40 protein-coding genes are annotated in these 49959 nt (G+C 39.9%); 9 read left to right on the top strand and 31 right to left on the bottom strand.

The window, feature by feature from the left end:
* The first annotated feature begins 449 nt into the window (after positions 1-449).
* Positions 450-2438 (top strand): M23 family metallopeptidase, encoded by a 1989-nt coding sequence (locus tag PVV63_RS07440; protein WP_273791323.1) that lies wholly within the window; start codon positions 450-452, stop codon positions 2436-2438.
* A 907-nt stretch (positions 2439-3345) separates the two neighbouring features.
* On the opposite strand, the gene PVV63_RS07435 is transcribed toward PVV63_RS07440, so the two are convergent.
* From PVV63_RS07435 to PVV63_RS07425, 3 genes are all read right to left on the bottom strand, one after another.
* Positions 3346-4776, bottom strand: a complete 1431-nt coding sequence (locus PVV63_RS07435) for a sensor histidine kinase (protein ID WP_273791322.1) — start codon at positions 4774-4776, stop codon at positions 3346-3348.
* A gap of 224 nt (positions 4777-5000) precedes the next feature.
* Positions 5001-5555 (bottom strand): RNA polymerase sigma factor, encoded by a 555-nt coding sequence (locus PVV63_RS07430; protein ID WP_273791321.1) that lies wholly within the window; start codon positions 5553-5555, stop codon positions 5001-5003.
* A gap of 7 nt (positions 5556-5562) precedes the next feature.
* Complete coding sequence (locus PVV63_RS07425; RefSeq protein ID WP_273791320.1) at positions 5563-5766, bottom strand: NepR family anti-sigma factor; 204 nt, start codon at positions 5764-5766, stop codon at positions 5563-5565.
* A 169-nt stretch (positions 5767-5935) separates the two neighbouring features.
* Between PVV63_RS07425 and PVV63_RS07420 the strand changes: the two genes are divergently transcribed.
* From PVV63_RS07420 to PVV63_RS07405, 4 genes are all read left to right on the top strand, one after another.
* Positions 5936-6730: a response regulator gene (locus tag PVV63_RS07420; RefSeq protein ID WP_273791319.1), complete on the top strand. Its 795-nt coding sequence runs from the start codon at positions 5936-5938 to the stop codon at positions 6728-6730.
* A gap of 22 nt (positions 6731-6752) precedes the next feature.
* A complete protein-coding gene (locus PVV63_RS07415) occupies positions 6753-7766 on the top strand; it encodes a sensor histidine kinase (protein WP_273791318.1) in 1014 nt (337 codons plus the stop codon).
* 1198 nt (positions 7767-8964) lie between these two features.
* On the top strand, positions 8965-9330 hold the full coding sequence (locus tag PVV63_RS07410) for a hypothetical protein (protein ID WP_273791326.1): 366 nt from the start codon (positions 8965-8967) through the stop codon (positions 9328-9330).
* Between the two features lie 47 nt (positions 9331-9377).
* Positions 9378-9824 carry a hypothetical protein gene (locus PVV63_RS07405; protein WP_375657829.1) on the top strand — a complete coding sequence of 149 codons (447 nt, stop codon included), beginning with the start codon at positions 9378-9380 and terminating at the stop codon, positions 9822-9824.
* 1305 nt (positions 9825-11129) lie between these two features.
* On the opposite strand, the gene PVV63_RS07400 is transcribed toward PVV63_RS07405, so the two are convergent.
* The 19 genes from PVV63_RS07400 to PVV63_RS07310 form a co-directional block, all read right to left on the bottom strand.
* Entirely contained in the window at positions 11130-11891 is a 762-nt protein-coding gene (locus PVV63_RS07400) for a DUF4167 domain-containing protein (protein ID WP_273791316.1), read from the bottom strand.
* Positions 11892-13583: 1692 nt separating this feature from the next.
* Complete coding sequence (locus PVV63_RS07395; RefSeq protein WP_273791315.1) at positions 13584-14027, bottom strand: hypothetical protein; 444 nt, start codon at positions 14025-14027, stop codon at positions 13584-13586.
* A gap of 2040 nt (positions 14028-16067) precedes the next feature.
* Complete coding sequence (locus tag PVV63_RS07390; protein ID WP_273791314.1) at positions 16068-16865, bottom strand: hypothetical protein; 798 nt, start codon at positions 16863-16865, stop codon at positions 16068-16070.
* A 90-nt stretch (positions 16866-16955) separates the two neighbouring features.
* Positions 16956-17282 carry a hypothetical protein gene (locus PVV63_RS07385; RefSeq protein WP_273791313.1) on the bottom strand — a complete coding sequence of 109 codons (327 nt, stop codon included), beginning with the start codon at positions 17280-17282 and terminating at the stop codon, positions 16956-16958.
* Between the two features lie 698 nt (positions 17283-17980).
* Positions 17981-18346 carry a hypothetical protein gene (locus PVV63_RS07380; RefSeq protein WP_273791312.1) on the bottom strand — a complete coding sequence of 122 codons (366 nt, stop codon included), beginning with the start codon at positions 18344-18346 and terminating at the stop codon, positions 17981-17983.
* Positions 18347-18484: 138 nt separating this feature from the next.
* Complete coding sequence (locus tag PVV63_RS07375) at positions 18485-18772, bottom strand: hypothetical protein (RefSeq protein ID WP_273791311.1); 288 nt, start codon at positions 18770-18772, stop codon at positions 18485-18487.
* 1525 nt (positions 18773-20297) lie between these two features.
* Positions 20298-21302: a phage tail protein gene (locus tag PVV63_RS07370; RefSeq protein ID WP_273791310.1), complete on the bottom strand. Its 1005-nt coding sequence runs from the start codon at positions 21300-21302 to the stop codon at positions 20298-20300.
* Positions 21299-22438, bottom strand: a complete 1140-nt coding sequence (locus PVV63_RS07365; protein WP_273791309.1) for a tail fiber domain-containing protein — start codon at positions 22436-22438, stop codon at positions 21299-21301. Before PVV63_RS07365 ends, PVV63_RS07370 begins: the two co-directional genes overlap by 4 nt.
* On the bottom strand, positions 22435-22917 hold the full coding sequence (locus PVV63_RS07360) for a hypothetical protein (RefSeq protein WP_273791308.1): 483 nt from the start codon (positions 22915-22917) through the stop codon (positions 22435-22437). The genes PVV63_RS07365 and PVV63_RS07360 overlap by 4 nt, the downstream gene beginning before the upstream one ends.
* A 316-nt stretch (positions 22918-23233) precedes the next feature.
* The gene (locus PVV63_RS07355) at positions 23234-24697 is read right to left on the bottom strand and encodes a hypothetical protein (RefSeq protein WP_273791307.1); all 1464 of its coding nucleotides are present in this window, start codon (positions 24695-24697) and stop codon (positions 23234-23236) included.
* 79 nt (positions 24698-24776) lie between these two features.
* Complete coding sequence (locus PVV63_RS07350; RefSeq protein WP_273791306.1) at positions 24777-24911, bottom strand: hypothetical protein; 135 nt, start codon at positions 24909-24911, stop codon at positions 24777-24779.
* Between the two features lie 121 nt (positions 24912-25032).
* The gene (locus PVV63_RS07345) at positions 25033-25227 is read right to left on the bottom strand and encodes a hypothetical protein (RefSeq protein ID WP_273791305.1); all 195 of its coding nucleotides are present in this window, start codon (positions 25225-25227) and stop codon (positions 25033-25035) included.
* Positions 25228-25248: 21 nt separating this feature from the next.
* On the bottom strand, positions 25249-25944 hold the full coding sequence (locus tag PVV63_RS07340; protein ID WP_273791304.1) for a hypothetical protein: 696 nt from the start codon (positions 25942-25944) through the stop codon (positions 25249-25251).
* 83 nt (positions 25945-26027) lie between these two features.
* Positions 26028-27146 carry a N4-gp56 family major capsid protein gene (locus tag PVV63_RS07335; RefSeq protein WP_273791303.1) on the bottom strand — a complete coding sequence of 373 codons (1119 nt, stop codon included), beginning with the start codon at positions 27144-27146 and terminating at the stop codon, positions 26028-26030.
* An 812-nt stretch (positions 27147-27958) separates the two neighbouring features.
* On the bottom strand, positions 27959-28732 hold the full coding sequence (locus PVV63_RS07330) for a hypothetical protein (protein ID WP_273791302.1): 774 nt from the start codon (positions 28730-28732) through the stop codon (positions 27959-27961).
* Between the two features lie 566 nt (positions 28733-29298).
* Positions 29299-31149, bottom strand: coding sequence for a portal protein (locus PVV63_RS07325; RefSeq protein ID WP_375654315.1), 1851 nt, complete (start codon positions 31147-31149; stop codon positions 29299-29301).
* Positions 31134-32495: a PBSX family phage terminase large subunit gene (locus PVV63_RS07320; RefSeq protein ID WP_273791300.1), complete on the bottom strand. Its 1362-nt coding sequence runs from the start codon at positions 32493-32495 to the stop codon at positions 31134-31136. Before PVV63_RS07320 ends, PVV63_RS07325 begins: the two co-directional genes overlap by 16 nt.
* Positions 32496-33092: 597 nt before the next feature.
* Positions 33093-33242 carry a hypothetical protein gene (locus PVV63_RS07315; protein ID WP_273791299.1) on the bottom strand — a complete coding sequence of 50 codons (150 nt, stop codon included), beginning with the start codon at positions 33240-33242 and terminating at the stop codon, positions 33093-33095.
* A 183-nt stretch (positions 33243-33425) separates the two neighbouring features.
* On the bottom strand, positions 33426-33752 hold the full coding sequence (locus tag PVV63_RS07310) for a hypothetical protein (protein ID WP_273791298.1): 327 nt from the start codon (positions 33750-33752) through the stop codon (positions 33426-33428).
* Between the two features lie 788 nt (positions 33753-34540).
* On the opposite strand from PVV63_RS07310, the gene PVV63_RS07305 reads away from it, so the two are divergent.
* Positions 34541-34909: a helix-turn-helix transcriptional regulator gene (locus PVV63_RS07305; protein ID WP_342753375.1), complete on the top strand. Its 369-nt coding sequence runs from the start codon at positions 34541-34543 to the stop codon at positions 34907-34909.
* Between the two features lie 428 nt (positions 34910-35337).
* Here the strand turns inward: PVV63_RS07305 and PVV63_RS07300 are convergent, their stop codons facing one another.
* Positions 35338-35604 carry a hypothetical protein gene (locus PVV63_RS07300; protein ID WP_273791296.1) on the bottom strand — a complete coding sequence of 89 codons (267 nt, stop codon included), beginning with the start codon at positions 35602-35604 and terminating at the stop codon, positions 35338-35340.
* 723 nt (positions 35605-36327) lie between these two features.
* On the opposite strand from PVV63_RS07300, the gene PVV63_RS07295 reads away from it, so the two are divergent.
* Entirely contained in the window at positions 36328-36699 is a 372-nt protein-coding gene (locus PVV63_RS07295; RefSeq protein WP_273791295.1) for a helix-turn-helix domain-containing protein, read from the top strand.
* A gap of 1636 nt (positions 36700-38335) precedes the next feature.
* Here PVV63_RS07295 and PVV63_RS07290 read toward each other — a convergent pair.
* The 3 genes from PVV63_RS07290 to PVV63_RS07280 form a co-directional block, all read right to left on the bottom strand.
* The gene (locus PVV63_RS07290) at positions 38336-38731 is read right to left on the bottom strand and encodes a hypothetical protein (RefSeq protein ID WP_273791294.1); all 396 of its coding nucleotides are present in this window, start codon (positions 38729-38731) and stop codon (positions 38336-38338) included.
* 643 nt (positions 38732-39374) lie between these two features.
* Entirely contained in the window at positions 39375-40610 is a 1236-nt protein-coding gene (locus tag PVV63_RS07285; RefSeq protein WP_273791325.1) for an MFS transporter, read from the bottom strand.
* A gap of 491 nt (positions 40611-41101) precedes the next feature.
* Positions 41102-41257, bottom strand: a complete 156-nt coding sequence (locus PVV63_RS07280) for a hypothetical protein (protein WP_273791293.1) — start codon at positions 41255-41257, stop codon at positions 41102-41104.
* Between the two features lie 583 nt (positions 41258-41840).
* On the opposite strand from PVV63_RS07280, the gene PVV63_RS07275 reads away from it, so the two are divergent.
* Positions 41841-42212, top strand: a complete 372-nt coding sequence (locus tag PVV63_RS07275) for a helix-turn-helix transcriptional regulator (RefSeq protein WP_273791324.1) — start codon at positions 41841-41843, stop codon at positions 42210-42212.
* Positions 42213-42614: 402 nt separating this feature from the next.
* Here PVV63_RS07275 and clpB read toward each other — a convergent pair whose 3' ends face one another.
* From clpB to PVV63_RS07255, 4 genes are all read right to left on the bottom strand, one after another.
* Positions 42615-45194 (bottom strand): ATP-dependent chaperone ClpB, encoded by a 2580-nt coding sequence (gene clpB / locus PVV63_RS07270; protein ID WP_273791292.1) that lies wholly within the window; start codon positions 45192-45194, stop codon positions 42615-42617.
* A 69-nt stretch (positions 45195-45263) separates the two neighbouring features.
* Positions 45264-45566, bottom strand: a complete 303-nt coding sequence (locus PVV63_RS07265) for a hypothetical protein (protein ID WP_273791291.1) — start codon at positions 45564-45566, stop codon at positions 45264-45266.
* A gap of 251 nt (positions 45567-45817) precedes the next feature.
* On the bottom strand, positions 45818-45946 hold the full coding sequence (locus PVV63_RS07260) for a hypothetical protein (RefSeq protein WP_273791290.1): 129 nt from the start codon (positions 45944-45946) through the stop codon (positions 45818-45820).
* Positions 45947-46064: 118 nt separating this feature from the next.
* Positions 46065-46199, bottom strand: a complete 135-nt coding sequence (locus PVV63_RS07255; protein WP_273790828.1) for a hypothetical protein — start codon at positions 46197-46199, stop codon at positions 46065-46067.
* Positions 46200-47667: 1468 nt separating this feature from the next.
* On the opposite strand from PVV63_RS07255, the gene PVV63_RS07250 reads away from it, so the two are divergent.
* On the top strand, positions 47668-48039 hold the full coding sequence (locus PVV63_RS07250; RefSeq protein ID WP_273790925.1) for a helix-turn-helix transcriptional regulator: 372 nt from the start codon (positions 47668-47670) through the stop codon (positions 48037-48039).
* 430 nt (positions 48040-48469) lie between these two features.
* On the opposite strand, the gene PVV63_RS07245 is transcribed toward PVV63_RS07250, so the two are convergent.
* On the bottom strand, positions 48470-49678 hold the full coding sequence (locus PVV63_RS07245; protein WP_273790926.1) for an MFS transporter: 1209 nt from the start codon (positions 49676-49678) through the stop codon (positions 48470-48472).
* Between the last annotated feature and the right edge of the window lie 281 nt (positions 49679-49959).

Here is a 49959-nt window from a genome sequence, read left to right as displayed (position 1 = left end):
TACTCGTCGTATATAGTACTCTTTCAATCAAAGAGTCAATATCATTTTTTATTTTTTTTTAAATAAAATAACCCAAACATTTCCAATAAAATATTGTAACAAAAAATCCTATTTCAAGACATTATTGCTAAAATCTGCCTTCATAAAAATAAAACATGAAAACAAAAGGAGTTCAAAGAGAGCATGGCGCCTTTAAAGTAAAATATAGCACCCCATTGCAATGCATGAAAATAGGAAGTTGCCTAAGAATGAGTTAATCTCAATAACGCTTGTTTTATGCTACTTTAATAAGGAAATTTTTCTGCACAGGTACGATTTATAAAGACATTGCTGTATAAAGAGAATCGCATGATCTGTAATTTGTAAAAAGAATCAAATTCCTGTAGAAGCATGCTAAGCTATCTATCTAGCTTTCTTTATTTAATATTGAAAAGTACTCTTATAAATCTATGTGGGATAACGAACAACAAAAAAACGATCCTGGACAGGACCCTGCTCTTGTCGTCAAACGCTTGCGGCCTGCGCGCCGACAGGTCTCTGCTCGTTGGCTTACGGGAACCATTCTGACAGGAATCACTTCCTGCATTCTTATGGGGATTGCACTTTTTACGGCTCTTGATGAACAACAGCGATTGGTAACACCGCCACAATGGTTTACGCAGGAAAACCTATCAGAATCACAAGACCCTGAGGCCAATGGGTATAAAGGTGATCGTATTTCTCCCACCCATGCACGGCAAAGCTTTGACAGAAAACGTCAATTTGAACTATCGATTCTACAAAAAAAAGGCGATGAAAAAGTCATTCAAACACAACATTTTGAATGGATTCGTATGGCTTTAGCCGAAAATCGCCCCCAGAAATATAGCTATCCAAAATTTGATTCTTTAAGCATTCTTGCCAGTGATTCGCAAAGTCAAAATATTGCACCACAAGAAGATTCTGGGCAGATTTACGGTGCAAAAATCGAAACAAAACTCACCTTACGCAGCTATGATTTTAAGGTAAATCAATTCGATTTTGATGACAGCGACACATTGACAGATGAAGAGGCACAACAAGAAGTGCAAAAAGCTGGATTTACTTTAGAAAAGAGCACCGAACTTCTTTCAGTTCTCACATTGATTGATCCTTTAAAGTTAGAAGATGCATCCTCCCCTTCCCAAGGCACAGAATCCCCTGAAGTTCGAATCGTTCAAGAAAATGTAACCGTTTCTCCTCAAAGCCACCGTATCGATCTGACGAAAAACTATGTTGAAGATATTATTCCTATTCGTAAAAAACAAACGATAGCCGATGCTTTCAAAAAAACCAGTTATACAAAAAAGCAAATTGACCAAGTTGTAAAAACGCTAGAAAAAATAAGCCTTTCCGATACTCTTAAAGAGGGAAGCCTTTTACGCATTGGTATCGTGACACAAGCTGGTGAAAAAGACCATCTCGTACGCGCAAGTATCTATCAAGGGATGCATCATGTTCTCACCATTGCCCTGAATGATAAAGGCCAATTCATTGAAAGCACAGAGCCTAAAATGTCTAAAGCGCTTAAAACGGCTTTTCAAAATGGTATTCCGCATTCTTACATCAATAGCGCGCAATTACCAACGGCTTATGATGCACTCTATAGTGCTTTGCTCAGTCATAATATATCACAATCTCTCTCTCATCGTCTTATTCGTCTGCTGGCCACCAATATTGACATGAAAAGTCCGATAACACCCAATGATCAGATCGAAATATTTTATGCCGTACCACAAAGCGATAAAGAAAACAAAAACGGCAAAAAGAACTTGAAAGCAAAGGAAGCATCCAAAAACACTGATCCAGAAATTCGTTATATTAGCGCAACTTTTGGAAATACAACTTATAAATATTACCGTTATCAATTAAAAGATGGAAGCGTTGATTATTATGATTCTGAAGGGAAGAGTTCAAAGCCTTTCTTGCTGCGCAAACCCACACCAAATGGGATTTTTGGCTCCCCCTTTGGTCCACGCAAACATCCTATTTTAGGCTATATTCGCATGCATACGGGTGTTGACTGGGTTGCTCCTAAAGGATCGCCCATTATTGCTGTAGGAGATGGTATTGTCACAAAAGTAGGCGTAACAGGCGGCTATGGAAATCACACGGAAATTCAACATGCCAATGGATATGTCAGCAGTTATTCACACCAAAGTCGTTATGCACCAGACATCAAACCAGGCGTGAAAGTACGACAAGGACAAATTATTGGATATGTTGGATCAACAGGAATGGCAACCGGTCCCCATTGTCATTTTGAAATTATTGTCAATGGCGTCAAAGTTGATCCCATGCGCATTCGTATACCGGATAGCAAAGCCTTAACCAATCAAGACCTACAAACATTCCTACAAGAAAAAAACAATATTGATTCTTTGATCAACAGCCCGATAGCACCCTCCGAAGAAACTTAAAGCATGAAAGCATCTGCATTTTTACAACTCAAAACATCTAAAAAATATGCTTTAGCGCTTACTTTTCTTAAAGAGATTTCCGCATTTTAAATATCTATTAAAGAATACGCCGAAAGATGCCACCACCCAAGGTCGCATCACAATGATTAAAAATAAAACGCCCTCCCCTTTTCAGGTTTACGCACAATAGGTTTGCAGATTTACGCACAATAGAAAAGTGAAAAATATGAACCCCCAAAAGGCTAACTCTTCTTGTTTATTTTATCAAAACGATAAAAATCCCTTTGTTTTCCATGCAATAAAGTTTTAAATCAAAGGTGAGTTTTTCTAAAGAATGAAGATTCTAAAATCCATATCATTCTATAAACAACCCGACTTCTTGTTGAATAGATTTCACTTGTTGAATGTATGCTGTTCATAGCCCTAAAGGACGGTGTTTCATGAACTTTATGAGCAAGTTTTACCTAAGAGAATATTCCTTACACACTTTTACAAAAACACCCCATATTTAAAGTTTTAACAGCCCTTACAAAAAATAACAAAACTTAAAAAAACAATCTCTTCGCAAAGAAATAGAGCTTACGAATATAAGTATTATTATTGGCTTAAAGGAGCACTTATTCAAAATAAATTTAAAGGCTCACTTAAGCACTTCAAAGCTCTAAGACAAGGAGAACTTTGAAAGCGGATCATCGGAGTCAATAAAGCAAAAAAACAACGAGACCAAAAGATGAAGAAGCAAGGTTGCTTCTCTTAAAAGCAATTGACAATCTGATATGAATGGTGCTGTGTTCGCGCTACTGAAGCCGTATTTTTTCTTTTTCTTGTGAAAAGATGCCCTCCCCATACATTCACGATGAATGAAAGGCAGCTTACCACGAGCAAAGAGTTTAACCCTTTAAAAAAATCAGTCAGAGCTTTTTTTTGAACTATTCATGCTAAGTTTTGGCAAAGGAATAACAATCTTTGTGCCTCCTAAAGCAGAAGTTTCAAACAGAGGTTTTTCACCAAATTGCATACAGAGCTGTTCCACAACCACACGACCAAGTCCTGTTTTTTGTTTTAAAGTTTGGCTTTTCATTCCCACGCCATCATCTTCTACAATGAGCATCAATTGTCCATCTTTCTGGGGACCAAAGGAGATATAAATATGACCCGACCGTTGATCAGGAAAGGCATGTTTTAAGGAATTTGTCAGCAGTTCACCAAGGATAATTCCAAGTGTTGTCGCATCTCTTGAAGACAGGCGACAATCTTTAAAGTTGGTGTGAATGGTGATGTTTTCACGCAATTCAAAAGGAACTGCCAATTCGACATCATGCACAACAGAACTAAGAAACTCTGCCAATAAAGTCGTTTCCATATCATCACTTAAGCGCAAACGACGATGTGCTGTAGAAATTGTCTGAATACGATCACGTGCAGCACCTAGAACAGAACGTACCTCTTCATTTTTGCTCCGGTTTAACTGGAGCCCCAGCAAAGAAGACACCGTTCCAAGAGAATTGCCAATGCGATGGCTTGCATCCTGCAACAATATTTCAACCCGCTGGCGTTCTTTTTCAGCGTGATTACGTGCTCTTTCTAATTCTTGTGTTCGTTCTTTCACGCGGGCTTCCAGAGCGATATTTTCGCTATGAAGCAGCAATTGATACAATTTTAAAGAGCGCATATCACGATGAAAACGATTAATAACAAAATAGGCAGAAATAAAGGTACTTACAACGGAAACAATAGCCGCCAATGTCAAAGCAGCCCGCATCAATGCGATACCCTCACGCTGTTTTTGTCGCACTACATCATCCCCATTAATAAAGCTTGTCATCAATTGAGCTAAACGTGCCACAGGAATCTTTGATACTTCCAAAGAGTCCGCATGAGAAGGTTGAGAAGGTTGTTCAGGAATCGCATCAAGAGCATGCATATGGGCATTCATAAAGGCTTTTCGTGCTTCAACCTCTTCTTTAAAAGCCGTAAACCATTTATACCACTGGGGATGCGCATAAACAATAAGTGCGATATAGTCGAGAATATTCCCCAACTCCCGCTCTGAATTTTCAAAACGTATTTTATCTTCCGCCTTGCGCGTTTTTGCATAGCTGCGATCAGCAACAGCCATATCAATCAAGCTAATAAGGACCAAATCAGCCTGTTCGCGCAATTCTGAACTTGTATTCAACTGTGCGATTTCTCGATCAACGGCATTTGAAAGCAACATAATAAAAACCGATGCCAAAAGAGCCATAACAAGAGAAACAACAATCGCACCCCACCGCCAGCGTGATATCGTTGCATCAGAAGAAGGCATTTGAGGCATCAAATTTGTTGTTGTTGTCATAGAATGTCCATTGGCGAACTTGAAAGTCGTCATTTTTCAGCACAAAGGAAGGCAACCTTATGGAACATAAAACCTAAAGCCCGTGAGAAAGTTTTATACAGGCTTTTCTTGTGTTCCTAAGGATACACGCCAAACTTCTGAATTTCCTCAGATACTGACTTTACTGTAATAGCTATAACGGGAATAAAAAAAACAAGGCTATCGATCATAATTATTATGCTTTTTTAGCCGTTAAATGAACACAATGTACTTCCAGCTGAGTAAGAATCAGGACCATAATCAGACTCACCATCCACCTTAAGAAGTTCTTGTAATCGATTACGCGCCCTGCTCACACGGCTTTTAATGGTTCCAACAGCACAACCACAAATAGTCGCAGCATCTTCATAAGAAAACCCCGATGCGCCAATGAGAATAATGGCTTCTCTTTGATCGGCAGAAAGCAAATTTAAGGCTTTTTTGAAATCTTGCAAATCAAGCGATCCATATTGAGCAGGATGAACAGCGACATTTTGAGTAAACACGCCATCGGTATCTTGAACTTCTCTTCCCTTTTTACGCATTTGACTATAAAATTCATTGCGCAAAATGGTAAAAAGCCAAGCTTTAAGATTAGTCCCCATCTCAAAACTATCTTGCTTAGCCCATGCCTTCATAACAGTATCTTGAACCAAATCTTCAGCTTTATCGTGCTTGCCACTTAAAGAAACAGCAAAAGCTCGTAAAGCCGGCAACACAGAAAGGAGTTCTTGTTTAAAGTTTTTCGCGCACTTTGACATAAAGGATTCAAACCTTTTCCACATTGTTTAAGCCAAAATGCTCTGCGCGCTCCAACTTCTCTAAAAGCTCAAGCAAACACCGTGGCAGTGCCTCTTCTTGAATTTCCATGTAAAATTGACGTAACTTCCGTGCTATTTCGCTATTGACCCCGAGAAGATCATCTCCAACTGTAAATTGTGTGGTGAGATTTTTTTCATCACGGTCGTTCATTTTTCATCCCCCTAATCCATATAATATTGGTAGCACCGCGAAGAATTTTTTCGCCTTATAGTTGTAAATATAGCTGTCGGTAAAAAGTTCCATACAAATCAAGGAACTTTTTTATCGGTTGAGAATTTCAACCAACAAAGTGCTTGAAAGGTCAAAGGAGTTATAAATTATGTCATTATCAACGCGTATTGCCCCGCATCTTCCCTATCTTCGGCGTTTTGCCCGCTCTGTCACCGGTAGCCAATCCTCTGGCGATGCTTATGTGTCAGCGATGTTGGAAGCACTCATTGCCGACATCTCCATTTTTCCCAAAGCCTCCACTGACCGAATTGGTACCTATTGGCTTTTTTGCCATCTTTTTGACCAAACCACACCGAACATCCCAGAACCCCTGCCTCAATTTGGTCTTGAACAAAAAACCAGTGCCAAATTATCCTATCTCACGCCCCGTGCACGCCAAGCATTTTTGCTCATTGCCGTTGAAGGATTTCATGAACAAGAAGCCAGCGAAATCATGAATCTGGATACGAAAGAATTCCGCAAGCTTCTCAACCAAGCATCTATTGATATTTCTCAACAAATTGCCACTGAAGTCATGATTATTGAAGATGAACCTCTTATTGCGCTTGATATTGAGCAAATGGTAGAAAGCCTAGGTCATCATGTTGTAGGAATAGCGCGCACGCGTGATGAAGCTGTCATTATGTATCATAAGAAAAAACCACGGTTGATTTTGGCTGATATTCAATTAGCCGATAACAGTTCAGGTATTGATGCGGTCAACGAGATTTTGAAAAATGACCGTATACCAGTGATTTTCATCACGGCTTTTCCCGAAAGGCTTCTCACTGGCGAGCGTCCAGAACCAACTTTTTTAGTGACCAAACCTTTTAACCCAGATATGGTGAAAGCGCTTATTTCCCAAGCTTTATTTTTTCAAGAGAATGCTTCTAAAGCGGCTTAGAACAGGGTAACATCTTAAAATTATGATTGTTACGCCTCTTTCAAAGCCTCCCATGGATAAATCTCATATGAGTGCGCTCATGCAAGCGATTCGTGGTGCGGATATTTGCGTTCTCTATCAGGCAACAAATCTGGTTTATTTATGGGCTGAAAACTTGCCCCACCATTTGCACAATAAATGGCGGGTTGGGTGTCGTGACAGCGACTTTTTTTCGCTTGACCTTGCAGACAATATGGAAACCATCAAACTGCAAGTTTTAGCCAGTGGCAAAATGCAAACTGTTGAAGCACGTTTTGAAGATACAAACAAACAAGAGATTTGGTACAAATTTTCTATTGATTGCCACCGCAATGATAACGAAGACATTATTGGTATTATCACCACCGGTGTCAATATTTCCGGCTTACGCCGCCGTGAACAAGTGCTTAAAATCCTTCTTCGCGAAGTCAGTCACCGTTCTAAAAATCTTCTAGCGATCATTCAAAGTATTGCCAGTCAAACCGCCCGCTATACTGAAACTCTTCAAGTTTTTTTACGAAAATTTCAAGGTCGTCTTCATTCTCTTTCTCATTCTCAAGATCTGATCACGGATTCCGATTGGCGTGGTGCTCAATTTCGCGAATTGGTCCAAACGCAGGCTTTAGGCTATTTAATGAAAGAAACAGAACGTTTTTCACTTGAAGGCGTCGATCCTTATCTTTTTCCCAATGCCGCTTTGCATATTGGTTTGGCTTTTCATGAACTGATTGTCAATTCTCTTTCTTTTGGAGCCCTTTCCCAAGAAAAGGGAAGCATCTGTGTACGCTGTGAAATCGAAACAAAACTGAATGACAAAACGCAACTTATCATCACGTGGCATGAAAATTTTGAATCCGGCATCCCTCCCACAAACAATAAAAAAGCCTGTTTTGGTAGTGCCGTTCTCGAAAAAATCGTTCCCATTTCCGTGAATGGTTCAGCTTCCCTCAAATTGACACAAGAAGGAATTGTCTATTGCCTCTCTGTTCCTGATACTTATTTTGATATTTTTTCTTAAAAGAGCATTTCAAACAATAAATAAACAAGAGAAGTTTCCCCTTTTTTAGTAAAATGTCTCATCTGTTTATTAAGCACAAAGACATTTTCCAACCTCTTTAAACCAACCTCTATAGTCCCCCAATAGTTCCCCAAAACCTTAACGAAAAACCTTAACGATGAGAACTGAAAGCTACATAAAATCTATTCCCGCTGTTAATCAACTTCCATCCCTCATATAACCGGCATATTTTAAAACAGAAACCAAAACGATAAAGAGCAAACCGTTTCAACTTTTACTATGCCAAATAAAAGCGAGCCTATTACCCATCTCTTTTTGTGTAATTTTCGCAATGCGCATATAATTTTATTTTGGCATAATATGCAATTTCAAGAAGTAAAGCTAACATCCATCATCATTCTTCAGCTTTACGGGCTTAAAGCCTCCACGACAACGACAATTAATTGATGAAAATTACATATTTTACGCTTTTATTTATCGCATTCTATAATGGAGATATTCTCTTCAAGTACAATAGGACATTCTAAAACAGAATACACTTATGTCTTTCATTCACGCACTTTTTTAATATTTCCCAGCGCATCCACGCTCATTTCAAAACAGTATCTGTAAATAAGATATAATAGCCCCCAGCCCCCCGTAAAGTGAACCCTCAAACACGCCCCTTTTTGCGCCATATCCTTCTGTACCTTCATGCCTCTTTTCACTTCATAAAAGTAGTAGCTGAGCATCATCATACCATTTGTCTTTCATGTTACAATAGCCATTGACCTTTGAGAGCGTCCATAAGAGGCATTTTAGGCTTTTTTTCAAATATTTCTCATTGATACAAAGCCCACACACACCCCTTTATGACGTGCAAGCCAATAACTTTGATTAATTCACTATAAAGGGGAAAACGCATCTCAAAGGGGAAAACCCATCTCAAAGGGGAAAACCCATCTCAAAGGGGAAAACCCATCTCAAAGGGGAAAACCCATCTCAAAGGGGAAAACCCATCTCAAAGGGGAAAACCCATCTCAAAGGGGAAAACCCATCTCAAAGGGGAAAACCCATCTCAAAGGGGAAAACCCATCTCAAAGGGGAAAACCCATCTCAAAGGGGAACTAAAAAACTTTGAAAGCGTTTAACAGTGAAGAAGCCCCTAGGCTGACAAATTGCAGTCCGCTCTGTCAACCTCTCATTTGGAAAATAATTGATGAATCCCCTTGTTTTTATCCTCTTATTAGTTTCATGTACAGATGATTTTAATAGTTGCTATTCGAACAATACAATGGTTAAAATCTATCCAACGGCTCAAGCTTGTGAACAAGCCATGGTACCGTCCACAAAAAAGTTTGCACTTTATGGACAACAAATTTTTGCCCAATGTATAAACGTACATGCAAATTTGCATCAACAAGAAGTAAACTTGATCTGGTCTGTAACAAACCATGGAAATTTTCTTCTTAAAAGCCAAAACGTAAAGGACAAGGTGTCTACAGTCCACAAAGAAGATATTTTACCAACATCGCTTCCTCTTTTGCATTCTTCTTCCACAAACCTCTTGCACAAAAAACTTTAAAAGCATAAACCCATCAGATCTCAAAAAAATAATCAATGAAAGACATGATGGATAATAAGCGAATGCAACCTTCAAAAGACCATCACACAGAGCAAAATTCTCTGCCTCAAGATCTCCCTTTAGACCCTGCCGTAGAACGAGTGAGAAAAAAACTTATGGGTTTAATGATTATTTCCGTTTTAATAACGCTTTTCCTTATTCTAACCGTACTGTTTTTAATTGTTTATAAAGTGATAACAACCGGATCAGCGCCAAAACAAACCGAGTTATCTTCCTCTCCCAGCAAAAACCCACACGTTATCCATCATACGCTCTCTCTACCGGAAAAAACACAGATTTTGTCGCAAAGCCTCTCAGAACACAATATTGTACTGAAAGTTTTAACCCCTGATGGACAAACAAAATTTATGATTTACAATTATCATACCGGTGCTCTAATCGCCGTTCTTTCTGTTGAAACAACAAAAGAGAGTTCGAAGATAATGCCTCATTAAGAAAACTAACATCAATAAGCGCTTAACATAGCATCCTTGAAGATTTAACATTTTCTGCAAGCCGACACTATCACACGCTTTGCCAACTCGTGGGTGTTGCCAACAGCCCTTGGCGCTAGAGAGAGTTCATAAGAGCCATTTTTATTCCTTTCTTATACAAATTTATCCACACGGGCTCTCCCCGTTTGCAACGTGCAAGCGAATGTTTTTTGTTGATTCAACATGGAACAAATTTGGACATGAGAGAATTCTAGGGGCTTAGGGGCTCTCACCTAACATTCAAAACAATGAATTATTATTATAAATCAATGTGATAAGCATTAAATATACACCACACGGGCGACGGCGCGTTTTTTACTGTATCCCCTCACTTAAATCTTGGAAAAGAAGAAACCTTTCTGTCAACGCATTCCCATTTTTAAGAAAACTGACATCACTTGGGAAAAGCTAATAAACGTGCAAGAAATACCTCTTCTTGAGTGCAAAAATTCAACATATTAATTTATAGTGATGATTTATTTTGCATGTCAAACGAGAATCTCAAATACTGTATGATTCTCCCTTTCAAATCTGTTCGTAAGAAACTGAATCAAAATCATTTCTTTACATATCCCAGCAAGGAAATGGATGAATAAAAATACCTCTTATGAATGATCCGGTATCAAAAGAAGAACTGTTGCAACATTGAAAATTAAAGCAATAACGCCCAGCTTACATCTTTTATTAAGCAAAGATAGCCGATGAATTTCACATAATAGAATTCATGAACACCAACGCGAAATGGGCATAAATACATTGAACAATATTAAATATAAGTGTGAATTAAATAAAACAACGACATTGCGTTCTTCATAAAAGAACTGCCTCTTAAAATACACGGATGCGGTTTTCTCTGTATTCCCTTACTTAAATCCCAGCAAAGAGGCAATCTTTTCTGTCAACACCCTTTGTTAAGTCTCAATACTGCCCGTGAAAATTCAAAGAAAGCGCAAGAGGCTTCTTGAGTATATACAATTTACTATCATAATACCAATAACATCACCACAAGCGCTTATACAGCACCTTTCAGGTTTAAACATTTTCCTCTGCCTCAAGATTGACCACTTGAGCGACGACGTATCTTTCCCTGTATTCCCTTACTTAAATCCCAGCAAAGAGGCAATCTTTTCTGTCAACACCCTTTGTTAAGTCTCAATACTGCCCGTGAAAATTCAAAGAAAGCGCAAGAGGCTTCTTGAGTATATACAATTTACTATCATGATACCAATAACATCACCACAAGCGCTTATACAGCACCTTTCAGGTTTAAACATTTTCCTCTGCCTCAAGATTGACCACTCGGCGACGGCGTGGTTTTCTCTGTATCCCCTCACCTAATCCAGGCAAGGAAGAATCCTCTTTTGTTGCTGTTGATGCATCTCCATTGCTAGAGCTTTCTGCTGTTGTAAGTGAAAGCTCAAGAGATGATTCATCTTGAGTCCGTACAGTACGTCGACGGGGAGAACGACGTGTTTTTTTGACGGGTTCAACATTTTTCTCAGAAAGACTGTGCTCTTGATCTGTTTTTCCATCCGATAGAGCCTCTAAAGCGTTTTCACGCGCATCCCCATTTTGCGCTTTATCATATTGGCCATTGCCATTTTTTTGCGACGACATTTGTAATACATCTGTATCACCCTCGACAGCATCCTTTTTTTCACCATCAAGATTTATTTCACCGCATTCTTGCTCATTGTTTTCATCACGATTTTCGTTTTCATCACCACGATTTTCATCACGCCGAACCGATTGAGACATTTGCCCAGCTGCTGCTAAAATAATACGCAAATAGTGCTCGGCATGTTGTAAATAATTTTCCGACATAACACGATCACCTGCACCTTGTGCATCACGCGCAAGGCTTATGTATTTATCGGCAATTTGCTGAGCATTCCCGCGAATTTTAACATCCGGACCGCTACTTTCATAATTGCGAGACAACGGATTAGGACCGCGACGATTATTATTGTTATTACCATTATTGTTATTATTGCGACCGCGTACCCGTCTATTTTGTTGTGGCCTCATCTTTATCCCTTTTTGGAGTGTTTGTCTTATTGTGTGTCTTAATTGACGCTTCCTCATTACATTATCTTTTGATAATGCTGATCATTTTTAACATACGATTATCAAGCTATCCGCGTTTATTTCACTCAAACGAACCCTACTGATATTGATAAAAGCATATATTTTCTTGAAAATCACAAAACAGCAGGGAAATCGTAAATCAAAAATTCCCTTTTTCTCTGTCAAACAGCAGAAATCTAATGATGTTCACGTAAAATGCCAAGTGTTTTTTTTAAAATAAACCATATTTCACTAAAAAAATAATTATCTTGTGGAAAACAAAAAGGAAAACACACACACAACATACCTGACAAAGAAAAAATTCCTGCCAGAGAATATTAGAAGCTTCCTTTTTTGCTCTAAAACCACAGCTCTTAAAAACGCCGATATTCTCTACCCCTCGTGCATTTAAATCACAAGCACTTCCATCCCAACGAGTCACTGCGCGAACCTCTTTATTTTATAAATATAGCCTCTCTTCATCGCTAAAGCAACCCCTTGCGAGCGATAATCCACGATCGCTTCACAAAACCTCTTGATTTTTATAGATAGATTAACACGAAGTATTATTCAAGCCCTATAATCACCAAGAGATCAATCTTCTTTTCCAAATAAGCTAACGATACTATCAATTTCTATTTTAACCCATAGAGTTTTTAAGTTAATCACAGTTTTTATTTATAACAAATTGAGCTTAAAAATAAAATATTTAAATACAAAAAAATATTAAATTATGAAAAACCCGACCAATATATCAAACTTTTTTTTAAAAAATCAGTTTCTTCTCAACAAAATACCCTCCTCAAAGCCTATCAATAAGAATGGCCTAACGCATTTCCTCACTTATCTTTTCTGATAAAGTATTTTCTGATAAAGAAAACTAGAATTATAAAACAAGCACATTTGTAAACCCAGCACAGCGTTTTACGCATGAAGAAGCCTTGAATGTTTATAAAAGGAAGTTTTTTTACTCATTTTAGTCATGTCTATTGACTTACCCCCTCAAAGAACGAAGATTCTCGAGTCACACTGGTCTGTCAACAATGAAAATTCTTATAAAATTCGTACAGTGAATTGGTTATAATGATAATTCATATTTTTTGTGTTAAGTAAGAAAACTTAATACCGTAGGATTTTTCATTTTCTATCTGTTTTCTGTTGAATCAATCTCTTTTTCTTGCATGTTACACGTGGGAAAACCTGCGTGGAGTAAAAACAATAAAAAAGACTTGAAGTACCTCTTATGAACCGTCTCTAAGGCTAAAGGGCTGTCGAGAGACACCATTGGGAGCAAGCAAAGTGTGAGATAGTACCGGCTTACTCTTTTTTAAATCATAAAGATGAACATACTCTATAAATTTTATATATTTTATGAGGATTATACCATTCACCAGAACCATTACGAAATGGATTTCCCACACTCGTTCTTCCCTTAAAAAAGCGCAACAAATCCTCCTGAAACTCTACCACGCCCTCCCCTTAAACATTTCAAGACGGCATCCATACCTTATGTCGCCACACCTTAAATAATAAGAAGTGCGATATAACAAGATAAATAAATCAGGTTGCTATTGGTCTTGAGGCAGATAGTCATTTAAGAGGCTTTTATTTTTTTATAAAAATTCGCGTCCTTTTAACTTTCCGTATAAAAACTTAAAAGTAATTGCGCCTTTTGCCTGTTTTATTTTCTTTTTCATTGAGAAAACAGTCTCGTAAGAGAAAATAATTTCCATCCCCAGGACGGACCATCGTCAAACATTGTTTTTTAGCACTATCAGAAAGCTTATCCCACATTTCACGAATAGCAAAATAGGCCTCACTTTCCAAATTAAGACAATGCTGATAAACTTCTCTTTTCATATCGGGCATAACGGAAGCAGAAATTTCCTTGCAATATACGCGCAGATCAAAAACAGGAATAACCAATTCAACGGGTGCTTGTTGTGTTACTTTTTTATGAGAAGAAAAATAACTAACCACCTTAGCAACAACAAAACACAAAAACACTATACAAAAAAGTATTATGCAAACAAAAGCAATCTTGCGATATAATCTTTTGAAATAAGCCTTTTGTCTTGCTCGGATTCTTTTTTCCATAAAGATTGTACCCTTTAACATCCCAAGAGAAGCTTTTACAGCAAAAAATGATAGAAGTATTTGTGTATACAATACAGGTTATAGCAACAAACGATCAAGACTCTTATGTCAAAAGCCCCTCTTTTTTTATCGTATAATTTTTATCGTATAAAATTCTTGTAAAATACTTTTCTCATGCCCTTTATGAAAAAATAGGGCTGATGATTTTCTTTCACCACCTTAAAAGACGAAGATTCTTCATCCATGCGGCTTTATAAACAATTCGTCTTCTTTAAGATACATCACATTGATTTATAAAGAGTATTTATTGTTTTTTCATATTGAATGAGAGATCCGAACATCGCAGGATTCTCTCATCCTAAATTTGTTTTCTGTTGAAACGATCAAAACCATGTCGCTTGCAAGTTACAAGCGGAGCTGGCATGTGGATTAAAAACTGTACAAAAAAGGCATATGCCTCTTATGAATCGTCTCACGAACCAAGGCTTTCGTAACATTGGAAACTGGAAAAATATATGAGAGTACCAACCTGCACTTTTATGAAGCATAAAGATGAGGGAGATACCTTATAAGTTTTATACATTTCATAGGGGCTTTACCCCTATACCATTGACGAGTGTTCTTGTAAAAGGGACTTGGGAGTGGGATATCTCTTTAAAAACAAGTCCATGAATATGCAATAAATGTATATTCGGAGACAAATAATATTTTAATATTTGAGGCATTCTGTTTTTATGTGAGAGGCATGATCCCAAGAAGACACACGATACATAAAAGCATAAGGCATTATCTTCATTATTTAAATAATATTGCTATAGATAGTTTTGAAAATTATAAAGGAAAAAGATGATAGTCCGAAGAGTGATTAATATGCCTTTATATTTTTCTCAATAAGGCTGTCTTCCTATTTCAGAAATCACTCAAATACAGCCCCCATCTGACATACATAAAGTCTAGCTTACAAAAGCTGGAATCGCTCAGAGAGTTTTGCCCTTCTGAATCCGTAAGGCTCTCATTCTTCTTTCTCTCAAACATGTTACAGCTTTGAAATTTGATGTTGTTTGACAAGCAACAAAAAAGCTCTGTACTCTCTTAAGAAAACAACGCCTTAAAGTTACACACATAATGGATTGGAAAGATGTCTTAGCTTTTTATCAAACGCGCTGTAAAACAACGAGCGTAACATATTGGCTTTTTGCTTATCCCAAAATGTTCATCCTAATTTCTTGCCTCCAATTCCCTTGCCTCCAATTCCCTTGTGTCCCATGCATAAAGATCAAGTTGAAGGAAATATATGGATAACCCTAGACTTGAAAATATGAAAGGAAGGCGTGACAGAGTTTCGCGTTCCTTATGTCATGCAAAAGCATTAGACATTCTGAAATAAGCACTCTTGCTATCTCGTAATGATTTCTTTTTTCTGCTACCGGTCAAATCCCTTTATTTAGAGAATTGGCTATCACAAGTTATGCAACAAATAGCGCTATATGCAACAAACAGAACCTGATTTATATCCGCATGGAATTCGTTCCAGTTTACATGATTGGCTCGCAAAATCCACTTGACTTTCCCCTTCTTCTTTCCCCCTCATGGGATCTCTATCACCATAGAACAAAAAGCGATATTTTATGACGCTTTATGGACAAAATCCCCACCGCCCGAAGAGTTCATCACATGACGAAAAAACACCCCTCATATTCACCACACACAAACACTTCAATATATAAAATTTACATGCCTTCTATCACCGCACTCTCAAAAGGCAGCACGACAACAAGATAAGAAATTATTGATGTAAAACTCCAAACAAAGAAAAGAACGGACTTTCTAATCGAGATCAACAAATACTGTTAAATCAACGCTTCCATTTTTGATGATGTCACACCTATGCTTTATAGCACCCCTATCACACTTCATAATACCGAAAAATTTTCTCTGCCCTACGCACTATGCGCATCAGAACCAATCAAATAAAACAGAAATGCGCTATCTCCCTACTTTTTTGTTTTTGATTAAATAGCAAGATATAGCTGTAATTCTTTAAAGAGCTTCATACCATAGATTCATTTTATACATAATATCATCAACAGAATGTTTGTATGTGCTGCAGGAAGAATCCCCAGAACGCTCCATATGACCACTGGATGAAGAGCTATTACAGGATTCTACAAGAAATGCCAGTGACATTGGAGATAACGCATCCTCGCTATCAGAATAATAAGCTGATAAAAAAGTGTAATCTTGTGAAGGAAGTGTCCCCGAATTTACTTGTGATGGAGCGGCAACAAAAAGAGAATTAAAGGTTCTAGGACCAATGACAATATCACCATTCGCTTGCTGCATAATACTTCTTGCAGAGTATATATGATTTGTATTGATTGCCCCCAGCGAAGCCCATTCATCCTGCCATAAATATGCATAATAAAGATCCATAACTTGTTCATGTTGAACAACGTTGTCAGCAGACATGGCTGTATCAAAGAGTGAGTTAGGAACATAATAAAAATTTATATCTGGAATAATTTCATATAGCCAGTACGTTTCATCAGGATTATTAGCAATCTGTTGCCGCGCCATTCTGTAAACTGCATCCATATTTGCAGTTGTAGACACAAATGCTGAAGTCTGTTGAGCAATAGAGTGCCCAGTTACATGATGTATGATATCCTGATCATCCCCCCAAGGGGCAAAACCTCCTCCAAAGAATATAACAGATGGAGAGCGATCATCTATACGGAAAACCATATGGGGAGGATCAATAGCATATGACAGATTTACATCTGAAAAGAAAAAAAATAAAACTGTCACTAAAAATACTGAGAATGATCTTTGAAACATTTTTATACCTTTGATATACACTCCATATTTTATACCTGTAACCTCTTGAAGCGTTACAGATATAAAAAGGGAGAAAAACCCCTATTGATCTTATTTTAAAGTGATGGCTAAAACCCTTTTTGCTGGCACATGACCCGCTTCAAAAATAACCATTACTTTTCTGTTCAAAATGACTGCGGTTTTTGCCAAATCCAAAATACTTTTTCCAACAATGTTATCACAGCCCCAAATACCTTTTTGAATGTCTGAAGTAGGGCTGATACCGTATCTGAGCTCTAGGCGACATTGTGCTCCTGCGCTAACGACTTGAACCGAATTGAGATAACCGTTTTGTTCATAAACTCCAGCATGAGAAACACCTGTTGTTAATGCTATCATCACCAAAACAATGGATATTTTTTTCAAAAAACTTTTCATAATTTACCTCTTTTAAATTTATTGCAACGGACATGAAATGCATCCCCATGCAATCTAATGGATATTTTTAGCCTCCTCGCCTCCTTAAAGACGAGAATTTTGACCAGCTTTAGCCCGTGATAAGGCTGCCTCATCTCAGTCTATTCTGACCCCTACCCCGCTGTTGCACGATTTATTTTACAGGCTCTACAGCAAAGCCTTCCCTTATTGGTGCCGCGTGAATGATGACTTATTCACACAACAAAACATCGCATGCACAAGCTCTATCATTGGCAATACTACCACTGAAAATGTCTGCCATTGTTAATGTACGTGCATTCTACGGATTCAAAATGTGTCTATGATTTATTGCCTATCGCAAGCGGCATACTGTCAACAAAGACAATTAAGACAAGTATTTACAGCCTCACTACGCTTAAAATCTTTCTAACACCAAACGCTAGAATGAAATTGCCATCTAAGCTCAAACGACGATTGATGCAAAATTACTCAGTTTAAAATAGAAAAAACTGTAGTTGAATATCTTAAGATAGATCCTCAATACCGATCACTCATGAATTCTGTAAAACATGAACGATTATACTCTGAGTAAAAACTGTAAATCAGAAAACTGCTAGGGTTAAAATAACCTTAGTGTAGAAGATTGACCATTTTCCAAGCATCACTTATTTAAGTCACAACGAATACAGATAATACGCTTAATTATCACGCACTCTCAGCCCTCGAATAACATTGATTGGATAGTTACTTCTGTAACAAATATCAACGAATTGCGATGTACTGTAAGCTCTATAGGCCAGCTCAACAATCTCAGGACTTTGAATATGAAATGTTCTTCCTGTAATTTGTGACATTTCTGGCTCTTCTGTAGGCCTCGTTTCCAAAACAGAGAGAATATTTACCCCTTGCAAATTTTTATATGGAATGACAGAAATATTATTGATGATTTGTGATCGAACCATTGTTCCGCCGATATCTGAACAATCATCTGAAATAGTCCTCAAACGTGCAGAAGCTGGTCCAGTAAGACACAAAGCTAAAAATATTAAAATCAATTTTTTCATTATAGAATACCTCTTTTTCATTTTTGGTTGATCAAAAAAATAAATGCTCTATGGACAGGCAAATAACTATCCTGTTCACAACTATCTATCTCACTGCTTTAAAGGAGCTAAATCCCATAGAGACACAAATCGAGATGGTTAATCACCCATCGTTTTACTTTTATCCGCTTCTTCAGCGTCTTGTTTGTGTTTCACATCTTCAAGATCTTTGATAATCGTTTTCAATTGTTGTTCTAAAATATCCAAACGCTGTGTAAGTTGGAGAATATTTTGAGTCTGTATTTTATCAAAACATTGGAGATCTTGACGTGTTTGCTTCAACAGAGCATTCAAAGGAGCATGTCCCATTCTTCCGCTAGCATAAAGAACCACACGAATACATTCAGGATCATCAATATCAGCAATAGAAAATGGAAAAAGTGCCATTATATCCCCCTTTTTGATAAGCTAAACGCGTATTAAGCATTTGAATATCTTTTTCCGTTGTACGGCTCTTGCATTCTTCAAGACAATCTCAGACAATCTCAGACAATCTCAGACAATCTCAGACAATCTCAGACAATCTCAGACAATCTCAGACAATCTCAGACAATCTCAGACAATCTCAGACAATCTCAGACAATCTCAGACAATCTCAGACAATCTCAGACAATCTCAGACAATCTCAGACAATCATGTGAAAGGCTTTTGAAAAAAATTTCCTCATCGAAAATTTTTACAAGGTATTTTTTTAGATTATATTCTGTTTTCCACCTAAAATGATGATTTTACCAGCTGAAACCAAAGAAAAATGCATGATCGCCTTGCATGCTGTGTCAGCTTTCCCCAAAAGGACAAAGCCACCCCCACCGGTCTTTAAATAATGCCAATCGATAAACAACAGTCTGTTAACAATCTGGCTTCTTATCTAACAGATTTGACTTGGCTTCCCCCTGCAAATGCATCCTTGTAATGTATCCCCTGTCCAGAGTTATTCTACAAAAAAAGCTGTTTTAAGAATACGCACAGACGAAAGGCATCCCATGCATAAAATTTTAACCGCATCTCAAACAATATTATTTTACAACACAATGGGATAAACTATTGTCTTATAGATTTTCTCGTATCACTCTCATTCTGTTTCAAGAAGTTGCCTGATAAGCACAAAATGCCATCTAAGAGAGTTCAATGCCTCACCATGTACTACAACGCATCGCCAACCTGCTGCTCTTGCCAACAGTGCACCCATTTTGAAAACAGTGGGACCATTTTGAAAGCAAAGAGCCCTTTTTTCCTACACGCTTTGCCAAAAAAGAAAGCGCTCCATTTTGCCTTTTCTCGCTTTAAATAAACATATCCGTTGACCTCTTTCCACCACCTAAAAGGACGAAGATTTTAGCCCACATCGGTTTGTAAACAATCCAACTCTTCTGAAAGGATTCCGTCTGCTGCTCACTTATATGATTCACTTGCATAATACTTAACCAAGCAAATCCTTCTCTAAACAATTGCTAATGTATTAAATACTTTAAGCTATCTTACTGATATAACCGCCTTCAATAATAGTGTTTTAATGACGGTGTTTTACGGTATAATAGGATAAAATTATCTAGGGGCTTTTTGTCATCGCACAGCAGCGCTTTAACCCCAGCACTTGAAATAATGGATCACGACACCACAAGAGAGAGGCATTTGGGATAAAATCTTTATTCCTCAGTAAAAAACGCCATGAATAAAGAAAGTTTTTTGTTCTCCCTCTACCTTCAATAATCACTGTCTTGATCCTCTAAAGAACAATAGGCAAACTGACCTTTAGACATCCAACAAAGGCAGCACAAAAAATAAAATAATAAAGAGAATTGAGTTTTTTTTCTAAAGCGCCTCAAAACTTTCTACACAATATATTCAATAAGACTTTTTTTCATAACAAACATTTTAGCATTTTTATCTTTCTCTCACACAGCTTTCATTCTCAGGCTTTGACAGCATAAACCACCGCCATATTGACGGGGCGTGTTTCATCCCCCCCTGTTTTTTGCAACAAGACCTTATGTTCATGCTCTCCCGCAACCTTCGTTAACCGATCTTTATTGTAGACTTGAGCCAGATTTTTATAATATTCACCGTGATTCATATCCCAAACTAGCTTGTCAAACATTGGATAACTATGCTGGTGGTTACCTGTTGAATCTGTTTTTCCCTCATGGGTATGGGATTGAAAAGACTCTTCTTGTCGGCTTCCCAAGCGACGTCCTTTATCAATTTCTTTTCCACTATCGAGCCCCCGTAAAAACATTCCACGCAAATCGGGAACATTGAATGTTGTTCTCCCGTCTCCTTTTCCCCATGTTTCTCCCAGAACAGCAAAGAGATTGGCATAGTTCCTTCGCGAATATTCTTTACCATCACACAGTAACCATCCAGAGGGTATTTTTTCTGTAGCAAAAGTCCCGATAAATCCAGAAGAAAAAGTTTCCGGTAAAGGAGGAAAAGGCGGAATTTCAGGAAGTTTTATAGTAGGATTGGTTAAAAACCAGCCATCAGCATTTTTTCCGGCAATATCACGCGTATAGACGACTTCATAAAGCCCCCCTTTTTGAATTTCCCCGCCCTTTAAAGGCATAATACCCTCTGGCGTTGCCATATAAGTTGGTCTTGGCGGCAATTGATTTAAAGAAATATTTGTTATTCCTCTGTTGACGCCTTGTGCTTTAAAGCGCACAACAATGCCATCCATATAAGTCTCAAAAAAAGACTTTGTTGCCAAACGAAGTGATGTCCTCTCGTTCTTCACATCGACAGTAAACTGTGTTTCAATCACGCCCCCATTATCCAACAAATATTCTTTGATGCGTTGCATCATAGCGCGAGCACTATCATTGACTGTGCTTGGCGGTTGCCCTTCTGCCCAGTTTATATTCTCGTCGGCATAAGCATTTTCTGATGCAACAATTGACCAATCATAAATCGAACTCATAGAAGATACTCTTTATTCAAAAAGGGAAAACGAGCAAAAAATGAAGAAAAGAAAGCCGCAATTTTATTTTTAGATGCCGGCATTTTCTCCATTTTCATTTTTTCCATTTTCAGGCCTATTTTGTCATAATCAACATGCAATAATTTTGTTTTCGCATTGACATAAACAGCTTCAGGGTTCACACGCAACACGTCTTGCGCCATAACGCCCTGATAACGTTGTGGATTTCCCTTATAATTAAAGGTATAAAGTGGATATCCCTTTTTCTGCCCCACAGGGATAATATTTTCTTTTGCTCTCACATCACAAAGCCCTAAAATTCCTCCGACCAATCCAAGCACTTGCTGCGCATCACGCAATGGATCTTTTGTCACAGAAGGCATTGTCGTGGATTTTCCTGAAGTCGTTCCGTAATTTCCAGCAGCCTGTGTCCCTACCTGTAACAAGCTTTGCAATCGGTTCCAATCTTGATTATCTTTTTCTGACCATTTTTGGCGTTCAGCATCTAAGACATTTTGACGGTTTATATCTTGAATCATGCCCCCTTTCAAAGCATTGCTTTGCACGTTACTCTGTCCTTGATAATAGCTATTTGCCGCATTAACTTGATCATTCTGAGAGCGATCAATCATCTGGTTTGCATTCATCATATTGTTAATATCTTGATTATATTGCTGTGCTGCAGCATTTGTTGCCAAGGCGCCTAACTCATCGGCCAGCACACCAGTATGAGCCCCAGAGCCATAACGTCCTGCTCCCGACATCGATTGATTAATTGCATCGGACGTTTTATTCAGAGCATTTTGCAATGCAGTATTAAATTTACTATTGCTTCCAATCCAGCTTCCCTTAGCCATACCGGAAAGATTTGTAGCGCTGTTGGTTGGTGCATTCAACCATTGCGTTACCGTTGGATTGTTATAGAGCCCTGCTGCTTGTTGTAAACCGGTCAGCGCATTTTTTGTCATATTGCTAAGACCAGCGACTCTGTCTCCCTGATAAACGTTTCCGCCAATTCCTTTATTATAAAGTCCAAGTGCATCAGCACTGGCTTGTTTAAGAATATCAGCCGCCCAAGCAGGTGGAGCATTTGTTTGTGTTGTTGTCTGCACTTGAGGTGTGGTTTTTCTACTCATGGGTTCAGAACCTTTCTATATTGAATAAGATTACGAGAATATCCGTGATGAGCGAGCTTTTTCGCCCATCCAGTTCTTCCAAACATGTGCATTTCTTCAGCATTAATTGTTCGCGCCCATTTTTCGACTTCATCAATCAATTTGACCAATTTCAGCCCTCCCTCTCCAGCAAGATCAGAGAGAACGACGCATTTTTTTCCCGTATGGGTTATTTCAACTTTGGTAATTGCAAAAGCACTAAATTGGATTTTATTTTTTAAGACCAGCCACAATTGTGCTTGTCCTGTAGCGATTTCTTCAGCAATTTTTTCCAGACAAACATCATCCGGAAAGCGCTGAACATATTTTTTCAATGCAGCATTGAGAGCCTCTTGATAGGGAGCTATTTTTTCCCATGGCCACTGCTCTGTCAGATGAGCAGAATATAAATCTTGACTCTCTTGTATCATAATTTTAGCTCTTTTAGCTTTGTCACTCATCTCCCCTCAAATAACATTCCGTCTACGCATTTCACGCATTCCATGCCCCCCGCACAATAAAAGAAAAAAGCCCCATCATCCCTTTGTCACAACAAAGAGGGAACTTTTTTCTTTATAAAAATAAACCATGGTGCAGCCTATTTTCCTTTATCGCAGAAAAGCATGAAACATAACGCACCACCTTGTTCTTCATATTATAAAGACACAGCTTATCGCATTGTGCCTTTATTTATAAAGGCTTGGGAAGTCTATGGGGCATTTGTTCTTTAATAATAAGAGGCTTGAGCCTATCGCATGATATTACAAAAGGGCATGCCTATCGCATGCCGGCCCGCGTCAATTCCACATCAAATCCAGTGACATGAGTCCAATTCACCCCTTCAGGAATACGCAATTTAAAGCGATAAAACCGTGCCCTTGCACGACAGTGAATTTGTCCAGTATTATAAGAGGGCTGTTTTTCTGGCAACCAAACAGTTTCCTCTTCAAGAGATTGTCGAAAGCGCATTCCCACAGACAAATAAAACTTTCCACTATTGACTTGAGGCATAATATTTTTCACCCGTGTTATCATGCCATTTGTCTGCCCCATTTCTTGTGATGTCACGACACAAGCCATAGGACCCCCAGAAAACGAACCCAGTCTCCCCTGTTGATCAAATGCCCCCAGAATAGGCGATTCATTTTTCCAAGCTTTACTATCGAGAGAAAAGGACAAATCGTCAATATTCTTAGTCACAAAATCAAGACCTTCTAGGGTTGTTCCTGCTAAGAAAATAGGCAATATCATTTTGATATCGACGAGAGCTTTTGTCCATTTTTGCAATCCCCAATCATAAATGAGCAAGATACGTTTATGAAGGTTCTCATCAGAATCAACCATCCAATAAACACGATTATACACCCCATCGATAGCAGCAGACAGAGTGTACAGATTATCCTTCCTTGATTTTGCGGTCATCGTTCGATCGACTTTTTCGAACCCAATGGGTATAATCTGTCCCTCATTTGTTATTTGATAAAACCCGCCCTCATCGGCAAAGAATGCTAAATCGCCTCTACAAACAATTGATTCAGCATTTTTTGCGCCTCGTTTATCGTGGATTTTTTGGAAACTAAAAATAATCTTAGAGCCAGGAATAAAAGAACCAGCATAGATTGCAGAACGCATAAAGATAATTGGATTTGTTGTCTCCGTTGCCCCTTGGACGAATCCGCCATCAGGAAAATCTTGATAATCACAACTTTTTTTTCCCACGGTCCAAAATTCAGCATCATTTAATCCAGACCAATGAACCCGTCTTGGATACTCAGTTAATTTCATCAAACAAACGAAATCTCCCCAGATTCGAACAATCCCTGCCTGTGGTGGATTTCCTCCTAAATTTCTAAATGTTTTATCATGATTAATATCAATCACTTGTGGTTTATCATTGGCATTCACAGCAATGATAAAATCACCAAACAAAGCAAAAGACCACGGAGCATCAACATTAGCCAGATAAGATTTTCCTTTTTGGCTAATATCTTTCCAGTTCATTGTTGTATTATCAAGTAAGTAGATTTTATCTCTTGTCCCGACAATAATAGAAACCCCATTTTTTGTTTTAACCGCAAGAGTGCCTAAGATTGGCTCCGGACAAGGCTCTGATAAAGGTTCAAAACTTGGCATAGGGATATAGGAGCCATCCGCCGGGAGCACATTAACAAGTTCATCGGTAAAAATTCCATTGATATCCGCCACATCGGGTCGATAATCAGCGATTGGGAAAAAAGCCATCAAGACCCCCATAAAATCTTTGAAGAGCCCAGTGCCATTCAAAACACCAAGGCTTATTGATAAAAAACCACAAAAGCCCTTAAAACTCTAAAGGCATAAAATTCAACAAAATAAACAACCTTAGGTTGTTTAACGCACCAAAAAAAACGATACCATAAATAATGGCCACCCCAACGCCATCCACCAGCGCCAAACCAAAATCAACTGCCCGCAATCACATCAACCCCCACAATGACGGGGGAAAGAGCCATCAAGAGCCCCCCCCCATAAAATCTTTGAAAAGCTCAGTGCCATTCAAAATACAAAGGTTTATGGATAAAAAACCACAAAAGCCCTTAAAACTCTAAAGGCATAAAATTCAACAAAATAAACAACCTTAGGTTGTTTAACGCACCAAAAAAAACGATACCATAAATAATGGCCACCCCAACGCCATCCACCAGCCCTTCACCATCAACACCCAACGCGCAAATCCAGCCATAAGTGACAAACCAGCCATCAGTGCCAAACCAACCTTCAACGCCAGCCATAAACGATTTGAAATGAACTTTTTAAAAACGCATTGGGCGAATCTTTGAAGAACCTTTTCGGCGCGATGTTTCAATGCGCAAAGCTTGAAGCTGTTCTTGAAAATCTCTGAAAGAAACGGCGGCATATTCAGGATCTTTAAGGATATTTTTATAAAGTTCATATTTTGCCCGTGCTTTAATAAGATCAAAAGCATAAATCAACCAAGGGTTATCATCCTCTTTCAGCTGTTCATCAGCAAAATGAACAGGAGCATAAGAAAGCTGTACAGTTTCCACATGTTCTGGTGTTGGAAAGAGTCCTATTTTTTGATCAAGGTACGTATAAAAGAATGGCGTTCCTAGCGCAGGATGCATACCATATTGTTGATGCAACACTTCCAAGGGCTTAAAGAACAACTTTGTTGGTGTTGCATTCTTTGTTACTAAAAAGACGCCCTCCAAACTCTTTTCTGCTTCAATAAAACCCCCCTCTTCTTGCCCATACCATGTTTTACCACTCTGTGTTTTAAACGTCCTTTCTCTTTTTTCATTAAAGAAAAAGGGTTCGCGTTCACACAAACGCAAAGCCGTAAAAATTGAATCTTGAATTTGCAGGGAATATTCCGCTGTTGTATCATCAATTTCATCTTGAATAAGCGCGACCATATAAGCAAAAGTTTTAGAATGGTCTGAATGTGTAAGGTTTAGATTTTGGGGATCAGTGGATAAAGTGGTCATAAGCCTGTCCTTGTTTCTGGAAGCATTTTAAATTTTTCCCCCAACAGATCCCTCTTGTTGGGGGAAGAGAGCAAACATTCGCTTTAAGCGGGTGCTCCATAAGTTGGGATGACAATAGTGCCAAAATCCTGAGCCCCTTGCGTACTTCCTGGCAAGGTAAAGCAAGTTTTTTTCATACCAATAATGGTTTTTGCCGCAACCCCGAATTCTCTTTCATAGTCGAAGAGTTCTTCCACCAATTTATAGCGTGTCGCCCCTCGATCTTTACCAAAAGCAATCACAGCACTCTGCGCACCAAGCAGAACAGCCCGCCGCACATTTGGCACAGCTTTATTAGCGGTTCCAGCTTCGACCCCTTCGGTAATATGTTCAGCTTCGCGCAAAACCACACCATTATACATGCCCAAAGACCCATCATAGAGCGGATTTTTGATACGACTTCCACTATAGATTGCCTTAGTAATGTCGAGCCATTGCCCCGCATCAGTATTGGTTCGCAATTGTGTCACTTGGGTTGGATGAAGATAAAGCACATAAACATTTTCCCCATCGATCCGCACGGGTCTAATTTTAGGATTTGCCAATTTAGCCCGTTCAACCGCTTTATCAATCAAGCTGAGATCAAAAACATCATCTTCTTTTAAGTCCTCATCTTTTGCTTTATCGTTAGGACGTACCACGCGTTTATTGGTTGGTGCCGTTGGCGCATTAAACCCATAATGAACAGGTTTAAGGGTAATCGTGCGTCCTTCAAAGTTAATTGTTTTTGCGGTATAACCACACACTTGAATGAAGAACATCATACTCAGACGATCTGCATACCAATCAACCAAACCATTTTTTGCCTCGGTGCGCAAATCATGGAGAATTCGTTGTTGATCAATCGTTCCCTCATTTTTGACACGCACGGCATGAACGAGTTCATTAATTGCCAAGCGATCATTGAGAAACTGTAAAGCTTCTTCATTGCCTTCCAATGTCTGCCCTTCGCTCACCCCATCGCCTAGCAACTGCACACGCAAATTAAAGCTAATAGCATCCCCACTTGCTTTTGTGGTTTCATCTTTTAATTGTACGATACTGTTTGAATCATTTCCAATCAACGGTGCAATTGGAAGTGCTTTTGAGACTTCTTGGTTTAGTAATTTAGACCATGTGCGCACTGCCATTGGGTCATTAAGTCCGATATAAGTTACAGTCATTTTGTCCTCTAAAAGTTTTATTGACATAAAAAACCCGGCAAAGCGCCGGTTGTTAAAACACCACATTTCATTTCAAATGGTGAATAGGTTGTTTGTGAGTTTTATCTAATTTCTGTTAGCGTCTGCCTCCCCCTTATAAGAGCTCTCCTCACCACATCCGTGCTGTGAGAAATCCCCCCGCATTCTCCTGCGCCAAAAGCCTCTTAACGTTCCCGCAAAAAACACTCCCCCGCATTCTCCTGCGCCAAAAGTCTCTTAACGTTCCCGCAAAAAACACTCCCCCGCATTCTCCTGCGCCAAAAGCCTCTTAACGTTCCCGCAAAAAACACTCCCCCGCATTCTCCTGCGCTAAAAGCCTCTTAACGTTCCCGCAAAAAACACTCCCCCGCATTCTCCTGCGCCAAAAGCCTCTTAACATTCCCGCAAAAAACACTCCCCCGCATTCTTCTGCGCCAAAAGCCTCTTAACGTTCCCGCAAAAAACACTCCCCCGCATTCTCCTGCGCTAAAAGCCTCTTAACATTCCCGCAAAAAACACTCCCCCGCATTCTCCTGCGCTAAAAGCCTCTTAACGTTCCCGCAAAAAACACTCCCGCATTCTCCTGCGCTAAAAGCCTCTTAACATTCCCGCAAAAAACACTCCCCCGCATTCTCCTGCGCCAAAAGCCTCTTAACGTTCCCGCAAAAAACACTCCCCCGCATTCTCCTGCGCTAAAAGCCTCTTAACATTCCCGCAAAAAACACTCCCCCGCATTCTTCTGCGCCAAAAGCCTCTTAACGTTCCCGAAAAAAACACCTGCCACATTCTTGTTTTTAAAATTCTCTTCCCCCCATTAAACGATTAAAAGCGGCTTTATTTTTAGGATCAGAAACCCAAGCGCTAAACTCTGCTTCTGACATTTTATCAAGCATATCCAAAGAAATCGGCCCATTTGGCGTCAAGCCGTTATAAGCAGCAAGAGTACGTGCAGAATTGTGTCTTTCCTGTAAATTTTCACCCATGTTATTGGGAACATTTGTGTAGCCAATTTTTTGTGCAATAGAGTAAATCACTTCAGCCGGATTTTGATTTTTTTGCGCACAATCGCGCAAGATCTGCTTCAACTCATCACCAATCAACGCATCAATATTTTTGGGATCGGCCATCTCAGGATAGAGCGAAGCACAAGCTGCCAATTGTTTAGCCCGTGTTTCATAAATAAAATCAGCTGCTTGATCAAAATCATCATGCTTTTGTTTAACACTTGCAACAGACTGCTGAAAAAACGCATGCAACTGTTCTGCTTCGCGAGCCAGAGAAGGCTGTTGTTTTTCATGTACAAGCCCTTGTTTTTGGAGTGTTTTTCCCAACCATTGCATATAGCCCATAAAGTCTTTTTGCGGATCTGGCGCAGCATCCTCGCCCCCTTGAACCTCTTTTCCAGCTTTTTGCGAAGAGTCCTGTTGTTGAAGCATTTGCCCTTGAAAATTATCTTCAAGAGTTTTTTCTTCTCTTCCAATTTCACCATTTTCTCCCTCTTGTGTTGAGACCAGAAAATCTTGTTTCAATTGGTTTTGTTCTGCCGGCGTTAAGTGTTCTTGATCCATGACATTAGCCTTCTCTTTTTTTTAACAATAAAATAAAATTTTTCAGATAAAACAGCCCCATAAGCACTTATCCCCTCAATGCTCTCTCATCATTTAGCATCAGCATTCCCCACCATGTTCACCCCACATGACGGCAAGCCTCCCTCTCTACCTTGCGTTCCCCCAACAACACTGCCCTACAAAACAGTTCTTTTAAGAAAAAGGAGCCCATGCACTACAAAAATCGATAAGCCCATTCTGCACCCACCATCCCCACCATGTTCACCCCACATGACAGCAAAACTCCCTCTCCACCCTGCTTTTCCCAACAGTCCTGCCCTACAAAACAGGTCTTTTAAGAAAAGGGAGCCCATGCACTACAAAAATCGATAAGCCCATTCTGCGCCCACCATTCCCCACCATGTTCACCCCACATGACGGGCAAGACTCCCTCTCCACCCTGCTTTTCCCAACAGTCCTGCCCTATAAAACAGGTCTTTTAAGAAAAGGGAGCCCATGCACTACGAAAATCGATAAGCAATTTATGATATATGGCGTTTATCAGAAGTCACGCATGACAAAGCACCCTATTGTTGAGCCTTTGCTGTCTGCAACATCTGCATTATCTGCTCTGTCCCCACATTATCCCCCATCTGCGCTGAGGCATTTTGCTCTTCTTGAAAAGAGTTTTGCGCCTTTATCGCAATTTTATGAATAAGTGAAGCTGGTAAAGGCGAATAGCGTAAGAGATCGAGCATAATCTCAGGCGTTGTAAAATTTTGCATCAAAGGCAGCAATTGCATGATCAGTGCAAAAGTACGCTCTTTTTCATTAAGACTTGTTGGTGCATCATCCACGACAATATCATATTCCAAACTTGTCACCATTTCGCGTGTCAGCGGCACATACTGGGCATTTTCATCACCAGCAATACGCACCAACCGCCCATCGGACAGATAATTTTGAATAAGATAGAGAATAATTTTTCCCTGTCGTTGCCGATATCGACGCAACCCATCAAAAAAGGAAGCCAAAAGATTAAGTGACGATTGTCGCCGTTGTTGCTCAAGAATGCCGGGCTGATTGACAGCTCGCGTCCCAATAAATTCAGAAGACAACCCCGTCACCTGTTCGAGAGCGCTCTTTGCTTCATTAAACAATTGGAAAAACCCTTGCGGAAATTGTGCCATGGGTTTAGGCTGGATTCTTCCCCCAGACACCGCCCCACTTTTCAACCAAGTAATACTATCGGCTCTAGCCCAACTCTCGAGGGCTTGTCGATCATCATCAAAAGCATCGCGCTCTGCCATAATTCCGCCTTTTGATTGGCTATTGAGCAAATGCATCACTTGACTAAAATATTTGTTTGCCCACCGTTGCGGATCTTTTGTAGGGCGCACAATTCCATAAAATTGCCGGCTTAACTTATCAAAAGTACCGGTAATACACTCCCATCCCAATTGATTGGGTGGAACCAAAGGCTTATCAGGCGCTTCAAGCAGCTTTCTACCTAAAAATGCCCGTTTGACAATTTTTCTGTTCAACCTTGTTGCTTGAACATGAGGAAAGGTTTTGCTTAAATTTTGGAAATCCTGCTCTGAATAATCGACAAACTTTCCACTTAGAGGCTCAAGAACTTTATAAACCACCTCGCGTTCAAACCAGCGACATTCTACCAATGTCACCATTTTAGGACGTTGATAACCACTCCCCTCTTCTCCTTGATACCCCCTCTCGGACTGATAACTTTGTGTCATCCCATCGCTGGTTGAATGTAAAAAACTCTGATGTTTAACCCAATCAGCATTAAGGTCACTCCAATGAACATGGGGAAACATTTCCTGCGCCACAGCAAGGGGTTTTTCATCAATATACCATAAGCGTTGTGCATCAATGAGATTAGACTTGACAGCACTTGCATCCCACACCATTTTCATCGGGTCTAAACGTGCAATGATTGGTTTTCCTTGCGGATCTTGTTCATAATCAAGGCGTGTATCTGTCCAGCCCATTCCGCAAATAATTGCATCTTGAAAAGCATCGGAATCTTCGTATTCCCCATCAGCTTCATCACGAAACCACTCAGCCGCCCCTGTCAAAATCTGGTTTGCAAAGGCAGCCCCTTCTTGTCGTGGAATAAATTGCACTTGTCTTTTATTATTGCGCTCAGCCCCAATCACGGCATTAATTAAAGGCGCAATACGGTTAAAAGTCATAACCGGTCTGTTTTGTTCGTGCAAGACAGCCAAGTCTTGCTCATTCCATTGCCGTCCATTATAAAAATCGTAATCTTCTTGGGCATTTTTTCGCCATTTTTCGACATGATCAATATCATCCTGATACCAACCCACGAGTTTTTTAAAGAGAGCTTGATTTTCAAGCGTTTCGATTTGATTAAAAGAAGAATCTGTAGAACTATTCATTAAAAAGCCATCCATGAAGTTTGAGAATGGTGAAACGAGCGATAAGGTTTTTTTCGCGCTCTAGCATTTGGCTGTTCATAAGCCACACACATCAGTCCAAAGGCATCGGCCCCATGGCTTGCCCAATCATGTTCAGCGCCTAGTCCGATATTGCGCTGTTCGTCGCGCTTTTCATGATACCAAGCAAGCGCTTTTCTGCCCGCACATGTCGTTTCACGATTAAACCATAGTGCAGGAAACAACCGCCTTACGGCTTCGATACGCATTTTCACAGCGCCTGTTCCTTGGTTAGGAATTATTTTGGTTTGAAAACCGGCTTGTTGAAGGGCACTTTCAAAACTCACATTATAGACACGATCTTTTGTTGCGCCATCATGAGGCAAAACCATAAGAGCCTTTTCATATCCCCTTTGAAAGACCCAGCCCACATGTTCTGAGAGAGGTTGACCTTGGGCTTCATAATAATCGAGCACTCGGATTTCCCGTCCAACAAACTGCGCGACCCACAATGCGGTAGCATCAGCCTTTGCGCCTGTTCCCCCGATATCCCAAAAGATTCTCACCTGCATCAAAGGATCACGTGGAACAGTGGTAATCCGCCCTTCCATTTCGGCTTCGAGAAGACATTTCTGATAATAAGCCCCTTGGACAGCTTGGAGATATTCGCCTTCCCAAATATGGTTATACTGCTCTGGTCTTTGCTGCAAATCGTCCATTCGATCACGATTGAGTTTTTCAGGAAATTGCGGATTATCACGCCAATTGATTTCCACCCCTTTGATATGAGGATTATCGACATTTCGGAAACGTTTTTCCACGGCTGCATTTTCATGGCACGGGTTCCATGTGACCCATAATTCTGCATTCCAATCTTTTCCTTCTTCGCGCAAAGTTGGAATAAGTGTTTGCCAAGCAGTCTCAGTCACGGGCTCGGCTTCATCGACCCAACAAAGGAAAACGCGCCCCATTGATTTAATACTTGCGATATTGCGATCAAGCCCAGCAAACACATAGACAATCCGTCCATCTTTTGACTTAATATATTTATCACCGATTTCATAATAGTCTTGTAAAAAAGGATAAGCTTCGATAGCGCGTTTAATTTCTTCCAAAGAACTTTCATTAAGAGAATTTTGAAATTGCCGTGCACAAAGAATAATACCGCGTTCTCCAGCCATTCCATGGCGATATCCCACCACAGCCGACATCAAAGCAAAAGAACGTGTTTTTCCAGAACCGCGTCCTCCCCAAGCGGCTCGCACATCGGCATTTCCAGTAAAAACAGGAATAAGCTTTGGAATAAGAGCCACTTGAGCCGTATTCTGCTCAATTTTTTGAGAAATTTTCTGAACAGTTGTCATTATAAATTTTCATATTTTAGCAATAATTGCGCTTCACTCTTTTGCTTATCCCAAGTTTAATTATCCCAGAGCAATTGAAGGAAAAGAGTAATTGAGCGAAAAGAGCAATTGAACGAAAAACGCCCTTCTCAAAAGCAGCGCTTTACCTTCCTTCATCCTAATATTCAATAAATTTCACTTTTTTGCATGAGATCCCCTTGACCACACCTATGCGCCCCAAAGTCCCTATCCCCCCCAAAGATCATTATCTCCAAGGGGTCCCTATTTTCCCCCATCACCGCCCCTCAAACACCGCGCCTGTCATCCCCCAACCACAAGCACGGTATCCCCCACCCAAATCATAGCCTCAGCACATAGCTCTCGGGCATATCCAAAGCCCAATATCCTCCAATATCATGCCCTCTCAAGCATCACCAATCCTCACACTTGTCTATCCCCCAAGATACTCCCACCAAAACACATGTATCCCGCAAGCATAACACTTCTCTCAAGTTTCATGCCCTCACCCATCAAAACACTGTTCCATATCCACCACACAAATACCCTGCACCAAAGCAGCCTCCTTCCAAGACATCACCCCACATCACCCACCTCAGCCTAACATTTTTCAATATCACAAGCCTCAGTTATCGAAGTATCACACTTCTCCGGTTCGCTATTTTTTGCATTCACTGGTACAATCTCAATACGCGAAACTGTTTTTGATATCTCCACACCTTCAATAACGAGAAAAGACCAAATCTTCACAAAAATCCAAAACAGTAGATAACATCACGCCCCCTAAGCATTGTACCTCTCGAGTATCACCTCTTCAGCACACGCCCCTCTGTCATCGCCCATAAAATCCGGCGTCTCCACGTAGGAAGCCCAAATATCTCCCACCAAAATATTCTGCTCTCCAGTAAATGCCCAAACATCACAGCGCCTTCTTCAAGCCTCAGTTATCGAAGTATCACACTTCTCCGGTTCACTATTTTTTGCATTCACTGGTACAATCTCAATACGCGAAACTGTTTTAACCTGCCCTTCTCCAGCCCCCTGAAGAGGCAACACTTTTGCCAGCAGCGAAAAAAACGGTACGGGATTATTGAGAGCATGATACTGAAGATAAGACACCAGCCCATCTTCACCATAGTGATATCCAGCCTGCTCCGCCGCTGTCAAAAGAGCTTCATTAAATCGCTTTGTTGTTTTATTTAAAGCCCCTTTTTTCCGCCCTCTTCGACGTAAGGGAAGACAATGTTCATCTACCATCATCATGTTCCTTCCAACTAAAGAGAAACCAAAACCTCAAACACAAAAAATGACATAAAAATCAGCAACAAAATTTGCCAAGCATTCAACAATTAAAAAATGGGACACACCCAAAAAGATAAGAGCCCACATAAAGCCCAAATCCTCCGCATAATTTTACAGATTCACATTTTTACGCTTTTACATCATTACAGAACGCAGCCAAATGAAACGCTCAAATCACTACCCCGCACCGTTCTGTAAACACGGGTCTGTCAACAAGCTGATTTCTCGTCTATCAGATTTCCCTGCTGATTATTTCATATGGCTATCCCACACTTCAAAGCATGGTGTTTCATCAAACACGCCAGATAAGCTCTGATCTACAATTCGACTTCAAAAAGCAAATTTTCCTCTGCTGAATAAAGCTTCCACCCCGCACCGGTTTTAAACTATCATCCAACCTCTTACCCAATAAATTCCCCTACTAACATCAGATTACCGCCCCCAAACATCCCTATTTTACAGTATAACAGACTAAAAAATATTTTAATTTTCTTGCCAATCTTCTGAAACTACTTTATTGATAGTTCTGTGTTTTTGATCGTCCACGCAACGGTCAAATAGGGATTTGAAAGCCCGAACGCTCAGTACATAAATTTATCCCGCTTTGCGGATATCCCGGAATTCCGGGAGCTTTTGCTATGTCCAAGTGCTTGTCAGCACTAAAAGCAAAAGGCTGGCTGAGCTCAGTGCTTTCAAACTCCCGGAATACTCATGCGAGGGCGCTCGCAACCGGAGGGGAGCTTGAAGTGCAAACTAAAAATTCACATTTTAATGACATTTCAATAGGTAAAAGAATCCGTTATAGACGACTTTCAATGGGACTTTCTCAAAAGGAATTAGGAAGCCATTTAGGTGTCAGTTTTCAACAAATCCAGAAATATGAAAAAGGTTTAAATCGTGTAAGCGCGGGGTGTTTGCTCGAAATTGCTAAAAAACTAGAGGTTCCTATGAACTTTTTTTATGCGGACCTTTTAACAGCAGATATTCCCACAAAAGAACATGCCTTACACCACGATCAAGACACATACAGCGAAAAAGAACACGCCCTTTTGAAAAACTTTAGAGAGCTCCAGCCGAAAAAACAAAAAGCAATCTTGTGGTTGATTTCTGATTAGACAAAAGCACACCCATCAACATCCCTCGCCAATATATCCAACATCCTTAAAATATAAGCTTCAGATCACGACACTTCAAGGAAGGCAATTTTATCAGACAAGACAGATAAGCCCTGCCCTAAAATATTCCCTCACACACCTTTCTCCAGTCAACGCGATTTATCCCCCTCTTCATCCCAGCTTTCCCCACTCCATTCACAAATGCGTCCCCTAGTTCTCCGACCACATTCCATGCCAAGACAAAAACATACAACGCATAAATCTTTCACTTCACTTTTACGGATTCACATTTTTACGCTTTTCCATCTTTACAAAAGGCAGCAAATGAAACTGTTCCCCCAGTGTCTTATACTGCTCTGTCAAGAATCCGACATCTTGTAGCAGTTTCCTCCTACCAACCACTCAGACAGATCAGCATACCATACCCCTCAAACAACGGATTCAACAAGCAAGGCTTTTCTGAATATTCTTACACCCGTCCCTCTCCAACACAAAGAGCGAAAGCTCCCACAAATACCGAACAATTCCGCTTCGAAGCAAATACCCCACCCAAAAGACAAAGCTTCACACACACACCAAAAAGCTTCTCCCACAGTGCCAATTTTCACATGCTTCATCCTAGCTTTCCACTTCATTTGCAGACTTGTTCCCCAGTCCTTTCCCACATTCCATGCCAAGACAAAAGCATACAACACATAAATTCTTCACTTCAATTTTACAGATTCGCGTTTTTACGCTTTTCCATCTTTACAGAAAGCGGCCAAACGAAATTTCCAAACTAACCCACCACTCGATAAACAAGAGTCTGTAAACAATTCAACTTTTATCGCGTATATTGCATTTGGGCAACCACCTCTCACCACCCCTCAAAGAATGCTGTTTCACCAGAAACGGACAGATAACCCCTACCCTCAAATATCCAGACACTCTCACAAAAAGCACCGTATAAATTGATGTACTTGAAGGTCTCTCGACGGCATATCCTTGCCTCTAATGCCCCATCTCACCCTATCTCAAATGACAATATTTTACAGCATAAGGCATAAGGCATAAGGCATAAGGCATAAGGCATAAGGCATAAGGCATAAGGCATAAGGCATAAGAATATAATGAGATAATTTTTAAGATACAAAAAAATGCTCTCATTTTCCAAATCTTTTAATTGTTCTTGCCAATCCCTTGAAATTACTTTATCACTCAAAAGGTGCCTTGATCGTCTACGCAGCGATCAATAGGGAGTTGAAGCCCGAAAACTCAAACGTTAATTTACCCCACGTTGTGGGTATCCCGGAGTTCCGGGAGTTTTTGCTATGTCCAAGTGCCATGTGCACTAAAAGCAAAAAGCTGATTTGAGTTCAGTGCTTTCAACCTCCCGGAATACTCATGCGAGGGCGCTCGCAACCGGAGGGGAGCTTGAATTGCAAACAAAAAATCCACATTTTAATGACATTTCAATAGGTAAAAGAATCCGTCACAGACGCATTTCAATGGGTCTTTCTCAAAAAGAGTTAGGAAGCTATTTAGGTGTCAGTTTCCAACAAATCCAGAAATATGAAAAAGGTTTAAATCGTGTAAGCGCGGGGTGTTTGCTAGAAATTGCTAAAAAACTAGCAGTTCCTATTACCTTTTTTTATACTGATATTTTTGCAGAAGAAGATATTCCCACAAAAGAAACTCTCTTACACCACTATCAAGACACATACAGCGAAAAAGAACACGCCCTTTTGAAAAACTTTAGAGAGCTCCAGCCGAAAAAACAAAAAGCAATCTTGTGGTTGATTTCTGATTAGACAGTGGTTAATTTCTGATTAGGCAAAAGCGCATCAATCGACATCCGTTGCCAATATTCCCCTCTGCCTAAAGCCTTGCCGCCTGATACCACCACATCTCAAAAAACGGTTTAGGCACCGGTTTACGACATCATAGGATAACAAACTTCAAAATAGGATAAAAACACCAAAACCTTGAAAAAACATCCCCACCCCTCTCACAGAATCTTATCAAAAGATCTCTTCTGATTTAAACGCACAATTCCGATTGTATCATTATGATACCTTTTTACATTTACCTTGTCAAGTTTTTATATTTTTCTTTTGATATTTTTGTGTTTTTCTTTAAGGGAGCCACATCCCTCAAAACACTTTTCCTGCAAAATGCCCCTCATACAAAACACAATGTCTAAAACAACAAGAGCTAAAATAGGATTTTTCCTAAATAGGTATCCCTCTAAATGGGCTTCCCTCTAAATAGGATTTCCCCTAAATAGGCTTTCCCCTCTAAATAGGATTTCCCCTCTAAATAGGATTTCCCCTCTAAATAGGATTTCATTGTATTGCTCATTCCACCCGCTTACTAAAAACACCTCTCAATGCTTCTCACACCCATTTCACGGATATCCCCCATACAAATATAGATGCAACTATAATTGTTAAGTTCCGCATAGAATATAAACGCCCACCACGATTTTTCTCTCTTCACATCTCTTTACACATCAGCTCTGCAATCTGTTCACAGCCATTCCCCACACACTCTTCTCCAGAAAACGCACTTCAACAGCACTCTTCATCCCAACTTTCTCCTCCATTCACGAAGACACTTTCCCCCAATCCTTCTCACCACTCCATACAATAACAATATATTGATTTATAATGATAATTTAGCATTATTTATATTGATTGAGAGTTCCGAATATCGTAAGATTCTCTCATTTCAAATCCCTCCCATGTTAAATCAATCAAAATCATTCGCTTCCACGTTAAAAGCGAGGAGAGCCCGTGTAAAACTATTAAGAAAGGAGTAAAAATGGCTCTTATGAACCTTTCCAAGAGCTGTCACAACATTAGGGGCTAGCAAATATAATGATAATACCCAGCTTGCTTCTTCATAAGTGTAAAGATAGGGGTGCTCAATGGATTTATCATTATACCATGACAAAAAACACGCACAATATATAAATCCACAAATCCCTCACTTCACTCTTACAGATTCACATTTTTACGCTTTTACACATTTACAAAACGCAGCCAAAGGAAACTCCCAAACCACCACGCGACAATTTGATAAAAACAAAACACCTTTCCCACAATCTCAAACAACAGATTTCTGTAAAGAGTTCATATGAATTTGATTGTTTAGATCTGACTATTAGATTGGCATATAGAGCCGTAGAACAGAAAGTAATTTTCTATAAGACAGAAACGATAAAAGCGCTATATAACTGAGACAGAACATGAAGGATTGCAAACAGATAAAACGACATCTTTCTTCGTTACAACACTGAAATTGTAAACGAGACGACGGATAATTGTCATCTGAATATGTAATTTTCACATCTGCAAATTTTTATTGATTAATTTAATCCCAACACTTCCCCTGAAATACATTTCTTCATTATCTACTTCTTTGAGACAAACCGGCAAAGGGGTTTCATCTATTATAAGTGCGAATATAATAACGCGTTACTCCAACCTCATCATAAGAAACCATAGACAGAATACCTATCTTTATTGGCGTTATTTGATAAGTCAAAATTACACCATTTTGCTGTTTGTTTGGTTGATCTGTATAGATCACGTTATATCCATTCCGTCGCAAGAGATTAATAAATACAGGAGTAAAGTTGTCTTCTGTTTTATTTTTTTTCACAATAAGTGTTGTTGTAGCGGGCGGTAAAGGTTTTTTAAGATTACGAACAAAATCGTTAGCAATTAATTTTATATCATCTTGCGTAATATTTGGACTGACATAACTTGATGAATAATTATTGATAGATGCACAACCAGCCACCAAGACAAGAGGCAACGGAAATAAATATTTTGACATCTTAACTCCCCTATTAATTGTATTCTCTTCTGAGAAGCTCCTACACCAGAAATAAGAGCCTCCTTTCAAAGAATAGCCTTAACAACATACTGCTTTACTATCAAGCATTAGTTAATCACTTTCTCGCTTGTTTAAAAAAACGACCACCATCTCTCATAGTACTCAAAGCTTATGTTTAAGACACAAAATATATATGTTAAAAGTACGAAAAAACACATGTAAAGCATATAGTATATGTATACTTACTTTCATGGTGTGTTGCATTACATAAACCAACGCACAGCACCCTTCATTTCCCCTCCATTCACGAAGACACTTCCCCCAATCCTTCTCACCCCTCCATATCATGACAAAAAACACGCACAATATATGAACCCATAAATCCTCCACTTCACTTTTACAGATTCACATTTTTACGCTTCTCCACATTTACAGAACAAAGCCAAGGAAAGGTTCACCACCCCGTACCACTCTATAAACAACGGTCTGTAAAGAATTCAAATGCTTGCCTAGCAAGTTTCCACCACTGACCACTCATTCGTTTCAGATCACCCCCTTCAAAAAGCGGTGTTTTTACCTCATGAATAAGATAATGAGCAAACCGTCTTTAAAAAAAAGAAACGGCATGGAGATATCAAATATATCAATGGTCGTCATCGACTGTCGTGTTAAGAGGTGTTAACTCTTTATTTTTCTTAATTTTTACAACGCCAAGAATTCCCGTGGAAATAATTAATGCGGACATCGCTAAAAAAGAGCTTAACAATCCCACGAGTGCCAAAAGTCCAGAAATAAAGCCAGACATTGCTTCCGCAGAGTTTGCTAAAGTTGAAAAGGTTCCAAAGCTCTTACCAAAATCTTCACGACGAGAGTATAATTGAATAGCTGAGACTAAACCAATATCCACAAAGGCACCAATAAATCCTAGAACAAATGCTAACACGAGAAGGAATTTTAAATAAATTTCTGCAGCTAAGGGCATAACAAACAGAATAACCCCATAAAGAAGCCAAAATATCATGAGCTTCAACGAAGTAATATTTAATATAATTTTACTATATAACAAACCACCAACAATAGTTCCAACAGCCATGAGAGAAAAAATATAACTCACAAAGCTTTCCTCTCCCCCCACAAAAAGAACAAAAGCTGGAATTAAAAATCTTAAAATAGCACCCGTAAAGAGAATAGCAAACGACAATCCAACGAGCGTAATAAATAAATTATTATTTTCTGTAGAAATATATTTAAGATATGAAGCTGTTTCTCGATAAATTTTTATAAAATTGAATGATTTATTCTCGCTTGAATTTAAATTCATGAGATTAAATAACACGATAATAGATATAAAATAGGTAAAAAAATCAAAAATGAGTACTGCCGATTTATTTGCTAAAAAAAGCAGTATGGAACAAACCAAAGGGCCAATGACGGCTGCCGTTTCCATGATAATTTGAGCAATGCTATTGGCCTTTGTAAGATCTTTTATTGAAAACATTCTGGGAATAGCAGCTTGAAAACTTGGTTGGAAAATACTTCTTCCTATCGTTGTACATATTGCTGCAAAAATAAGAACAATGATATGTGCCGTACCTGTTATATAAGTTATAAAAACAAACAATGAAGCTAATAATCTAACAACTTCACTTAAGATCATATTTTTCTTCAAAGAAAAATTATCCGCTAACCAACCTCCTATAGGGCCAAAAAAGAGAAAAGGGATAAATCGAAAAAAATACACAAGACCTGTAAAAAAGGTGTTATCTGTTAATTCTAAGACCAGTAAAATAAAAACAACTTCATAAGCATAATCACCAACTTTGGAAATAAAGAGAGAACAAAAAAGAGCTAATGGACTCTTTTTTAAAAACAAATTCATATCAACCATCCGATATTAAACTTTTCTACACTTAAAGTTACACTTCCTTCGATACAATTGGTGATATGAACTTCAGAAGAGTCTTTTATTCTAATAAATCGCTTAATAAGTTAAGTGAAAATTTTTAAAGAAATACTCCTCTTGATATAAGCATTTACTCTAATATCAAGTAATATATTAATTTTTCTTGCTTATTTGCTTTAAAAAAAGAAAGAATGTAAAAATTATGAGATCAAAATCTGCTATATTAGTACACTGACTTCCAGCCCACGTCTCAAAGAATGAAAATTCCCAACCAGCACTAATCTACAATCCCACGTCAAAAAGCAGCTTTCCCCACAAAATAAAGCTTACACCCACCCACTCCTCAAACGACAGCACTTCGTCAGGCTCGACAAATCAAACCCTATCTTCTTAAGCCGCCATCCATCACGCATCTCTTTGCAACACCCGCCTTACCCACACTCTCCTCTTATCCATGCGCACTCTCTTCATCCTCCATTCCCCCTTTTCTCTCCCATCACACACTTAACAACTGAACACCCCTCTTCCTCCCAGCTTCCCCCTCCATTCACGAAAACACTTCCCCCCAATCCTCGCACCACATTCCACGCCCCCAAAAGCCCAAAGTGACCAAAAACACGCACAATATATAAACCACAAATCCCCCACTTCACTTTTACGGATATACATTTTTACGCTTTTACATCATTACAGAACGAAGCCAAATAAAATTTCCACATCACCACCCCGCGCTGCTCTGTAAACAATAGTCTATAAACGAACCCAGCTTTTGGCCTAGTACCCCTTACAGTCTTCAGACGTCCCCCTCAAACGAGACTGTTTCATCAGACCAGAACATGATAAGCCCAGCCAAAAATATTCACCACACACTCTAAAAAACACCTAAATGTGGAAATTGATATACTTGATATCATCCCCCCTCCAAATAACGCCGTTTTATAGCATATTGATTTTTCTTGCCAATCTTCTGAAATTACTTTATCACTTAAAGTGTAATTTTGGTCGCCTACGCAACGATCAATAGGGATTAAAAACCCGAAGACTTGACACATAAATTTATCCCGCTTTGCGGGTATCCCGGAATTCCGGGAGATTTTGCTATGTCCAGGTGCTTTAGCACTAAAAGCAAAAAGCTGAGTCAAGTCAGTGTTTTTAACTCCCGGAATACCAATGCGAGGGCGCTCGCAACCGGAGGGGGGGCTTGAAGTGCCAACTAAAAATCCACATTTTATCGACATTTTGATAGGCAAAAGAATCCGTCATAGACGCATTTCAATAGGACTTTCCCAAAAAGAATTAGGAAGCCATTTAGGTGTCAGTTTCCAACAAATCCAAAAATACGAAAAAGGCTCAAACCGTGTAAGTGCCAAATGTTTACTAGAAATCGCCCAAAAACTAGAAGTTCCCGTAAACTTTTTTTATGCAGACCTTGCCACAAAAGAAGATCTTTCAACAAAAGAAACTCTCTTACACCACGATCAAGAAACCTATAGCGAAAAAGAACAGGCACTTTTAAAAAACTTTAGAGAGCTCAAATCTAAAAAACAAAAAGCAATCTTGTGGTTGATTTCTGATTAGGCAAAAGAGCACTAATCAACGTTATTCGTTAATATATCAAACAACAAAACATCCTTAAGTCAAATTCAGATCAGCTCCCCACACCCCTTCAAAGAGCAATGTTTTACGGCGGATAAACGGCATTTCTCTTTAACGCTTTTACGCACAAAGCAATAAAGCAATCCCGCTTGTGACTTCACTTATAACATTGCAAGAAAATAGCTTTCACGACAACCAGAAGTAAAAGAACCCTACGATATTCGAGAACGCTCATTTAACATGCAAAAACACCGACCACTCCCTTTGCTTTGCAATAAAACACCGCTGCCTCATCGTGAATTTTCTAAATCAGCACACCTCAAAGAGCGGTGTTATCGCATAATAGGATTATCACCGCCCTTTATAGCGTGAATTTTTCCACACTTAATCTTCAGGCAAAAATTCCAACCGATCTCCTTGTTTTGTAATTTTTACCGTCGTCTCATCGTGAATTTTCCCAAATAAGATATTTTCCGCCAGTGGATCTTGAATTTCTTTTTGGATAATCCGTTTAAGCGGACGCGCACCATAGAGCGGATCATAGCCCTTATCGGCAAGAAATTTTCTCACCTCTGGCTCGATTTGCAAAGTTATTTTGCGTTCATTGAGCAAATTTTGCAAATGTTCTATCTGAATATCGACGATCGCTTCCATATCGTGACGTTGCAGCCTTTGAAAGAGAATAATCTCATCAATACGGTTTAAAAACTCAGGACGGAAAGCCGCTTTCACGACATTCATAACATCATTTTTTGCCTGCTCAACGGTTTGCCCTTCAGGCAAAGCAGTTAAAAACTCAGCACCAAGATTAGAAGTCATAATCAGCAAGGTATTGCGAAAATCGACGGTACGTCCTTGACTATCGGTCAAACGTCCCTCATCCAACACTTGCAACAAGAGATTAAAAATATCAGGGTGTGCTTTTTCAATTTCGTCGAATAGAATGACCTGGTAAGGTCTTCTACGTACAGCTTCCGTCAGCACGCCTCCCTCTTCATATCCAACATATCCAGGTGGCGCCCCAATCAGCCGCGCCCCAGCATGCTTTTCCATATATTCCGACATATCGATGCGCAACATGGCATTGGAGTCTTGGAAAAGAAAAGCGGCAAGTGCTTTGGTTAATTCGGTTTTTCCCACACCGGTAGGACCCAAAAACATGAAAGTGCCAAGCGGGCGATTGGGATCTTGCAACCCTGCGCGCGCACGGCGTACAGCGCGAGAAACAGCTTGAACAGCCTCTCCCTGCCCAATCACACGTTTGCTAATTTCATCTTCCATACGCAACAGCGCCTCCCGTTCTGCCTCCAGCATTCGATCAACAGGAATACCGGTCCAGCGTGAAACAATCCGCGCCACATGTTCAGCAGTAACCGTCTCTTCAACGAGATGATTTTGTTGATCATCATTTTCCGCAATGCTCAATTGTTTTTCGAGTTCAGGGATAACGCTATAAGCGAGCTCTCCAGCGCGTTGGAATTGTCCATCACGTTGTGCAATAGCCAAAGCATTACGAGCTTCTTCGAGTTGTTTTTTCAAATCAGCAGCATGCCCTAATTTTTGTTTCTCAGCCTGCCAAGCACTTGTCATCTCAGCGGACTGTTGTTCCAATGTTTTGAGTTCCTCCTGCACATTTTCCAAACGTTCTTTTGCTGTTGGCTCGACATCTGTTTTCAAAGCTTCCCGTTCGATCTTCAACTGTAAAATACGCCGATCAACAGCATCGAGTTCTTCCGGCTTTGAATCGACCTGCATGCGCAACCGTGCCGCCGCTTCATCGATAAGGTCAATAGCTTTATCCGGCAAGAAGCGATCCGTAATATAGCGGTTAGACAAACGCGCCGCCGCAATCAAAGCACTATCAGCCAAGCGCACTTTGTGATGTTGTTCATATTTTTCCTTAATACCGCGCAAGATAGAAATAGTATCCTCCAAAGAGGGTTCCGGTACAAAGACAGGCTGAAAGCGGCGTGCAAGAGCAGCATCTTTTTCGACATATTTTCGATATTCATCGAGCGTAGTAGCCCCCACACAATGGAGTTCTCCGCGTGCAAGAGCAGGTTTTAACAAGTTAGAAGCATCCATAGGACCGTCAGATTTTCCAGCCCCAACGAGATTATGCAATTCATCGATAAACAAAATGATCTGCCCATTTTCAGCTTGCACCTCTGCCAACACCGCTTTGAGGCGCTCTTCGAATTCCCCACGATATTTTGCACCAGCGATAAGCGCTCCCATATCCAACGCATGAAGCTGTTTATCCCGCAAAGTTTCAGGCACATCGCCATTAACAATGCGCAATGCCAACCCTTCCACGATAGCTGTTTTCCCCACCCCAGGCTCACCGATAAGCACAGGATTATTTTTGGTCCGCCGTGAAAGCACCTGAATAGTGCGGCGGATTTCCTCTTCCCGCCCAATCACAGGGTCGAGTTTTCCTTCACGGGCATCTTTTGTGAGATCACGGGCATATTTTTGCAAAGCATCATATTGGCTTTCGGCATGGGGGCTTGTTGCTGTTTTTCCTTTCCGCAAATCATTAATAGCCTCATTAAGCGCCTGCGCTGTCAACCCTCCGCTTGTAAGAATATCAGCAGTTTTTGCGGTCTTTTCCATGATCAGCGCTTGCAACACACGCTCAACGGTCACAAATTGATCACCGGCTTTTTTCGCCAAATCTTCCGCCATGTTAAAGACTTTTGCCAACGGCTGAGAGAGATAGAGCTGTCCATTCCCCCCTTGCACTTTAGGCAAAGCATCAAGTGCTTCGTTAAGCGCCTTTCGAATAAGAGTAAGATCACCACCCGCTTTTTGGATCAGTGATGCTGCCAATCCTTGAGAATCGTCTAACAACACTTTCAACAGATGCTCCGGCAAAAACTGCTGATGATCAGAAGCAAGGGCACCACTTTGTGCTGATTGTAAAAAACCCTGCACGCGTTCGCTATATTTTTCCAAATTCATTTTTTTTCCTTAAATCTCAAGCCACCACCGCACTTTAAATTCCCCCAACATTCCACAAAAGAGACATCTTCAAAGGACAGCCCACCCCCCACAAAACACCGCAAATGATGCCGCATGAAGAAGAACCGTAGTGCTAAAAAGAATATGGGTTTTTACACGCCTCATAGCAAGAGGGAGAAAAAAATACGCTATCAATTTAAACAAAAACCGCAACTCCCCTATACGCCCCACCAGCCCAGCTTCCCCACCAGCCCAGCCTCCCCACCAGCCCAACCCCAACCGGCCTAGCCGCACTATTACAGTCTCTTCACCCCCAATGCTCCCATCGATGTCAGACAAAAGCCCACCATGACAAAAACACGCACAACACATAGCCCCCCACTCCTTTTTCACAAACACATTTTTACGCTTTTACATCTTTACAGAACGAAGCCAACGAAAGGCTTACCACCCCACACCGCTTTGTAAACACTGTTCTGTAAAAGAACCCAGCTTTTTGCCTAGTACCCCCCTTACAGTCTTCAGACTCCCCTCCTCAAACGACAGCACTTCATCAGGCTCAACAAATCAAGCTCTATCTCCTTAAATCACCATTCCTTCACGCATCTCTTTGCACCACCGCCTTACCAACACTCTTCTCCTATCCATGCGCACTCTCTCCATTCTCCCTTCCCGTTTTGCTCTCCCGTCACACACTCACAACTTAACAGCACTCTTCCTCCCAACTTCCATTCACAGACTCTTTCCCTCATTTATCTCGCCACATTTCTCACCATGACAAAAACACACACAACACATAGCCCCCCACTCCTTTCTCACAAACACATTTTTACGCTTTTACATCTTTACAGAACGAAGCCAAGGAAAGGCTTACCACCCCACACCGCTTTGTAAACACTGTTCTGTAAATAATTCAAATACTTGTCTAGCAAGTTTCCACCACTGACCACGCATTCGTTTCAGATCACCTTCCATTCCTCCCACACTCTTCTCCAACCAACGCACTCAACAACACTCTCCATTTCTCTTCCAGTCTGGCACCTCCCCCAATCCTCTCACCACATTCTATGTCAGACAAAAGCCCAACGTAACCAAAACACGCACAATATATAAATCCACAAATCCTCCGCTTCACTTTTACGGATATACATTTTTACGCTTTTACATCTTTACAGAACAAAGCCAACGAAAGGTTCACCACTCCACACCGCTTTGTAAACACTGTTCTGTAAACAATCCAACTTCTTATCTCAAAGGCCCCCTACTGATTACTTTGTATAGTTATCACCCACCCCACAAACGAAACTGTTTCATTAGACTAGACAGATAAGTCCAGCCTAAAACATTTATCACACACTCTAAAAAACGCCTAAATGTGAATATTGATATGCTGATATCACACCCCTCCAAATAGCGCCGTTTTATGGCATAACAGAATAGAAAATTTTTGATTGTTCTTGCCAATCTTCTGAAATTACTTTATCACTTAAAGTGTCATTTTGATCGTCTACGCAGCGATCAACAGGGAAAACAGGCCCTAAACCCTAGCGTACAATTGAGCCTACTCTTGTGGGTATCCCGGAATTCCGGGAGTTTTTTGCTATGTCCAGGTGCGTTTCCGCACTAAAAGCAAAAAGCTGACTAGGGTTCAGTACTTGTTGCTCCCGGAATACCAATGCGAGGGCGCTCGCAACCGGAGGGGGGGCTTGAAGTGCCAACCAAAAATCCAAATTTTATCGACATTTCTGATTAAGCAAAAGACGCGATTTATAATCCATATTTCGCACTTTTTTAAAAAGTACCCAATCATATAATCTCTTTGAGATTATTTTCATTTCTCTTGCCAATCTTCTGAAATTACTTTATCACTTAAAGTGTCATTTTGATCGTCTACGCAGCGACCAAAGGGAACTGAAAGCCCTAAACCCTAGCGTAAAAATGAGCCTACTCTTGTGGGTTTCCCGGATTCCGGGAGATTTTGCTATGTCCAGGTGCTTTAAGCACTAAAAGCAAAAAGCTGATTTAGGTTCAGTATTTTCAACCTCCCGGAATACCAATGCGAGGGCGCTCGCAACCGGAGGGGAGCTTTAAGTGCCAACCAAAAATCCAAATTTTATCGACATTTCTGATTAAGCAAAAGACGCGATTTATAATCCATATTTCGCACTTTTTTAAAAAGTACCCAATCATATAGTCTCTTTGAGATTATTTTCATTTCTCTTGCCAATCTTCTGAAATTACTTTACAAATTAAAAAATGTTTTTTGATCGTCTACGCAGCGATCAAGAGGGATTCAAAAACCCTAAGCTCTAGCGTAAAATGAGCCCACTCTTGTGGGTGTCCCGGAATTCCGGGAGTTTTTGCCATGTCCAGGTGCTTTAAGCACTAAAAGCAAAAAAACTGACTAGAGCTCAGTATTTTGACTCCCGGAATACCAATGCGAGGGCGCTCGCAACCGGAGGGGGGGCTTGAAGTGCCAACTAAAAATCCAAATTTTATCGACATTCTGATAGGCAAAAGAATCCGCCACAGACGCATTTCAATGAGCCTTTCCCAAAAAGAATTAGGAAGCCATTTAGGTGTCAGTTTTCAACAAATCCAAAAATACGAAAAAGGCTTCAATCGTGTAAGCGCAGGATGTTTACTCAAAATCGCCCAAAAACTGGAAGTTCCTATAAGCTTTTTTTATGCAGACATTGCTACAAAAGAAGATATCTCAACAAAAAAAAATACCCCACTCCGTGATCAAGAAACCTATAGCGAAAAAGAACACACTCTTTTGAAAAACTTTAGAGACCTCCAGCCAAAAAAACAAAAAGCAATCTTGTGGTTGATTTCTGATTAGGAAAAAGAGCAACAATTAACATACCCCTCTGCCTAAAGTTTCCCATACCTGATATCACCATACCTCCAAGAGTGATGTTTTATGGCATATAAGATAATTCACACTATAGCTTGTTTTCTGTTTCCATTATTGCGTCAAGCCAAGCTGATTGAGGATTAGCAGCTGAGTTTTTAAGTTTGACTATTCGTAGCAAAGCGGAGTTAAACAAAAATGACATTATCGCTCAAAACCATGCCCCCTATTGAGTTTACGAGACGGTAGAACAGTGTCAAGAAAACAAAGCCCCGAAAAAAAACAAAAATATGAGCGGTTAAGTAAAAATCAAAAATTGAATCTATAACGTTGAAAAAGCTGCTCTATGTTGGATTATCTCCACGTCCTCTAAACCTCAGAAAAATGATTTAAAACATTTGTTTCGTTGATGAGCCAATCATTGAGATCGAACAATAGACAAAGAACGGTTCACCAATATCCTGATAGCCAATAAACAGAATAATCCACTCAATCCAGAAAGAAGGAACAATTTTCCAGCCGAAGTGTGACCTAAAACAAACGCTCCAACAAACGGCGCCACCAACATAGCTAAATTTTGTATAGACTGCACCCAGCCGGAAGCCAATCCAATCTGTTCATTGAAATTGCTTACCAGATAAACATTAGAAGATATGGAAAAGTAAGCGCTAACCATTCCAATAAGGAAAAAACAAAGCAACAAAGTCTCAATACGGAGTAAATCAAAGTAAAAAAAGCACACTGAGATCAAGACAAAACCAATCATTGTTGACATTGCCGGCATTAACAACTCCGATATTTTGCCTGTAAGGGGTTTATGCTTTGATTGTTTCACACGCCAAAACCCATAGAGAAAATTACCAATCGCTGAAGCAGATACCAGCATTCCAAGAGTCTGTTTATTCATTTTCATTGTGCTGAGAATAACGGGCAACTGATTATTCACCATAAAGACCATGGCAAAATACACAAACACCACCGCCACATAGGCATACCAAGCTGTCCCATAAAGCCTCTGCTGTGCTTGCGTGGTATTCGCTTTTTTTATTCTTAGCGACGAGACAGGTTGTGCACCAAGACAACAAAACACGATAAAGCCTAGCAATGTCAAAAAACCAGAAAATAATAAAGTATAGGTATCTGATAAAAGTACAGACAGAGCACTCCCCAAAGCAGGTCCTATCATCTTTGCTGCGCTATTGATCATGTTAAGCACAGAATAGTAACGAGTCCGTCCGTGTTCAGGCACAGAATTTGCACTAAGAACGGAAATTGCAGGCATGGCTAGACTGTTGAATGTCGCTCGAATAACTGCCAGTATAATAAATCCTTGCAGACTCGTCGCCAGCAATAAACCGACAGTACATAGCGCCCGTAACAGCAGTGACGCCCGCAACCAATGGATCATAGAACGGTGACTTACCAACATTCCAATTGGCTTCGACAGAACGATACCAGGGAATAATGTTGCCGCTCCAATAAAAGCGACATCATATTGATTAGCTTTCCAAGTGAACACAGATACGGTCAAAATCACGATATAATCAATCCAGCCCCCAAATGACACCATACCATTACCCAGCAAAAGCACCAACAAGCGATTTTTTATTGCCCCACCTCTTTGCACCAAAACACGCACCCCTTCTTTTTCGTTAGCAATACTGATTGAACTATCAATTTTTTCTCACACCCTAAAAGCACCAACAACTTTCACGCAACAAAGCACCAACAAGCGATTTTTTATTGCCCCACCTCTTTGCACCAAAACACACTCCCCCTCTTTTTTCGTTAGCAATACTGATTGAACTATCAATTTTTCCTCACACCCTAAAAGCATCAACAACTTTCACGCAACAAAGCACCAACAAGCGATTTTTTATTGCCCCACCTCTTTGCACCAAAACACGC

This window comes from Bartonella sp. CM31XJBT (assembly GCF_028618555.1).
Classification (GTDB): Bacteria; Pseudomonadota; Alphaproteobacteria; order Rhizobiales; family Rhizobiaceae; genus Bartonella.
This window is presented reverse-complemented; position numbering and strand designations above follow the sequence as displayed.

Coding starts and splice junctions, on each gene's coding strand:
- PVV63_RS07440 (WP_273791323.1), top strand. CDS start 450: ATGTGGGATAACGAACAACAAAAAAACGATCCTGGACAGGACCCTGCT.
- PVV63_RS07435 (WP_273791322.1), bottom strand. CDS start 4,776: ATGACAACAACAACAAATTTGATGCCTCAAATGCCTTCTTCTGATGCA.
- PVV63_RS07430 (WP_273791321.1), bottom strand. CDS start 5,555: ATGTCAAAGTGCGCGAAAAACTTTAAACAAGAACTCCTTTCTGTGTTG.
- PVV63_RS07425 (WP_273791320.1), bottom strand. CDS start 5,766: ATGAACGACCGTGATGAAAAAAATCTCACCACACAATTTACAGTTGGA.
- PVV63_RS07420 (WP_273791319.1), top strand. CDS start 5,936: ATGTCATTATCAACGCGTATTGCCCCGCATCTTCCCTATCTTCGGCGT.
- PVV63_RS07415 (WP_273791318.1), top strand. CDS start 6,753: ATGATTGTTACGCCTCTTTCAAAGCCTCCCATGGATAAATCTCATATG.
- PVV63_RS07410 (WP_273791326.1), top strand. CDS start 8,965: ATGAATCCCCTTGTTTTTATCCTCTTATTAGTTTCATGTACAGATGAT.
- PVV63_RS07405 (WP_375657829.1), top strand. CDS start 9,378: ATGGATAATAAGCGAATGCAACCTTCAAAAGACCATCACACAGAGCAA.
- PVV63_RS07400 (WP_273791316.1), bottom strand. CDS start 11,891: ATGAGGCCACAACAAAATAGACGGGTACGCGGTCGCAATAATAACAAT.
- PVV63_RS07395 (WP_273791315.1), bottom strand. CDS start 14,027: ATGGAAAAAAGAATCCGAGCAAGACAAAAGGCTTATTTCAAAAGATTA.
- PVV63_RS07390 (WP_273791314.1), bottom strand. CDS start 16,865: ATGTTTCAAAGATCATTCTCAGTATTTTTAGTGACAGTTTTATTTTTT.
- PVV63_RS07385 (WP_273791313.1), bottom strand. CDS start 17,282: ATGAAAAGTTTTTTGAAAAAAATATCCATTGTTTTGGTGATGATAGCA.
- PVV63_RS07380 (WP_273791312.1), bottom strand. CDS start 18,346: ATGAAAAAATTGATTTTAATATTTTTAGCTTTGTGTCTTACTGGACCA.
- PVV63_RS07375 (WP_273791311.1), bottom strand. CDS start 18,772: ATGGCACTTTTTCCATTTTCTATTGCTGATATTGATGATCCTGAATGT.
- PVV63_RS07370 (WP_273791310.1), bottom strand. CDS start 21,302: ATGAGTTCGATTTATGATTGGTCAATTGTTGCATCAGAAAATGCTTAT.
- PVV63_RS07365 (WP_273791309.1), bottom strand. CDS start 22,438: ATGAGTAGAAAAACCACACCTCAAGTGCAGACAACAACACAAACAAAT.
- PVV63_RS07360 (WP_273791308.1), bottom strand. CDS start 22,917: ATGAGTGACAAAGCTAAAAGAGCTAAAATTATGATACAAGAGAGTCAA.
- PVV63_RS07355 (WP_273791307.1), bottom strand. CDS start 24,697: ATGGCTTTTTTCCCAATCGCTGATTATCGACCCGATGTGGCGGATATC.
- PVV63_RS07345 (WP_273791305.1), bottom strand. CDS start 25,227: ATGGCTGGCGTTGAAGGTTGGTTTGGCACTGATGGCTGGTTTGTCACT.
- PVV63_RS07340 (WP_273791304.1), bottom strand. CDS start 25,944: ATGACCACTTTATCCACTGATCCCCAAAATCTAAACCTTACACATTCA.
- PVV63_RS07335 (WP_273791303.1), bottom strand. CDS start 27,146: ATGACTGTAACTTATATCGGACTTAATGACCCAATGGCAGTGCGCACA.
- PVV63_RS07330 (WP_273791302.1), bottom strand. CDS start 28,732: ATGGATCAAGAACACTTAACGCCGGCAGAACAAAACCAATTGAAACAA.
- PVV63_RS07325 (WP_375654315.1), bottom strand. CDS start 31,149: ATGGATGGCTTTTTAATGAATAGTTCTACAGATTCTTCTTTTAATCAA.
- PVV63_RS07320 (WP_273791300.1), bottom strand. CDS start 32,495: ATGACAACTGTTCAGAAAATTTCTCAAAAAATTGAGCAGAATACGGCT.
- PVV63_RS07310 (WP_273791298.1), bottom strand. CDS start 33,752: ATGATGGTAGATGAACATTGTCTTCCCTTACGTCGAAGAGGGCGGAAA.
- PVV63_RS07290 (WP_273791294.1), bottom strand. CDS start 38,731: ATGTCAAAATATTTATTTCCGTTGCCTCTTGTCTTGGTGGCTGGTTGT.
- PVV63_RS07285 (WP_273791325.1), bottom strand. CDS start 40,610: ATGAATTTGTTTTTAAAAAAGAGTCCATTAGCTCTTTTTTGTTCTCTC.
- clpB (WP_273791292.1), bottom strand. CDS start 45,194: ATGAATTTGGAAAAATATAGCGAACGCGTGCAGGGTTTTTTACAATCA.
- PVV63_RS07265 (WP_273791291.1), bottom strand. CDS start 45,566: ATGTGTTGTGCGTGTTTTTGTCATGGTGGGCTTTTGTCTGACATCGAT.
- PVV63_RS07260 (WP_273791290.1), bottom strand. CDS start 45,946: ATGAGGGAAAGAGTCTGTGAATGGAAGTTGGGAGGAAGAGTGCTGTTA.